Below are 54,187 nucleotides of genomic sequence, written 5' to 3' on the forward strand. Positions count from 1 at the left end.
ACCCACCCAGCCGAGTGGTCAACCCCACCCCGCTCCGGGTACCATGCGACTCGCCCGCGGAGACCCCCGCGGCCAGGGGCGGTAGCTCAGTCGGTTAGAGCCGCGGACTCATAATCCGCTGGTCGTGGGTTCGAGCCCCACCCGCCCCACCCCCCGCCGAACGGCAGCCCACCCATGATTCCCCCCGCCTGCCCCTTCTGCGCGGTGATCACCGGCCAGGACCGCACCGTCCGCGAAATCTACCGCGACGCGGACACGGTCGCGTTCTTTCCCCTGAACCCCGCCACCCACGGCCGAATCATCGCCCAATTCCGATGCTGCTGAGCAGCTTTGATAACGGGGTGCGGGTTGAGCGATCGGCTGCGTGGTGGCGGTAGAAGTCGTAGACAGGGAAGGTGTCGACGAATTCGGAGCCACTGTGGGACATGACTTTTGTCATGGGTGATCCGTGTGGAATCCATGGGGGATCGGTGACCGGTCGTACTACTGGAAGGGGCGGGGAGCGGGGACCGTGGGGGTATGAAGAAAGTAGATGTGATCACCGCACGGGGGCTGCGGCGGACGTATGGGCGTGGCGACGACGCTTTCGAGGCCGTTCGGGGCGTGGACCTGGAGATTTCCGAGGGGGAGGTGTTCGCGCTGCTCGGGACGAACGGTGCGGGCAAGACCTCGACGTTGGACATGCTCGAGGGGCTCGTCGCGCCCACCGAGGGGGAGGTGGAGGTGTTCGGGTTGGATCCGTTGCGGCATCGGGATCAGGTGCGGCCCGCGATGGGCATCATGTTGCAGTCGGGTGGGTTGCCCGCGGAGCTGACGGTGGCCGAGACACTGGAGATGTGGCGCGGGACGTGCACGAATCCGACCACGGCCGGCCATGTGCTCGAGCAGGTCGATCTGACCGATCGGGCCGGTGTGCGGGTCGGTGCCCTCTCGGGGGGTGAGCGGCGTCGGGTCGACCTGGCGTGCGCGCTGCTCGGACAGCCCCGGTTGCTGTTCCTCGACGAACCCACCACCGGCTTGGATCCCGAAAGTCGCCGTGGTACTTGGCAATTGCTCGCCGACCTCAAAGCGGCGGGGGTGACGATGGTGCTCACCACGCACTACCTCGACGAGGCCGAGGCGCTCGCCGACCGGATCGCCATCATGCACAAGGGCGTGATCGCCCGCAGTGGCACCCTGCGCGACATCGTCGCCGACCATCCGGCACGCATCGCCTTCGACCACCCCGGCCTCCCGCTCCCGAGATTCTCCACCGCCCAGCTCGACGTAGGCGCACGAGTCACGCTGAGCACCAAGGAATTACAGGACGACCTGTTCGCCCTACTCGCCTGGGCCCGCGAAGCGCACGTGTCGCTGACCGGACTCGAAGCCCGCGCCGCCTCCCTCGAATCGGTCTTCCTCGACATCGCCGAGAGCACCGACCCGGCCCTGATCGGAGCACGATGACAACCACCCTGCCCGCCAACGGTTTTCGCCGCCGCCCACTCGCCGCGCTCGCGAACGCCGAGTGGTTGCAGTTCCGGCGCAACAAGACCCTCGTCTACATGGCGACCCTGAACCCGATCGCGGTCCCGCTTGTCACCTTCTTCGTGCTGCGCAGGAACGCCGAGCCCACCGCCGCGATGGCGACCCTGACCTTCGAACTGTTGGCGCTGATGGTGCTGGTGTTCGTGCAGTACTACTCGGTGCTGTCGATGGTCACCACCCGCCGCGGCGAGGGCGTGCTGAAACGCTTGCGCACGGGGGAGGCGACCGACTGGCAGATCCAGGTCGCGCCCGCCGTTCCCGGCGCGGTCATGACCCTGCTGTGCACCGTGGTCGTCGCCATCGCGGTGTACGCCGGCGGCGCGCCCGCCCCGGTCAACCCCCTCGCGATCGTGGTCGCCCTGGTTCTCGGCACGGTCCTGTTCACCCTGCTGGCCCTGGCGACCAGTGCCTACACCAAGAACGCCGAGGCCGCGCAGATCACCTCGCTGCCGGTGATGATCGTCGCGATGCTCGGCATGACCAGCATCCGTTCGATCCTGCCGGACCGCATGGCCGACCTCGCCGACCTGACCCCGTTCGCCGCCGTCGCCGACCTCATCTCCCTCGGCGCCGCGGGCACCCTGCCGATGGCGGCGGAGTCCGACGCCACGCTCACCTTCGCCGGGACCGTCACCGAATCCGGCCGTCCGTTTGCGACACTGGCGGTATGGACCGTTCTGGCGCTCGTGCTGACCCGCCGGAGCTTCCGCTGGGACGACCGAGGGTGATGCGCGCGACCGCCTGGTGGCACGAGCTGTCGGGGTCGGCCAAGTTCCGGCTGTACTCGCGGATCACCTACCAGTCGGGGATCGTCGTGCTGGTGGTCGCGCTGGCGCTGGCCGCGAAGTCGGCGCCCGCGGCGATCGCGATCCTGCTCGCCGGTGTCGCCGCACTCGGCGCGGTGGAGGCCCAACCCGCCTTCGCTACCCTCGTCGGGCAGGTGCGGCGGCCGTGGCTGCTTCCGGTGGCGGTCGGTGTGCTCGGCGCGCTGTGGCTGGTCAGCGCGGTGATCGCACGCCTGGCAGGCGCGGAATCGACGGTCGAAAACGCCCGCGCGGTGGGGGTATCGGCGACCCTGCTGGCCCTGTTCTCGGTGGTGCCGTTCGCCCGCCACCGCTGGTGGCTGCTGGTCGGGCTGGCGGCGGCCACCCCGGCGGTGTTCGCGACATCGCCTGCCCTCGGCGTCGGTGGGGCGGCGACCCTGCTCGCGGTCGGGGCCTTCACGATCGTGCTGACCATGCTCACCGTGTGGGGGCTCGGCGTCGTCGACGAGCTCGAGCGGGCCAAGGGCGTCGAGGCGCGATTGCAGGTGGCCGAGGAGCGCCTGCGTTTCTCGCGCGACCTGCACGATGTCGTCGGCCGTGGGTTCTCGGCGATCGCGGTGAAAAGCGAACTGGCGGTGGCACTCTCGCGCGCGGGTGACTCCGCTCGCGCGGTGGTCGAGATGGAGGAGGTCCGCACGCTGGCGGTCGAGTCGATGGGGCAGATGCGCACGCTGGTGCGCGGGTACCGCAATATCGACCTGCGGGGCGAGGTCGCCGGCGCGCGGTCGTTGCTGTCGGCGGCCGGGTGCGACCTCGTCGTGGAAGGCGACGCCGCGCGCGTGCCCGCGAAGTTCCACGAGGTCGCGGCCTGGGTGGTGCGCGAGGGCACGACCAATATCGTCGAACACTCCGCGGCGCGGACCGCGACGCTCACCCTCGGCGCGGCGGGCATGTCGCTGCGCAACGACCGACCCCAGGGCGAGATCGGCGAACGCTCCGGGCTGCGCGGCCTGGGCGAACGCCTCGCCGCCGTGGGCGCGACCCTCGACGTGACCTCCCGCGACGCGGAATTCACCCTCGAAATCCATTGGGAGCAGCAGTGATTCCGGTATTCCTCGCCGACGACGAAACCCTCATCCGCGCCGCCATGGCCACGATGCTCGGCTTGGAACCCGATCTCGAGGTCGTCGCCCATGTGGGCTCGGGCGCCGAACTCGTCGCCGCGTGGCGCCGCCGGGCCGAACAGGCGGAACCGGCGGCGGTGGCGGTCATCGACCTGCAGATGCCGGGCATCGACGGCATCGACACCGCGGTCGAACTGCTCCGAATCACCCCTGGCGCAGGCACGTTGATCGTCACCAGTCACGGCAGACCCGGCTACCTCAAGCGCGCGCTGTCGGCGGGGGTGCGCGGGTTCCTGCCCAAGACCACCTCGGCGGCGACCCTGGCCGAGGTAATCAGGACCGTCCACCACGGCGGCCGCTACGTCGACCCCGAACTCGCCGCCGAGGCCATCAGCGCCGGCGACACCGTGCTCACCGCCCGCGAAGCCGACGTGCTCGAATTCGCCGCCGACGGCGCCTCCGTGGACGACATCGCCAAACGCGCCCACCTCTCACCCGGCACCACCCGCAACTACCTGTCCTCGGCCATGAGCAAACTCGGCGTCGCCAATCGCTACGAGGCCGCACTCAAAGCGCGGGAGAAGGGGTGGATCTAGCCCGAAGTGGCTAGGGTGTGGGGCATTACGGTGCGAGGAGAGGGAACGCGATGGCTGCGGCGCTGGTCAAAGGGCAGAATGCGGGCTTGAATTCGGGGGACGTGGTGCTGTCGGTGCGCGGCGGGGTCGCGGCCGATCTTTCCGCGCTGTTGGTGACCGCCGCGGGCACGGTGCGCTCCGACGCGGACTTCGTGTTCTTCAATCAGCCGCAGGCGCCGGGCGTTCGGCTCGAGCGCGGCGCGCTGGAGGTTTCGGGCGGGGCCGTGCCCGCCGAGATCGCGCAGATCCGCGCGGTGATCACCGTCGCGACCGAGGGCGATACGTTCGGTACCGGCGGGGCGCCGGTGGCGTCGGTGGCCGATCGCGCGGGAAATGTCTTGCACGAGTATGTGATCGACGGGCTCGATCGCGAGTCGGTGGTGATCGCCCTCGAGCTGTATCGCCGTGACGAGCAGTGGAAGGTGCGCGCCGTCGGACAGGGGTACGCGGGCGGGTTCGCCGATCTGGTCACCGATCACGGCGTGCGCGTCGACGACGACGCGCCACAGGTCGCCGCCGTGCCGGAAGTCGTCGCCGTGCCGGAGGTTCGGACCGTGCCCGGCGAGGCGTCGCTGTCGTTCGAGAAGCGACAGAAGCTCGACCTGCGCAAGCGTGAGGTCGCGAAGGTGCTCATCGACAAGAGCGCGTTCGGGGCGCGGGCGCGGGTGGTGCTGGTGATCGACAAGACCGGCAGCATGCAGAAGATGTACAGCGCGGGCACGGTGCACCGGGTCGTGGAGCGGATGATCCCGGTCGCCACCCAGCTCGACGACGACGGCACCCTCGAGGCCTACCTCTACGCCCTGCACTACGCCAAGCTGCCCGACATCACCGTCGCCGACGGCGAACAGTGGGCCAAGACCTACCTGCACCTCAAGGGCACCCACCAGGGCGTCGACTACGACGCGATGGGTGGCCGCAACGACGAACTGCCGATCATGCGCGCGGTCATCGACACCCTGACCACCGAACCGACCCTGGTGCTGTTCTTCACCGACGGCGGCTTCGCCAAGAAGCGCGAGATCGCCGCCCTCATGCGCGAGGCCGCCCACCTGCCCGCGTTCTGGCAGTTCATCGGGCTCGGGAAGTCCAACTTCGGTGTCCTGCGCACCCTCGACGAGCTCGACGGCCGCGTCGTCGACAACGCGGGCTTCTTCGCCCTCGACGACATCGACCGCGTCGACGACGCCGAGCTCTACCGGCTGCTGCTCAGCGAATTCCCCGACTGGTTGCGCGCCGCCAGGACGGCGGGGATCGTCCGGGCCTGAACCCCGAGGTCGATAATGTGGTGGCGTCGCCTCCGCCAAGTCGTTAGCGTGGCTATCATTCGCCGATCGGCGACATGGAAGGATCTACGCATGGACCCCATTACCGAACGCGACATCAGATCGTCGTTCGTGAACTGCTCCAAAGGCGACGCCAAGCGCCTGTCGGTGCCGCGTGACCTGGGCGAACGCCCCTGGGAAGACCTCGACTTCCTCGGCTGGACCGACCCCACCTACGCCGGACGCTGCTATATCTCGGTGCCGCGCGAGGACGGGCTGGTCAGCATCGCGCTGCGGCACGAGACCGGCGGATCGGGCAAGACCCAGATGTGCACGATCTGCCTCACCACCCACTCCAGCGGCGGGGTCTCGCTGATGACCGCGAGCAAGACCGGCGAGTCGGGACGCAAGGGCAACACCGTCGGCAGCTACATGTGCACCGACCTGGCCTGCTCGCTCTACGCGCGCAACAAGAAGCGCCCCTCGATGGGCAGCCGCTACCGCGAGGACCTGACCCCCGAGGCGAAGGCGCAGCGGGTCGTGGACAACCTCAACGCCTTCGTGGACCGCCTCTACACCTGACGGGCGCAGCCGCTCCTGCGCCGCGCGCGGCCGGAGCTACGCCTAGAGCATCGCGTTCATGATCGTGCCGCCGCTGGTCGCCACGACGCCGCCGATCATGGCGCCGGCGACCATCTTCGGCGACTGCATCGCGCCACCGGTCCACTTCTCCCACGCGAACTTGCCGCCCGCGACGGTGATGGCGAGGATGCCGGACAGGATCATGAACCAGGTGAAATAGTTCACCAGCTGCAAGATCTTGTTCGACAGCGGCGGCGCCTCGGGGGTCGGATTGCCGATCTGCGCCAAGGTATCGGTGACGGCGGCCAGAATCATTTTGGTCTCACTCGGTAACTCGGGGGGACGGCGAATGAACTGCTGTCAGTGATGTTATCCGGTCCGTTGCGGTGATGCGGCCGCCCGCCCGGACAGTACCGATCGGTTTTGTTGGTGCGCAGAGGGTTCGCGCCCGTATCCTGGACGAGGTTCGAATACGACAGGGCTGGAACGCAGTTCGCGTGACGCGATAGGGGAGCAGGCTATGAGCATCATTCTGACGTCGATGGCCGACACCATCACTACGTACGCGCAGATCGGCAACCCCACGCCGCAAGCGCCGCCACTGTCGGACAAGATCATGCAAATGGTGCAGTACCTGACCTGGTTCATGATCCTGTCGGGCGTGCTCGCCATCACCGTCGCCGGCGGAAAGTTCGCCTGGGAGAAGTGGAACGGCAGCGCGATGGAGTCGCCGAAGATGATCGCGGGCGCCATGATCGGCGGCGTGGTCGCCACCAGCGGCGGCACCATCATGAACGCGATCCTCAGCTAGCTCCCGGCTAGATCCGGGCGCCCTTGGCGCGATTGCAGGCCCGGCACAGGATCTGCAGGTTCGTCGCGCTCGTCGCACCACCGCGACTGAGCGGGATGATGTGATCGAACTCCAGGTAGTGGCCGTCGCCGCACTCGACGCACACGCCGCCGTCGCGCTGCCACACCTGGGCTTTCACATCCTGCGAAATGCTGCGGCTGTCGCGCTGACCCGGCGTGAGGACCAGGCGTTTCGACACCCGCAGCGCGCCTTCCAACGCGGCGGCCACATAGTCGGGGTCGGTGACGCCGAAGGTCGCCCCGCCGCGCGCGGACGTGGCGGCCAGCACCACCGTGCCGTGCTCGGGGTGCACCGAAACCACCCTGTTCCACGGCAGTTCGATGCCGGTCCCGTCGCCGACGAAACGCAACTTCTTCGAGCTGGCGATGAGTCGGCCCTCGGTGTTGCGCGGGCCACGCGCGAGCATGCGGACGTGCACGGCGGGCAGGTCCAGGTGCACGCGCTCGTCGGGGTCCAGGTGCAGGCCCGGGGTGGTGACGGCGGGCAGTTCGCCGCCGCGCAGGCGCGAGAGGGTGCGGCCGCGGTGCATGCGGCGGCGCAGGTCGTCGACGCTGCCGCCGGACAGGGACAGCTCGCTCACCACATGCTCGAAAGCCTCCAGCTCGTCGGCGAAGACCTCACCGTCGGCGAACGCGAAGGCGACCATGCGCTCGACGTGGGTCAGGCCGGCCTCGCGCAGCACCGCGCGGCCGTGGTCCTCGTCGATGCGGTGAAAGCGCAGCGCCGCCCAGACTTCGGTCCACTCCGGCGACTGGGTGCCGGGGCCGGTGAGGACGCGACGGGCCCGGTTGTGCCAGTGGGTGAGGAATTCCTCGATCTCGGCGGCGCAGTCCTTGCACGGGGAATGACCACCGAAGAACTTGCGGCGCAACGGGTTACCGCAGCGGTGGCAGCGGGTGCCGTGCGTGCGCGGGTGCGGGCGCACGCTCGAGGTCCACTCGTCGCCGTCCCACCAGCGGAGTTGATCCGGGTTGTCCGGATCGGGGTGCCAGTCGGCGTAATCGGGGTCCGAAGGGGGCGGTGGCGGGACATCGATGACGCGGCGGGTGAGGGCCGGTGGTCGGGTCGCGGCGGTGTGGGGTGCGCGATCCGGTGCGGGTCGGGGTCGGCGGAGGTCGCCGTCGGGTGAATCGTTGTCGGGCAGGGCCGCCGGGATACGGGACGGCGTCTCCGCTGTGCTCGCCGAAGCTCGGATCGGTACCGGGCGCGGCGCGGGTTCGTCCACCGTCACCCCGAATTCGGTGGCCAATCCGGTCAACCCGCCCGACCAGCCCTGGCCGATCGCCCGGAACCGCCACTGCCCGTCGCGGCGGTAGAACTCGCCGAACATCATCGCCTGCACGTCCTCGATGCCCTCGACGGCGAACTCGGCGATCGGGCCCTCGGCCGCGTGCACGGTGAGGGTGAGATCGGGGAGCTGGTCGAAGGTGGCGTCGTCGAGGGAGGCGCTGATGACGATGCGGGCCACCTCGGGCTCGGTGCGCGGCAGGGAAACGCTCAGCCGCGCGGTGCCCGGCGCCGGTTCCTGGTCGAGGGTGACGGCCTGGGAGGCGTGGCGCGGGGCGTTGAAGAAGACGAAATCGCGGTCACCGCGGACCAGACCGGACTCGGTGACCAGCAGGGCGTGCGCGTCTACGGCATGCTCGGACCGCCATGAAACGACCACGGCGAGAAGCGATGTCGGGACCGGCGCGTGCGCACCCTTGCGTAGTTCCATGGTGTCTGCATGATGTCATGCCGGTACGACAGGGTTTTTGGAGCGCTGGCGCGCTCGAGGTCGCGGCCCTGGAGGGGCGACCCGGCCGCGACCGGCCACTGCGTGGCAGCTGCTCTCTAGGGGTCGCCGGTGCGGGGCTGGGAGTGCGGTCGTGGGGGATTCGGGGTTTGCGGTGTGTGCTGGTCATCCATGCGTGTGGGTTGAGGTGGCATAAACGTGCAGCGGATCGCTCGGGTGGCTGGATTTCGGGCTCGGGGACGTTCGGTTGCACGAAAATGCCACCGTGGTGGCAAGGAGTGCGGGGGTTGACCAGGGTCGGTGGGAAGGCGCGCGTGCGGTGGTCAGCGGCGGGGGCGGCGCTTGGGCGGGTCGGGTTCGGGGGCGGGATCTTCGGGGGTGCGGCCGGTGATTCGGCCGAGTAGGCCCGCGCCGGGGAGTTTGGCGAGGGTGCCGAAAACGTCTTCGCCCAGGGCGATGACCGCTTCCAGGCGGGGGAGGAGGCGGTCGTAAGTGGCGAAGACGGGGTCGGCCAGGGCCAGGGTGCGGTCGAGCCGGTCGATGGTGGAGTTGAGGCGGTCCACCGCGATCGAGAGGTTTTCGACCAGGTCGGGCAGCTGTGCGGCGAGTTGGGCCGACGCGGGTGGGAGGCGGACGGCGGCGTCGAAGGCGTAGCCCGCGGTCTGCTGGGCGGCGTCGATGGCCTGGCCGGCGGCGGTCTGGGCGGCGCCGACCGCGGCCTGGGCGGCGGAGAGCAGGTCCGCCCCTGGCACCTTGCGCGACTGCGCCGCGGGAGGAACCTCCTGCGCGCGTCCCCGTTTCCTCGGGTTCGTCATGACACCACTGTGCCCCAACCACGCCCTTCCCGCACCAGCGGACGGCCGCACCGGCACCGCGTGTCCTGCGAACCACGCCCTTGCCGCACCAGCGGATGGCTCCACGCAAGGCGTGTCCTCCGAATCCCGGCGACACAGCGACAGGTTCGCGGCACGATCACCGGGCGGCAGGCGTGTCACATCCCGGCGGCAGGGGGAACCCTCAGCTCAGTGCGCGGAAGGTGGCGGCGGCCTTGAGGACCATTTCGGCGTACTCGTCCTCGGGGTCGGAATCCAGCACGATCGCGCCGCCCGCGCCGATGCGCCACTCGTCGTCGTAGCGCACAGCGGTGCGGATCACGATGTTGAGGTCGGCGGTGCCGTTGAGGCCGAGGAAGCCGATGGTGCCCGAGTAGATGCCGCGCGCCTGCGTTTCGAGTTCGTCGAGGATCTCCATCGTGCGCAGTTTCGGGGCGCCGGTCATCGAACCACCGGGGAAGCAGGCGCGCAGGCAGTCGATCACGTCGGCCTCGGGGCGCAGGGTGCCGCGCACGGTGGAGACCAATTGGTGCAGGGTGGAATAGGTTTCGGTGTGCATGAGCTTGGGGACGTGCACCGAACCGACCTCGCACACGCGACCGAGATCGTTGCGCAGCAGGTCCACGATCATCAGGTTCTCGGCGCGGGTCTTGGGGTCGTCGGCCAGGGTGCGGCGCAGGTGCTCGTCCTCGGCGGCGGTCCGCCCGCGCGGCGCGGTGCCCTTGATCGGCTTGCTCTCCACCACCCGATCGCGATCGACCTTGAGGAACCGTTCGGGCGAGGAGCAGGCCACGTCGAGCCCGTCGAAGCGCAGGTAGGCGGCGTACGGGGCCGGGTTGCAGCGGCGCAGGCGGCGGTACACCGCGAGTCCGTCGTCGGGGGCGGCGGCGACCGTGAGCGCGTCGGTCAGGCAGATCTCGTAGGACTCACCCGCGTGCAGCCGGTCCTGGCACACCGCGATATCGGCCAGGTAGCGCTCCCGGCCGCGCACCAGATGCGCCCGCACGGCATCGGGATCGGTGGGCACCCGCAGCTCGGCGGGGTTCACCCAGGTCGGCAGCTCGGCGAGGGCGGCGGCGGACTCGGCCAGCCACCGCGCGCCGGATTCCGCACTCGACGCATCGGTCATGGCCAGCAGGTGCGTGCGCCCGGCCACGTGGTCGACCACGATCAACCGGTCGGCGAAGATCCAGCGCGCGTCCGGGGTCGGGGACCGGTGGACCACCTGCCCACCGCACTCGCCCTTCACCTCGTAGCCGAGATACCCCACGTACCCGCCCGCGAAATCGAAAGGCAGCGACGGTGTCTCGCACTCGCGCGCCCGGAGCTCACGCTCGAGGTAGTCCAGGACGGTCCCCGCGACGGTGCGAGTGCCCTCGGCGTCCGTCACGGTGACGCAGCCCTCGCCCACGCGATACCCGACGACCTCGGCGTGCGGCCCGCGCGCGTCGCCGAGAAACGAGAACCGATCGAGCCCGGGTTCGACGTGTTCGCTGTCGAGCCAGAACGCGGTCGTCGCATCGGCATAGCGGCGCAGGAAGATCGCCTCGGTATCGATCGCACGCTCGATCACCTTGTGCGACAAGTGAAACGAGCGCCTCGGGGTAACCACCTCGACCTGCCCCACAGGTCCGCGCCCTACGATCGGCGTGACCATCCGCGCCTCGGTCACGTTGTGCGACAACCGAAGTGATGGTTCCGGGGTGCCGGTGGGCGACCCCGCCCGCCCGCGCACCACGATCGGGGCATCCACCCGCGCCTTGGTCAGGTCGGCGAAATTGCGCAGCAGTGCCGCACCGAACTCGCTCGACACCGACTCGGGATGGAACTGCACCCCCCACTGCGGCCGCTCGCGATGCCGCACCCCCATGACGACGCCGTCGCTCGTCGAGGCGGTCACCTCGAGCGCGTCGGGTAGCGGCTCGTCGGCCGCGAGCGAGTGGTAGCGCACCACGGTGAAGTCCTGGGGCAGCCCGGCGAACAGGTCGCGGTCGTCGTGGCGCACCTGATCGAGGAAGCCGTGCCTGGCCTGTGGGGCCCGCGTCACCGTGCCGCCCGCGTCGATCACGATGCCCTGGTGGCCGAGGCAGACGCCGAGCAGCGGGAGCTCGGTCTGGGCGATGAGTGCCGTGGACACCCCCATATCGCGGGCGCGGTCGGGCCTGCCGGGACCGGGCGAGATCACCACATTGTCGAAATCAGCGAGCCCCAACTCGGCGGGGTCGGTGACCTCGTCATTGCGCACGACGACCGGCTCGCTGCCGTTGACCTCGCTGATCAGCTGATAGAGGTTGTAGGTGAACGAGTCGTAGTTGTCGATCAAGAGCGTGCGCATCGTGGCAGAAACTTTACGCCCGACGCCGAAGGCGGGGCACAATGTGCGCCATGGCTGTTGCGCAACCCGTCGACGTTGACCCGGAGATCGCCGATTTCGCGGCTATCGGCACCTGGATGGACGGGCAGGGCCTGCCCGAGGGCGGCTTCGACCGGGTCGTCGCGCTCGGCGGCGGCACCCAGAATGTGATGCTCCGATTCACCAGGGGCGGGCGCGACTACGTGCTGCGCCGCGGGCCCCGCCACCTGCGCGCCAAGAGCAACGAGGTGATCGGCCGGGAAGCGCGCCTGCTCACCGCCATCGCCGGCACCGACGTGCGCTCGCCGCGCGTGATCGCCGCCTGCGACGACACCTCGGTGATCGGCGCCGTGTTCTACCTGATGGACCCCATCCGCGGCTTCAACCCGCAGACCGAACTGCCCGACCTGCACGCCGCCGACCCCGAGATCCGTCGCCGCATGGGCCTGTCCGCCGTCGAGGCCATCGCCCGACTCGGCGCACTGGACTACCGCGCGCTCGGCCTCGACGACTACGGCCGTCCCGACGGTTTCCTGGAACGCCAGGTCCCGCGCTGGCTGCGCGAACTCGACTCCTACGGCGCCAACGCGGGCTACCCCGGCCCGCGCATCCCCGAACTCGACCGGGTCGGCGACTGGCTCGAACGCCACCGCCCGCGCACCTGGACGCCGGGGATCATGCACGGCGACTGCCACCTGGCCAACATGATGTTCGACTACGACGGCCCCGAGGTGGCGGCGATGGTCGACTGGGAGATGTCCACGATCGGTGACCCGCTGCTCGATCTGGGCTGGCAGTTGGCGACGCGCCCCGAACCCGGCACGGCGGGCGCGGGCCTGATGGGCACTCTCGGCACCGTCGGCGGCCTGCCCACCCCCGCGGAGATGATCGAGCACTACGGCACCTTCTCCGATCGCGATCTCGGCGCCGTCACCTGGTACACCGTGCTGGCCTGCTTCAAGCTCGGCATCGTCCTCGAGGGCACCTACGCGCGCGCCTTCGCGGGCAAGGCTCCGCAGGCCATCGGCGACTACCTGCACGCGGTGACCCTGGAACTGTTCGGGCGGGCCGACCGGCTCGCCGAATGATGCCCGGATCTCGCCGATAGTTGGCAGTATATTGATGGAGCACAATAAACGGACAAACTAGGCTCGGTTCATGATCGTTCCCGACACCAAGAACTGGACCTGGGTCCTCGAACGTACCTGCGCCGAATGCGGGTTCGACGCCGAGAACACCGCGTACGCGGCCGTCCCCGACCTCACTCGCGACAGCGCCGCCCGCCTCGGCGCGGCCCTCGAACGCGCGGACGCCCGCGTGCGGCCGGACGAACTGACCTGGTCGGTCCTCGAATACGCCGCCCATGTGCGCGACGTGTGCCGCATCTTCGACACCCGCCTCGCGCTCATGCTGGCCGGCGACGGCGTCGAGGCGCCGCGATTCGAGAACTGGGATCAGGACGAGACCGCCGTCGCCGATCGCTACAACGAGCAGGATCCGGCTGTCGTCGCGCGGGAGCTGGCCGTGGCCGCGGAGCGGGTGGCCGCCGCGTTCGACTCGGTCGCCGCGGACCGGCTCGAGCTGCCGGGCGCGCGCAGCGACGGTTCGCTGTTCACGGTCGATTCGCTGGGTCGATACTTCCTGCACGATCTGGTCCACCACGTGCACGACGTGCGCGGCTAGAAATTTCTCGCGATCAATTTCTAGAACGTGTTCCAGAAACCGGCGAATTGTCGCTAGGGTGAGTGCAGTCACAACGAGGCACGGCTCGGCGAGAGGTCTACCGGAACATGAAGACGAAGGGCGCGATCCTGTGGGGCACCGATCAGGAATGGTCGGTCGAGGAGATCGAGGTCGGCGACCCCGTTGCCGGTGAAGTGCAGATCAGGATGGAAACGGCGGGCATGTGCCACTCCGACCATCACATCGTCACCGGTGCCACGCCGATGCCCGCCTTCCCGGTGATGGGCGGGCACGAGGGCGCGGGCGTGATCACCAAGCTCGGCCCCAACTGTCCGAGCGATCTGGCCGTGGGCGACCACGTGATCCTGTCGTTCATCCCCGCGTGCGGGCGCTGCCCCTCGTGCGTGTCGGGCAATATGGCGCTGTGTGACCTGGGTGCGGGATTGCTGATGGGACAGGCGATTTCGGACGGTACCTACCGCGTCCAGGCACGCGGCGAGAACGTGATCCCGATGTGCCTGCTCGGCACCTTCGCTCCCTACATGACGGTGCACCACACCTCGGTGGTGAAGATCGACCCCACCATCCCGTTCGAGGTCGCCTGCCTGGTCGGGTGCGGGGTACCGACCGGTTTCGGTTCCTCGACCCACGTGGCCCAGGTCGCCCCCGGCGAGACCGTGGTGATCGCGGGCATCGGCGGCGTCGGAATGAGCGCGTTGCAGGGCGCCGTCCTGTCCGGCGCCACGAAAGTCATTGCCATCGACCCGAATCCGTGGAAGCGCGAACAGGCGCAGAAGTTCGGCGCCACCCACACCTACGAGAGCATGGCCGCCGCGATCATGCCGATGATCGAGGCCACCGAGGGGCGCATGGCCGAGAAGGTCATCCTCACCATGGGCGAGATGCACGGCGACTACATCGAAGAGGGTCTGATCCTCACCGGCAAGGCGGGCACCCTCGTCGTCACCTCGATGGGGCGCATGGACGCCGGCGAGGTGAAGATGAACAGCTTCCTGCTGTCGATGTTGCAGAAGACGGTGAAGGGCACCATCTTCGGCGGCGGCAACGCCCGCCAGGACGCGCCGCGCCTGCTCTCGCTGTACAAGGCGGGCCAGCTCAATCTCGACGACATGGTCACCCGCAGTTACTCCCTGGAGGAGATCAACCAGGGCTACCAGGACATGTTGGACGGCAAGAACATTCGCGGGATCATTCGCTACACCGAAGCCGACTGGTAGTCAGCCCCGCCGCGCCCGCTCGGCGAGCCGAACCGCGACCTGAGCGATCAGGTCGTACGGAATCGGTTCGCCGAGTGGGAATTTCAACGTTCCCTTACCCGTGTTGTACGGCTCGATGGCGGCGGTGAAAGCCGCGTCGCCCTCGGGCACCGGGTACACGCTCACATGGGCCTTCCAGCCCGCGAAGTAGATGAACACCCGGCCGTCGAGGGTGGCGGCCGGAATCGCGTAGCTGATCTTCTCGCCCGTGTCGGGCACCGCGTGCTGGATCGTCTCGCGGATGCGGTGCAGGACGGCGCGCTCGGCCGCCGGTTGCGCGGCCAGATAGGCGTCGACGGAGGCGGGTTTCTCGGCCAAGGTTCCTCCTCGTGGGTTGGGCCGATTCTAGGCCCTGACCAGCACGTCGTCGGGATGACCCGCGGCCTCGAGGCGACCGTCTCGCAGGAGTAGGCAGTGATCGGCGCTACTCGCGTCGGCCACGTCGTGGGTGGCCTGGACGACGGTGACGCCCGTCGCGGCGATCTCGCGCAGCGCCCCGGTGATCTCGGCGCGCGAGGCCGCGTCCAGGCCTGTGGTCGGCTCGTCGAGCAGGAGTAGCTCGGACTGTTGGGCCAGAGCCTGGGCCAGCAGGGTGCGCTGGCGTTGGCCGCCGGACAGGGTGTCGAGGCGCCGCGTGCTCAGCGCGGTGAGGTCCATGCGCTCGAGGCAGGCCCCGACGATGGCGCGGTCCTCGCGGGTGAGTCGACGCCACGGGCCGCGATGGGCCCACCGTCCCATCGCCACCGCGTCGCGCACGGTGATCGGCAGGGTCGGCGGAATCGCGGTGTGCTGCACCACGAATGACGGTCTGCCCGCGTCGTCACGACGCACGGTGCCCCGGCTGGGCGTCACCGTGCCCGCCAGCACGCCGAGCAGGGTCGACTTGCCCGAGCCGTTCGGGCCCACGATCGCGGTGATCCGGCCGCGCGGAATCGCCGCCGTCAGGTCCGCGAGAACGAGGTGGCCGGGGTAGCCCGCGCTCAGGTGCTCGATTCGGAGTGCTTCTGTGTGCTGCATGTCACCTCAATTGAAACGATAATCATTTTCAGTATATCGTTCCGCGCTATGGATTGGCTGATCGCCCCGTTCGAGGTGGCTTTTGTGCAGCGAGCGCTGTGGGGCGGGCTGCTGGTGTCGTGCGTGTGCGCGCTGGCCGGAACCTGGGTTGTGGTGCGCGGCATGGCTTTTCTCGGTGACGCGATGGCGCACGGCATGCTGCCAGGGGTGGCGGTGGCGGCGCTGCTCGGCGGGAACCTGTTGATCGGCGCGGCGGTCAGTTGCGTCGCGATGGCCTGCGGGGTGTCGCTGCTCGGGCGCAGCAAGCGGTTCGGCGCGGACACGGCGATCGGGCTGCTGTTCGTGGGAATGCTCGCGGCCGGGGTGATCCTGGTGTCGCGGTCGCAGTCGTTCGCGGTGGATCTGACCGGATTCCTGTTCGGTGATGTGCTGGCCGTGCGGACGGTCGACCTGTGGTATCTCGTTGCGGCACTGGGCATCGCGTTGGTCGTCACGGTGCTCGGGCATCGGGCGTTCGTCGCGTCGACCTTCGATCCGCGCAAGGCGCAGACCCTCGGCTTGCATCCGAAGATCGCGCAGGTGGCGTTGATCGGGTTGGTGACGCTGGCGATCGTGTCGTCGTTCCACGTCGTCGGAACGCTGCTGGTGTTCGGATTGCTGATCGCGCCGCCCGCCGCCGCGGTGTTCTGGTCGGACCGGATTCCGGTGGTCATGGTGCTCGCCGCACTGATCGGCGGGCTGTCCACCGTTGCCGGGCTGGTCATTTCGTGGCACGCGGAAACCGCCGCGGGGGCGACCATCGCGGCGGTGGCGGTCGGGGTGTTCTTCCTGTCGGCGATCGTGTCGGTGCTGCGCGAGCGGGTCGGGCGACTCGGGGTGGCGGCGGTCGCGGCGCTGCCGCTGGTGGGGTGTGCGACGGGGGAGCCCGCGGTGGTCGAGGAGGTGCCGCACGGGTTCGTGGCCGGGGCCGAGGAGGTCAGTGAGGCGCAGACGCGGTTGGTGGTCAGTGACGGGATCGGCGGGGTTCGGGTGGTGGATCTGCTGACCGAGGAAGTCACGGCGGTGTCGGAAAGTACTGCCGGTGCTGGTGAGCGGGCGGCGGGGGACGGCCGGTTCGTCTATCTGGTCTCGGAGGGGAAGCTCAGGATCGTCGACAGCGGGGCATGGACTGTCGATCACGGCGACCACAAGCACTACTACCGAGCGCCGATTCGGGAGATCGACGGGATGGTGCTCGACGGTGTGCCGGGTGCTCTCTGGGCGCACGGTGACGCGGTGGTGACGACCGTGGTGTTCGGTTCGGGCGAGACGCTGGTGTTCGATCGGGCCGAGCTCGAAGCCGGAGCCGCCGGGAAACCTCGGCGCGTCGACGGCATCGCGGTGCCGTACGCGGAGCGACTCGTTGTGGCCGGTGCGGATGGTCGCGTCGAGGTGCGTGGACGTGACGGATCGGCGGGGGAGGTGCAGGTCGAGAAGTGCCCGCAGCCCAGTGGGCAGGCGGTGACCCGGCGTGGCGTCGTGTTCGGGTGTGCCGATGGTGCGGTGGTGGTGGCGCAGCGGGAGGGCGGGTTCGTCACCGAGAAGATCGCGTATCCGGCGCCGGCCGGGGATCGGGCGACGGCTTTCACTCACCGGCCGGGGAGTACCACGCTGACCGCGCTCGCGGGGCGGGATGCGGTGTGGTCGTTGGACATTCGTAAGAAGTCCTGGACGCGGACGGCAGTGGCCGATCCCGTCGCGGTGAATACCGCGGGCGAGGGCTCGCCGCTGCTGGTGCTCACCCGTGCCGGCGTGCTGCGCGCCATCGATCCCGTATCCGGCACGGAGACAGCGCAACTCGCATCGGGCACCGTCGAAGGACAGCCGGTGATCGAGGTCGACCCGGATCGCGCCTACGTCAACGACATTCGCGGTCGCGTGATCCACGAGGTCGCCTACAACGACAACCTGCGCGCCGCCCGCACGTTCCCGCTGGACATCGCGCCGGCCCTGATGGTGGAGACAGGTCTGTGAATCACCGATCCCCGACAGCTCGACCCGAGCGATCGAACCCCCTGACACCGGGTGCGCTACGTCGCGTGGCCCAACTGCTCGTCGCGGCGGTGCTGCTCGTCCCGTTGATCGCCGCGTGCGCCAGTGGCGGCGATCGCACGGGAATCGTGGTCACCACCAATATCCTCGGTGACCTGACCCGCGCCGTGGTCGGCGACACCGTGCCGGTGACGGTGCTGATGCAGGCCGGCGCCGACCCGCATTCCTTCGCCATCTCCGCACGTCAGGCCGCCGATATCGAGCGGGCCGCGCTGGTGGTGCACAACGGGCTCGGGCTCGAGGAAGGCGTGGCCAGGCACGTCCAGGCCGCCGTCGCCGCGGGCGTGCCGACGCTGGCCGTCGCCGAACGGGCCGACCCGATCGACTACACCTTCGACGAGTCCGCGGGCACACCCGATCCGCACTTCTGGACCGACCCGCGACGGGTGCGCATGGCCGTCGAGGCGATCAGCGCCGAAGTGCTCGCCACCGTCGACGGCGTCGATACCGCTGCCGTACAGGCGAATACGCGAAGCTACCTCGGCGAGCTCGACCAGCTGGACGCATGGATGACCGAGAAGTTCGCCGCCATCCCGGCCGAACGCCGTCAGCTGGTCACCGACCACCACGTGTTCGGTTATCTCGCACAGCGATTCGGGTTCCGGGTGATCGGCGCGGTGATCCCCAGCGGCACCACCCTGGCCTCGCCGAGCGCCGCCGACCTCGACAGCCTGGCCACCGCGATCAGAACCGCCGGGGTGCGGGCGATCTTCGCCGATTCCGGTCAACCCGACCGCCTCGCGCGCGTTCTCGCCGAACACACCGGGCTGGCCGTGCAGGTGATCGCCCTGCACACCGAATCACTCACCCCGCCCGGTGGCGGCGCCGCCACCTACCTGGAGATGGCGCGCACCAACACCGAGGCCATCGCCCGTGGTTTATCCGGGCCCACAACGTAATTCACGCACGAAGAGATGGAGCAGTACATGAAAACTCGAGCACGGGCCACCACCATGGTGGCGATGTCGGGCGCGCTGGCCTCGGTGCTGGCGCTGAGCGCCTGCGGCACCGACGAGACCGCCGACCACGCGCACGCCCCCGGCGCCGAACCGATCGCGCTGACCTACAGCGGCGGCATCTACGTCCTCGACGGCGCCACCCTCACCCAGGAGGGTGAGGTGAAGCTCGACGGCTACAACCGCCTCAACCCGGCCGGCGACGACAACCACCTCGTGGTGTCGACCAAGGACGGCTTCCGCATCTTCGACGCCGACACCGCCGAATTCACCGGAACCGACTACGCCGCGGCCAAGCCCGGCCATGTCGTCCGGCACGCGGGTAAGACCGTGCTGTTCGCCGACGGCACCGGCGAGGTCTCCGTCATCGACACCGACCAGATCAACAGCGGCAAGCCCGTCGAGGTGTACAAGACCGCCGCCGCCCACCACGGCGTCGCCCTCGAGCTGAGCAACGGGAACCTGCTGGTCACCCTCGGCACCGAGGACAAGCGGGTCGGCGCCATCGTGCTCGACAAGGACCGCAAGGAGATCGCCCGCACCGAGGACTGCCCCGGCGTGCACGGCGAGGCCGCCGCACAGGCCGAGGCGATCGTGATCGGCTGCCAGACCGGCGCCGTGGTGTACCGCGACGGCGCGTTCACCAAGATCACCAGCCCCACCCCCTACGGCCGCATCGGCAATATGTCCGGCAGCGAGGCCTCGCCGATCGTGCTCGGCGACTACAAGCAGGACAAGGACGCCGAACTCGAACGCCCGCAGCAGGTTTCGCTGGTGAACACCACCGACGGCACCCTGCGCCTGGTCGACATCGGCACCAGCTACACCTTCCGCTCGCTGGCCCGCGGCCCCCAGGGTGAGGCGCTGGTGCTCGGCACCGACGGCAAGATCCACGTCATCGACCCCGTCGCGGGCGCCGTGACGCGCACCATCGCGGTGCTCGGCACCTGGTCCGAGCCCCTCGACTGGCAGGCCGCCCGCCCCGCGCTGTTCGTGCGCGACGGCATCGCCTACGTGACCGACCCGGCCACCAAGCAGGTGCACCGCGTCGACCTCGCCGACGGAAAGGTCACGGCCACCGCCATTCTCGCCGAGGCCCCCAACGAGATCACGGGCGTCACCGGACACTGACCCCGAACATCGGCCCATCGGTAGCGCGTCGCGATGACGCCTGCCGGTGGGCCGACCCACCCTCGGCGACGGCCGAGACAGTGACGCGGGCCTCCCGCAGTTCGCGCTGTCGTTACCGGCCCGCGCACCGCACGACGACCTCGCGCAGATTGCGACTGCGGACATCGTCGAGGATTGCCATGCCGAGGCGGTTCATGGTGTAGCCGAAGCCCAATCCGGTTGTCGGATCGGCGAATCCGAACGATCCGCCCAAACCCGTTGTGCCGTAGGCGCGTTTGTCCGAGCCGAAGCGGAAACTACCGCGCGACTTGCGGAATCCGAGGTGGTAGCGGCTCTTGGTGTGCAGCACCAGGTCATCGGCGGGCACGTCGTCGGCGGTGTCGGCGGCCGCGAGCTGGTCGAGCACCTCGTCGCTGATCGGCAGCGCGCCCGTGTGCGCCGCCGCCGCGCCGTAGACCTTCGCCAGCGCCCGCGCGTTACCCACGCCGTTCATGCCCGGCCACTCGACTTCGAGGAACTCCCGCCGGGCCGCCCGCGCGGGCGCACCCGGTCGCGGATTGGTCAGTGCCGCATAGGAATACCCGCGCTTGGCGTAGACCTCGCCGCCGATCCGCAACGGCAGATCGCGGCGTTCGTAGCGCCAGATGTCCCAGCTCTTGGTCGCCGACAACTGGGCGACGCGCTCCATCGGCTCGGAATCGGGCAGCCCGATGAACAGATCGGCACCGACCGGCCCCGCGATCTCCTCGGCGAAGAACCGTCCGAGACTGCGACCGTCCGGGTCGACCCGGCGCAGCAACTCGCTCTGATACAGCCCCAGCGTCAGCGCGTGATACCCGTGCCGGGTGCCGGGAACCCACGCCGGTTTCTGCGCGGCGAGCAGCTCCCCGAGGGCGTCACGGTCGACGAGTTCGCGCAGTTTCACGACCCGGTCCAGCCCGGACAGCCCGGCCTGATGATCGATCAACTGCCGCACGGTGATCCGGTCCTTGCCGTGCGCGCCGAACTCCGGCCAGTACTTCGTCACCGGCGCCTCGTAGTCGAGCAGTCCGCGCGAGACCGCCGCCGCGATCGTGAACGCCGACATCCCCTTCGACGAGGAGAACACCGGCACGATGGTGTCGTGCTCCCACGCGACCTCACGGTTGCGGTCGCGATGACCGGCCCAGATGTCGACCAGCGGCTCGCCACCGGCGTAGACCGAGACGGCGGCGCCGATCTCGCCGTGGTGGGTGAAGTTGCGGCGGAAAGCGTCGGCGACGGGGCCGAAACCGGCCGCCACGTCGCCGTGGATCGATGGTGCGGGACTCATGGTGTCAACGATCGTAGCCGCGTCTCGTACGCTGCGGAGATGCGATCGTTGCAGCAGGTTCAGGACTGGCCCGTCGAGAACGCCGCCGCCGCCGTGGTCACCGCCGAGTCGGTGTCGAGCGTCGGCGACACCGAACGGGTGTACCGGCTCGCCTCGGTCACCAAACCGCTGGTCGCCTACGCCACGCTCGTGGCACTCGAGGAAGGCGCGATCGAACTCGACCAGCCCGCGGGCCCGCCCGGCTCGACCGTGCGCCACCTGCTCGCCCACACCTCCGGCGTCGCCTTCGCCACCCCCGAGGTGATCGCCGAACCGGGCGCGCGCCGCATCTACTCGAGTGCCGGCTTCGAACTGCTCGCCGACTTCCTCACCGAACAGACCGCCATCGCCTTTCCCGAGTACCTCGACGAGGCGGTCTTCGCGCCACTGGGCATGCGCACCGCCGTCCTCGACGGCTCCGCGGGCCACGCCGCCCGTGCCTCGCTCGCCGACCTGACGTTATTCGCCAGTGAGTTGCTGACACCCCAATTGATATCTCGGCAAACATTGGATAACGCCACCTCGGTGCAATTCCCCGACCGCGACGGCATCCTGCCCGGATACGGCTCCCAGCGACCCAACGACTGGGGATTGGGATTCGAAATCCGCGACGGGAAAACCCCGCACTGGACGGGAAGCGCCAATTCCGCGCGCACCTACGGCCACTTCGGACAGTCCGGCACGTTCCTGTGGGTCGACCCGGAAATAGGAGTGGCGACAATCGCGCTGAGCGACGAGAATTTCGGGGACTGGGCCAGAAGAGCGTGGCCGAAATTAAGCGATTCCGTGATCGCAGAGACACATAACACGCAGTAAGGTAACGCGCGCAGCACCACGCACGTCGCCTACACTCGGGCCACTGCCAGTCCGCGACGGGTCGTTGGGGAAGACGCTCCTTGTCGAGGCTGGAGGTGTTGTTAGTGCGCGCATCGAGTCAGTTCGCTGACGCGACGGCGGGTGTGGTGTACATCCACTCATCGCCCGCCGCGTTGTGTCCCCACGTGGAATGGGCGCTGTCCACCGCACTCTCGTCTCCCGCGAAATTGCGATGGAACACCCAACCCGCCGACGGGCAACTCCGAGCCAGCAGCGATTGGATCGGTCCGGTCGGCACCGCCGCACGGATTGCCCAATCATTGCGCACCTGGCCGGTGCTGCGATTCGAGGTCACCGAGGATCCCAGCGAAGGCGTCGACGGCGAACGCTACAGTTTCGTCCCCGCCCTCGGTCTGTGGCACGGATCCACCGGCGCCAACGGCGATGTCATGCTCGGCGAAATGCGATTACGTGCCTTACTGCAAGCCGCCAAAGAACTCGACACCCACGGAACCTTCGACCTGTCCACCGAACTCGACCGCGCCCTCGGTTCCCCGTGGGACGAGGACCTCGAGGCCTACCGGCAGGGCACCGACAGTATCGGCGCCGAAGTCACCTGGTTGCGCCGCGACGTGGGCTAGTCCGTTCCGGTCATCGGTGCTCGCTCTTGTCCCCGAACCCGCGCTCGGGCAGCATCGTGCGGGTGATGAACAGTCGAATTTCCGGCCCACTCCTGGTGGCCACCTCCGCCGCTGTGCTCGCCTTCGGCCCCCTCGCGGTCGCGCCCGCCGCGGCGATCACCCCGTTCGAGGTACCGGCGATCAGCTTCACCGGCACCGCCGCGGGCACGATCACCGCCACCCTGGCCAACCGCAACGACCGCGGCTGGTGCTGGGCCGAGGCCGGCGTCGGCCCGAACAGCGACCACGTCTTCTTCGGTGAGATGGCGCCGGAGTCGCTGGCCGGTCCGGGGCAGACGATCACCACCACCCTCGAAGGACTCGAACCCGGCACCACGATCACCGCGCGCGGCGGCTGTGTCAACGACGCCGAGTTCGCCTTCTCCGAGAAGGTGACGGTCAAGGTGCCCACCGCCAAGCCCGCGACGGGCAGCTTCGGGTCCTAGGTCGGCGTGGCGGCCCCCTCGGTACTCCGAAGCGACAGTGGGAGTTCGGGCCAGTCGATCAGATCGGCGAGCATGCGGCGGTCGTGGGTGGCCACGACAACCGCCGCCGGGGTCGTGCGCAGGGCCGCGGTGAGGTCGTCGACCAGGGCGGTGGAGAGGTGATTAGTCGGCTCGTCGCACAGGATGAGATCGGGGCGGGCGGCGAGTTGGACGGCCAGGTGTAGGCGGCGCTGCTGGCCCTGGGAGAGGCGACCGACGGGGGTGGCGCGGGCTCGCGGCTCGAGCAGACCGGTCGCGGTGAGGGGAACCGGGTCGCGATGGTGTCGGGTGTGCTGGTCGTAGAGGTCGTGGGCGGTCAGGTCGGGGTCCCAGGCGGGGACTTCCTGGCCGATGAAGGCGATGCGGGCGGTCGTGTGCCGTTCGACGACGCCGGTCGACGGTTCGACCGCACCCGCGAGGGCGGCCAGGAGCGTGGACTTGCCCGCGCCGTTGTGGCCGGTGACGAGGAGTCGATCGCCCGCCGCGAGAGCGAGGCTGACCGGGGAGTCGAGGCGGCCCGGCACCGTGACCTCGGCGCAGCTGAGCAGCGTGATCCCGGGCCGGACGCGCAGATCCGGAAAGCGCAGGCGCAGCGGGGGAGCGGGGACGGTGATCGTGTGGGCGTCGAGATCGGACTGGCGCCGATTGAGCGCCTGCACCAAACCCGGTGTGCGGGACTGGCGTTGGTGTTTTCCGTGGCCCTTGTCCGGTCGCCATCCGGTGCTGAGACGGTCGCGTGCGCTCGACACCGCGTCGTGGAGGCGCGCGCGTTCGGCGAGTTGGGCCTCATGATCGTCGACCCAGCGGGCGCGGGCGCGGTCCCTGCCCTGCTGCCAGCCCGTGTAACCGCCGGCGAAGAGCTGCGGGTGACCGTCCCGACTGGGATCGAGGTCGAGGAATTCGTCCGCGACATCGCGCAGCAGGGCGCGGTCGTGGCTGACCACGACCAGTCCACCGGAGTGGGCTCGCAGGCGATCGGTGAGGAAGTCCAGGCCGTCGCGGTCGAGGTGGTTGGTCGGTTCGTCCAGCAGCAGGATGTCCTGAGCCGAACCGAGCAGGCACGCCAGGCGGACCCGGTAGCGCTGGCCCACCGACAGCGTCGCCAGCGCCCGACCACGGTCCGCGCACGCGTGCAGCGCGGACAGGGCGATATCGACGCGTCGTTCGGCGTCCCAGGCGTCGAGTCGCGTGGCCGTGTCGAGGGCCGCGGCGTAGGCGTCGTCCGCGCCCGCGGCGGCGGTGGTGAGCGACAGGGTCGCGGCGTCGAGTTCGCGCAGCGCTCGGCGCGCCGGTTCGACGGTCTCGGCGATGAGATCACCGACGGTCTCGCCCGCGCGAAAAGCGATGGCCTGCTGGGCGATTCCGATCGTGCCGGCCCGGGTCACCGTCCCGCTGTCGGGGACGAGGAGCCCGGCCAGCACATGCAGCAGGGTGGACTTGCCCCGCCCGTTCTCCCCGACGATGGCGATGCGCGAACCGGTCGACACGGTGAGGCAGACATCGGCCAACACCGGTCGTGAACCGAGGGTGACATGGATCGAGGTGGCTTTGAGGTGCGCGTGCGCGCGATGAGAGATGGACACAGGGTCTCCGCAGCTCGAGGAAGGAGCCGGGACAGCACTGAGGACCGCCCGGCAGGATTACCCGGAACGGCGGCGTCAGAACAGAAGAAGGGTCGCCGCCGTCAGCGGAGCGACCAGGGCTTCATCATCGCGATACCTGTGTGCATGGTTTCCGACGATATCGGAGCGCGCGAACCGCTGCCAAGCGAATTTCGGGCTCATCGCGCGAACGGTTGTTCGAGGTGAGGGCGAGATCAATGCGATGCGGGCGGGCGTGCAGTCGCCCTACGCGAACGAACCGGCAGTGCGCCGAGCCACCCGCCTCGCGGGCTCCGCCTGCCTCGTCCAGGGCATCGTGCTGCTGGCCTGCTCCGTAGGCCTGGTGATATCCGGCCTGGTCAATCCCCAATACCTGATCGTGGTCTGCGTAGTCGCACTCCTACCCGGCCTCCCCGCGATCAGCCTCCTCACCGCATCGCGCCGAATCCTGCGCGGCGAAATCAACGGCACGACCAGAGCAACCTCCATGCTGATCACCACCAGCGGCCTCGTCCTCCTGGCAACAATCGGCGCCATCATCGACGGACCATGGCCCGCGAAGATCCTGATGATCACCCTCCTCACCGGCACCATCATCACGGCGATCTTCGTCAACCGCGCGGATCGAGCGTTGAAGGGGTTCCAGGGGTAATTGCGCTAGGACTCCACGGTGCCTTCGTCGCAGTAGAAGCGGATCGTTCGCACCGAAAGGTCCGTGTTGCGGGCGAGGTCGCCGATGCGTCTGGAGCGGTGCTGTTGTGTGGTGTCCGTCACAAGTTATTGCACCTCCACCCCACTGGAGCTTTTAGCGTACCGGGACTGCTGCTCGATCCGTGCGAGGCAGGTGGCCTTCGGTCGACGCGGGCAGGGAAGGGTGATTCGTGGGTACCACGCAGGAACAGATCGTTGGGGGGATCGCGGAGATCGTCGAGGAGGTGACCGGGATCGATGCGACGGAGGTGACGGTCGAGAAGTCGTTCGTCGACGATCTCGAGATCGATTCGCTGTCGCTGGTGGAGATCGCCGTGCAGCTCGAGGACAGGTACGCGGTGAAGATCCCCGACGAGGACCTCGCGAGTTTGCGCACCGTCGGGGACGCGGTTGCCTACGTCCGGAAGATGGAGGCCGAGCAGCCTGAGCTCGCCGCGGAGATGGAAGCGAAACACAGTGAAGAACAGGCGAATTGAGGTCCGATGATCGCCGATCCACAGCTGGATCCCGCCGCGGTCGAACTCGGCGGCTTCTATCGGCAGCCGCCGCACGCCGTCTGGCGGGCGCTGACCGAGCCGGACCTGCTCGCGCGGTGGTTGCTTCGGCCGACCGGCTTCGCCGCCGCGGTCGGCACCCACTTCCGATTCACCATCGCGGACTCGGCGATCGACGAGATCGTCTGCGAGGTGCTGGTCGCGCGGCCCTGCGAGCAACTGACCTACAGCTGGGTGTATCCGCAGGCCGAGCATCCGGCCAGGTGGATCGTCGAGTGGAAACTCGAGCCGCAGGGCGGCGGCACCCGACTTCTGTTGACGCAGAAAGGGTTCGACATCGCGGACCGCCGGCAGCAGATGATGCGCAATGCGATGGAACGGGGCTGGAAGCGACTCGTTCTTCCTCGGCTCGGCGACGTGATCCACCAGTGAACTGAGGACGGATTCGGACCGCCGTCAGCGCGGCAGGCTCACGGCGGTCCGAAGAACAGTTCGGACAGGGTGGTCGACCACCAGGATTCGATGCGGTCGGCGGACCAGCCGCGTTCGGTGCGCAGGATGTCGAAACTGTCGATCGAGGAGATGACAGAGGCGATGTCGAGGGCCTGGTGCAGGTCCATGCCGGGGCGCCAGACGTCGGCGGGCCAGGCGCCGTAGACCTCGGTGCGGATCTTGTTGCCTCGGTCGCGGCCGATGCGGTAGGCCTCGGCCAGGGCGGGGTGCTGGCGGGCGCCTTCGACGATGATGCGCAGGACATCGCCCGCGGTTTCGAACAGGCGACGGTCGAAGCCGAGCAGGGCGCGTAGTTGCGCGCGGGGGTCGCCGGCGCCGGCGAGCAGTTCGGCGGTGGCCCGTTCGACGTCGGCGCCCGCGTCGGCGCTGTCGATCAGGGACGTGGCCAGGCCCGCTTTGCTGCCGTAGACCGCGTAGATCGTGGCCTCGGAAACACCCGCGGCCGTCGCGACCGAGCGCACCGTGGTGCCGGACCAGCCGTGCTGCAGGAATCGATCCCGGGCCGCCGCGGCGATGAGGGACCGGGTGAGTTCGGCCTGTTGGGAGCGTAGCTGTGAGCGATAGCCACGCCCGGATCGCTCGTCGTTCACGCCCCCACTTTACAGCGATCTCGAGGATCTCTATATTCACTGAGTAAGTCTCTAGTGAATCGAGTATGTCATGAATCAACGTGTTGTCCCGCTGGGCTTCATCGTCGCCGCCCTCGTGTTCGGCATCGGGGGCCAGATGCACCCGATCGGCACCGGCGCCGAGGTCGACGAGCACCTGATCTCGATGTTCACCGACAGCCGGTGGAACGCCTCGCACCTGCTCCAGATGGTCGGTTTGCTGCTCGCCGCAGCCACCTACTTACTGGCTCGGCGCACCGGCGTGTTCGGGGCCTCGGTCTCGAAATGGCTGGTCATCGCGGCCGCCGGTACCGCGTTCGCGGGGATCGAACTGATTCCGCACCTGGCCGCGGCCTCCGAAGCCGACGCACTCGCCAACCACGCGCACACCCCCATCCTGGACATCCACATGGCCCTCCAGGTGATCGCCTCCCCGGCTCTCGGCCTCACCACCGCCGCCCTCGCCGTAGCCGTCGCCCGCCACGCCCGCACCATCGCCGCCTGGATCCTCGCCGCGATCGCCGTCGTCACCGGCATCGCCAGCGCCATCGCGGGCCCACTGGTGGTCTTCAGCCAGAACGTCGACTACAGCTTCCTGTTCGCGTTCCAATCCGGCATCGCGGTGTGGTTGCTGGGCACGGGGATTCGCTTGGCGGTCGGCGACGGGACTCGGTCGTCGGCGGAGCGAGTGGATGAGGGGCGCGTCGCGGTGTCGTCGAGCTGATCACCGAGAAACCCGGCGCCGCGACAAGGTATGAATTGCCCTGTTCTCCAATAGAAGACGCGGCGTTCGGGTTGAGCGGGGCCCGAGCAGCAGCGGTTGGCGAATCGGCACCTGGTTCCCCCGTGAAGTGTTGCGCACCGCTCCGGCGCCGATCCTGCTTTGCTCGTGACAGCCGGCGAGGTTAGCGTCGGTGCGACGGTCAGGGAGGGCGGCGATGGATCTGTTCGACTATGACGCCGAGCTTCGGGCGCATACTGGGCACTTGATGGCGGCCGCGCGGATCGGGCACGGTGATCGGGTGCTCGATGTCGGGTGCGGTACCGGGCAGGTCACGCGGTTGGCGGCTCGTGCGGCGGGTGGGGGGAGCGCGCTCGGGGTCGATATCTCGGAGCGGATGCTCGGACCGGCTCGGCGGATCAGTGCCGACGAGGGGCCGTCGAATGTCGGTTTCGCCTTGGCAGACGCGCAGGTAAACCCTTTCCCCCCAGGCTATTTCGATGTGTGTGTCAGTCGGTTCGGGGTGATGTTCTTCGACGATCCGGTCGCCGCGTTCAGTAATATCGCGCGGGCGTTGCGGCCCGGGGCACGTCTGGCGTGGTTGGTGTGGCAGGGTCCCGGACGCAACGAGTGGGCGTCGGTGTTCAGCGATGTCCTCGCGGCGGTGATCGCGACGCCGGGTCGTGGGCCGTTCTCCCTGGGTGATCCGGCAATCACCGAATCATTGTTGGCGGCAGCGGGTTTCGTCGACATCCGCCTGGCCGACATCGACGAGCCCGTCTACTACGGACCCGACGTTCCGGCCGCCTACGACAATCTGCTCCGCCTCACCGGATTCACCGCCTTCCTCGCCGCGCTCGAACCCTCGGACGCCGAACACGCCCGCGCGCGGCTGCGTGCGATCCTGGACGACCATCAGACCGACGGTGGGGTGTACTTCGACTCGCGGGCTTGGCTCGTCACCGCCCGGTATCCGTGAGCGGCAGGGTGCGCGAGGGGAATCCGCTGGCCACCCACGGCCCTCGTGTGTGTACCGACGTGCGTCTGAACCGCGGAGTCACGGACGCCGCTCCTCCGCTTCGGCCGAAATGTATGTGTACGCAGACTCTGTGCTAATGTCTGCGTACACATACATTTCCCAGGGTTGGATATCCATGGCGCAGAAGCGAAGTCGACTACAGCTGGACGCGGATGCCGAGCAGCAGATGCGCGTCCAGGCCGAGGACTGGGGCGTCACTCCCGCAGTGGCGGTGGCCCTCGCCGTGCAGGCGCAGTCGGCGAGTCCGACCGTCGCCCAGCGCGCGGTCGTCACGCTCCGAGCACTCGGTACCGGCACTGCGGTGCCATGGAAAGAGCTGTCCCTGCCGACCTCGACCGCGCCGACCCTCACCCTCAGCATGGGGGCGTGGGTCGACGGTCCCTCGAAGCCCGGCGATCCGATCAGTCGGCGGGGTCACGGTGTGAAACCCGACTGGGTGTTCAACGCGCCGGAGGTCGTGCGCTCGGTCAGGGCCTACTGGAGCGCGGCGCCGACAGTTGGCACCTTCCGGATCGTCGCATTCCGGCTCGGCCTGCCTGTGGCCCACCTGTGGGCGGACTCGTACGCGATTCACGGCGACCGGATCTTCGTGGACAAATGCCTCGTCGCGGACAGCGGTGGCTGGGTCGACGCCGATGCGGGCGTGGTTGTGGCGGCACTGGACACCGAGGACATCGCGGTCGACCAACTGCTCGCGAATCTGATTGTCACGCCATCGAAGAGCCGGAATCCAGTCTCATGGCTGGACGTGCGGGGCCGGAGACCGTAACTCGATCACGAGCGCCACCCATAGCAAGAGAACGCCCCCGCGTGAAAACGCGGGGACGCTCTTCGTAGTCTTTGACCCCGAGAGGCCTTTTCTGCGATGAAGTCTACGCTGGGCGCACCGGCCGTGCAAGCATCGACCGCCGGTCAACGGCGGCACCGGAATGTCATGGTGCGGCTCGGTGGGCCGCGCATAGAACCGTATTACCAGCTCGCGGGCGGGCACTCCCGCAATGCCGTCGCGCTGTACCGGTGGAACATCCAGCTGTCCGCGGCGTTCATGGAGTTGCTCGCGGTAGTGGAGATCGTGGTGCGTAACGCGATGCACGAGCAGTTGTCTACGTGGTGCCACACCAACGGCGGCACGTGCGACTGGCTCACCGATCACTCGGACCTCCCCGACCCCCTGGCTCCGCTGTTCACGGCGATTCGGAGCGGGGCGGTCTCGTACGCCATGGACGCGAAGGACGTCCGCGACGGCAATCCTGCGCATCGGCGGAGCGGGCAGCCCCTTGCGGAAGGAGACGTCTTGTCGCAGATCAGCTTCGGCAAGTGGCACGGCCTCGTACCCAGCCACGAGGCGCAGTGGAAAGATCCGACAACCAACGGGTATCGACGGAGAGTCTGGAACGAAGCGCTGTGTCGCGCGTTCGCGCCCGGAACCGATCCGGATGAGGTTCGTTGGCTGCTGTACCGACTGTCGTACTTCCGCAATCGGGTGGCCCACCACGAGTGCATCATCAGCGCACCGCTGCGGGCAGGCCGGAATCACCCACTTCGCCAACGCCTCCGTGACACCTTCCACATGGCGGAGTTGATCGACAACGATGTGCACCACTTGCTCACGGCGATGAACCAGGTCTCGCCGATTCTCAACAAGTGTCCGGTGCCGTGATCACTCTTGGAGAGTCGGGGGTTCGGCCGCACGCCTACACCGTGGCGCCGAGCCAGTGCGCGAACCCGAGCAGGCTCTCTGACTGGCGGCGCTGCGCGGCGGCGATGCCGTACACCGTTTCCCGCACCGACGGGTGCAAGCGGGTCTGCTGCGGCGCTGCGGCGCGCGCCTTGTTCAGCGACGCCAGTGCCTTGTCCGGCTTGCCCGACATGAGCCAGGCACGGGCGTTGTCCTGCCAGTGGTGGGCGATCCTGGTCGGTGGGGCGCCCGCCGAGTAGGTCAGTTCGACGCCGGTGAGCGCTGCCCGGTTCGGGTCACCTGCTTCCAATTCGACCGCGTGCGAATGGATTTCAACATTCAGTGGCCCGAACGCGGTCATGTACATGTCGGATTCGCCGGTCCGGGCAGCGAGGTCGCGCGCTGCCGTGACGTGGTCGACGGCGCCCGCGTAGTTCAGTTTCCGGGCCTCGTTGATCGCCCCGGCGAGGTGGGAGTACCCGGCGAGGACCATCCCCGGCGCGGTGTCGTCGGCGGTGGTGATGGCGCGGTCGATGAGCTGGGCGGCCACACCGGATTCGCCGTAGTGGGTGAGGATCCGGGCGCGTGCCAGCGCGGAGAACGCGCCGTAGTTCGGGTCGTCGCCGAGCGGGGCGTATCCGTCGGCGAGGTCGAGCGCGGGCAACGCGAGCATGAGGTGACCGGTCCGGCGGGCCGACCATTCGGCGAGGATGTAGGCCGACGCGAGCAGCGAGTACGCGCGCGCCTGGTCGTCGCCGGTGAGGTCGCGCGCGGCGCCGTGCAGGCGGCGGATGATCGCGGGTAATACCTCGATGGTCTGGCGGGTGCGGTCGCTGCGGTACAGGTCCTGCGCCGCGGTGAGGTCGGCTTCGATCTGTGCCAGCTGGCCCGGTTCGTCGGCGCGGGCGTAGCGGCCTTCGGCAAGCAGCACGGAGAGTTCGTTGACCGCGTCCGCGAGCGGCTTGCCGTCGTTGAACGGGGCGCCGGTGAGCTGTTCGGGCGTGATCCGTAGGGCGCGGGCGACGGCGGAGATGAACCCCGCTGAGGCGGGTTCGCGCTCCTGCTCGACGGCCTTGATCATGCTCAGGCTGTACCCGGACCGGTCGGCGAGCTGGCGTTGGTTCAGACCGGCGATCTTGCGTTCGGCCGCGAGGGCTTGCCCTACGTGTGTCCCCATAGTCCGAGGGTAGATCGATACGTCTCGCGTGTCCCGTTCTGTCTCTGTCCCTTTCCTGTCCCTCGACGCCCTTGTCTGCGGCGAATCTGGTTTCAGCCGCGCCGCCGGGTGGCTGTTCGCCCCGGCGGCGGAGGCATTCCAACCTGGGAGAGGGGGCCGCCGATGTGGGGGCAGACGACCGGTGTTCCGAAGCAGCCGACGGTGTGGGACATCATCGCGCGCCTGGCGCAGGAGGCCGAACAGCAGGGCACGCCGTCACCGGCGCTCGATCACACGGCGCCTACCGGGTCGTTGACCGCAAGTCAGGCGCACATGGTGATGCAGGCGCACCGGGCGTGTGAGCGGTGGCAGTGCGCGCGGAAGGCGGCGGCGTGGGACGTGCTCGTTGCGGTGGGCAAGGTTGTGCCGCGACCGGGAAACGGGGCGATGTGAGCGACGAGACCATACGGAGGCTCGATGAGTTGACCGAGCGGGCCGCGCGTCGATCCATGGCGATTCGCGGTGCATCCGAACCGCCCTACGGCTGGGAGCTGTACAGTCCGTTTCGGGTCGTCTGCCACGGGTCGCTGGACAATGTGGAGGCGTGGCTGACCGCTGCAGAACAGCGCGACGGGCGTCCGCCGATTGTGGTGGAGAACGTCGGCGTCAGGGCGGACGGGTGATGACAGAGCTCGGATTCGCAGTCGCGTCGGTCTGCCGCTGCTCGTCCCACCGCCGCCGACCCCATGGTCGTCTGCGAGACCTCTGTGTCACCGTCATAGACGGCATGGACACCTCCGGTCACCGCCGCGCACTGGATGCCACCCGTGCAATGGCGGCCGCGAAGATCCCGACCACCACCGCATTCGACCAGATGGTGCAAGACTATGGCGTGAAGACGATCTACTTCGGCCTGCTCGAAGACCTCTATGCCAGCTGACCCTCGCCGACCAGCACCTCCACGCCATTCTGGTGATCGGGGTGCTGGTGCCGCTCTTCCCGGTGCTCGGCGCGGGTTGCGGCGTGAGGCGATTCAGGCGCAGGCACCCAAGGTGCTTCCGGCGAAGTGGCTCTGCCCACGATCCGGCTGCGCTGGTACGCGCACCTGTACGACGAGGTTATGGAGAGACGGAAACCGGTGGATAGGCCGCCGCTCTGTGGGTGGGCGCAGTAGGGATCGAACCTACGACCGCTGGTGTGTAAAACCAGTGCTCTACCGCTGAGCTATACGCCCTGGCATCGCCGGTGGGGACCGGCGGTGTCGGGTTATGAATCTAGCGCGGCGAGGGCTTTCTCCCAAGCCGCCTGGTCACGGGCTTGTCCGGGCTCGTTCATCTCCGCGAAAGTGATGTAGCCGGACTTGTCGACGACGAAGGTTCCGCGGTTGGGGTAGCCGGATTTCTCGTTGAAGACGTCGTAGGCCTGGGTGACGGCGCCGTGCGGCCAGAAGTCCGACAGCAGCGGGAACAGGTAGCCCTGTTCGGCCGCCCAGATCTTGTGGGTGGGCGGGGGGCCGACGGAGATCGCGATGATCTCGGCGTCGTCGTTCTGGAACTTGGGCAGCTCGTCGCGAACCTTGCACAGCTCGCCCTGGCAGATGCCGGTGAAGGCGAGCGGATAGAACACCAGCAGCACGTTCTTCTTGCCGCGATAGTCCGACAGGGTGACGGGCTGGTTGTTCTGGTCCTTGAGCGTGAAATCCGGCGCGAGAGTGCCAACTTCTAGCGGCATGCGTTTCGATCCTCCGTCGTGTCGGGCCTCAGCCGGGCTGCGAGCCCAACTGAGACCCTAGCGAACGGCGGATTCAGCGCTGTTTGGACGGTGCCTTCGGCTGGACGAGGCGTGAGCCCGTCCAACTGCCGAGGCTGATGGTGGATGTCTGGGTCAGGCCGGCCGTGGGTGCGGCTTCGGCGATCTCGCTCGGATCGACATGGCCTGATTGCCCGGTTTTGGGGGTGAGGACCCAGATGAAGCCTTCGTCGGCCAGCGGGCTGATGGCATCCATCAGCTCGTCGGCCAGATCGCCGTCACCTTCTCGCCACCACAGCAGGACGGCGTCGACGACCTCGTCGGAGTCTTCGTCGACCATTTCGCCGCCGGTGACCTCCTCGATCTCGGCGCGCAATGCGTCGTCGGTGTCCTCGTCCCAGCCCAATTCCTGAACAACCAAGCCGTGAGAAATGCCAAGCTTCTGAGCGTAGTTCTGCGCGTCCGCCGCGGCGACCACGGTGGTGTCCTCCCTAAACTGCCGACAGTAAGATAGGTGCAAGCGAACATGGTTATCGGCCGTAGCGCAAGCTGATCGGATGAATCGGTACCGTACGCCGCGTGTCGGGAGGGCGAAATCGACTCCCTCAGCAGGCCTCGTGAACGGCGGTCCGTGCCTGGTTGATGGCCCGACTGGCCTCGTTGAGCTTGCCGACCGGTGAGCTGTAGGTCATTTTTCTGGTTTGGGCCGCGAGTTCGCGCGCGGCGGCCACATACGCGGTGAATTTGTCGGCCAGCTCGGTCGGCAGGGCGCCCGCGGCGGTGCTCACGCCGGTCTCGACCTTGGTGGCCGCGTTGTCGAGGGTGCTTGCGGCCGTTTCGCGCTTGACGGCGTAGTCGGGGGCGTTGCTGTCGTGGGCGGAGACGAAGTCGTTGTAGGCGGTCACGCCCGTTCCGGTGGTGGTGGCGAACTGGCCGCAGTTGTCGGAGATGGCCTTGTCGCGCGCGGCGGCGGCGCGCGAGGAGGCCGCGGCCGAGGACGAGGCGGCCGCGGTGGTCTTGTAGGCGGCCACATCGGCCGCGTCGGTCGTCGGCGTGCCGGGCACCCGGTCGGCACACCCCACCAGCACCGAACCCACCGACACCGCGACGATGGCGCAGACCGACCCGAACCGGCGCGCGTGTAGCACCCTCATCGTTCGCCGTTCCCTCTCACTCACCAGCACAACTCGTGTTTCCCTCGCCGAACCTAATGGATTTCCCGCTCAGATGATGACCTGGGCAGCCCTTTCGGCAAGGATGGGGGGTGCGCCCGAACCTTTCGTGACGGGTGGCCCGCACATCAAGCGGGCAAGCCCGGGGACAGCGACGCCGACCAGCAGTTCAGCCCCCAGTACGAGGAGCAGATTTGACCGACCTGATCCACTCTGCAGCTTCCGACGAACCCGTAGCGACCCCGCCCGCGGACACCAAACCCACCGGCGAACGGGTGCGGGTGATCCGCGAAGGAGTGGCGTCCTACCTACCCGATATCGACCCCGAGGAAACCAGCGAATGGCTGGAGTCCTTCGACCAGATGCTCGACCGTGAGGGACCCGGCCGCGCCCGGTATCTGATGTTGCGGTTGCTCGAGCGCGCCGGCGAACGGCGCGTGTCGATTCCGGCGCTCACCTCCACCGACTACGTCAACACGATCCCCACCGAGAACGAGCCGTGGTTCCCCGGCGACGAGGAGGTCGAGCGCCGCTTCCGCGCCTGGATCCGGTGGAACGCCGCGATCATGGTGCACCGCGCGCAGCGTCCCGGAATCGGTACCGGCGGCCACATTTCGACCTACGCGTCCTCGGCGGCGCTCTACGAGGTGGGCTTCAACCACTTCTTCCGTGGCAAGGACCATCCCGGCGGCGGCGACCACATCTACATCCAGGGCCACGCCTCGCCCGGCATCTACGCGCGCGGTTTCCTCGAGGGGCGGCTCAGCGCGGACCGGCTCGACGGGTTCCGCCAGGAGTACAGCCACGGCGGACTCGGCAAGGGCCTGCCGTCCTACCCGCACCCGCGCCTGATGCCCGACTTCTGGGAATTCCCCACGGTGTCCATGGGTTTGGGCCCGATGAACGCCATCTACCAGGCCAGGTTCAACCACTACCTCACCGATCGCGGCATCAAGGACACCTCCGACGAGCACGTGTGGGCGTTCCTCGGCGACGGCGAGATGGACGAGCCCGAGTCGCGCGGTCTGATCCAGGTGGCCGCCAACGAGGCGCTCGACAACCTCACCTTCGTGATCAACTGCAACCTGCAGCGCCTCGACGGCCCGGTTCGCGGTAACGGCAAGATCATTCAGGAACTCGAGTCGTTCTTCCGCGGCGCGGGCTGGAACGTGATCAAGGTGGTCTGGGGCCGCGAGTGGGACGCGCTGCTGGGCGCCGACCGCGACGGGGCGCTGGTGAACCTGATGAACTCCACCCCCGACGGCGACTACCAGACCTACAAGGCCAATGACGGCGCCTACGTGCGCGACCACTTCTTCGGACGCGATCCGCGCACGAAGGCGTTGGTGCAGAACATGTCCGACAGCGAGATCTGGAATCTCAAGCGCGGCGGGCACGACTACCGCAAGGTCTACGCGGCGTATTCGGCGGCGATGGCGCACAAGGGCCAGCCCACGGTGATCCTGGCCAAGACGATCAAGGGCTACACCCTCGGCAAGCACTTCGAGGGCCGCAACGCCACCCACCAGATGAAAAAGCTTGCCCTGCAAGACCTCAAGGACTTCCGCGATCTGCAGCGCATCCCGATCAGCGACGCCGAGCTGGAGAAGGACCCGTACCTGCCGCCGTATTACCACCCGGGCATGGACAATCCGGCGATCCAGTACATGCTCGCGCGGCGCAAGTCGCTCGGTGGTTTCGTGCCGGAGCGGCGCAACGCGGCCAAGCCGTTGAAGCTGCCGGGCGACGAGGTGTATCGCTCGGTGCGCAAGGGCTCGGGCAAGCAGCAGGTCGCCACCACCATGGCGCTGGTGCGCCTGGTCAAGGAACTGTTGCGCGACAAGGAGATCGGCAAGCGGATCGTGCCGATCATCCCCGACGAGGCCCGCACCTTCGGCATGGACTCGTGGTTCCCGACGCTGAAGATCTACAACCGCAACGGCCAGCTCTACACCTCGGTCGACGCCGAACTCATGCTCGCCTACAAGGAGAGCACCGTCGGGCAGATCATGCACGAGGGCATCAACGAGGCCGGTTCCACCGCGTGCTTCACCGCCGCGGGCACCGCGTACTCCACCCACGGCGAGCCGATGATCCCGCTCTACATCTTCTATTCGATGTTCGGGTTCCAGCGCACCGGCGACAGCTTCTGGGCGGCGGCCGATCAGCTGGCGCGCGGGTTCGTGCTCGGCGCCACCGCCGGTCGCACCACGCTCACCGGGGAGGGGTTGCAGCACAACGACGGTCAGTCGCTGCTGCTGGCCTCCACCAATCCCGCTGTGGTGACCTATGATCCGGCGTTCTCGTTCGAGATCGCGCATATCGTTCGCGACGGTCTGCGCCGGATGTACGGCGGCGGTGAAGCTCCGAACAGTGTGCTGCCCGGCACCGATGTGCCCGCGGTGGGCACCTTCGGCGGGGAGAACATCTTCTACTACATCACCCTGTACAACGAGCCGTATCAGCAGCCGGCCGAGCCCGACGACCTCGACGTGGCGGGTCTGCTCAAGGGTCTGTACCTGTACCAGCGCGGTGGTGAGGGCGAGATCCGCGCCCAGATCCTGGTCTCCGGCGTGACGGTGCCCGACGGGTTGCGCGCGCAGGAGCTGCTGGCGAAGGAATGGGGCGTTTCCGCGGATGTGTGGTCGGTGACCTCGTTCGGCGAGCTGCGTCGCGAGGCCCTCGACAAGGAGATCGTGGCGCTCAAACACCCCGACACCGATCCGGGTTCGCCCTATGTCACCCAGGCGCTCTCGGCCGCGCGCGGGCCGGTGGTGGCCGCGACGGACTGGATGCGCGCGGTCGCCGATCAGATCCGCCAGTGGGTCCCCGGCGACTACATCACCCTGGGCACCGACGGGTTCGGCTTCTCCGACACCCGCCCGGCCGCGCGTCGGGTGTTCAACGTCGACGCGCAGTCGATCGTGGTCGCGGTGCTGGAGGGTCTGGTCAAGGACGGCACGTTCGACAAGGCCAAGGCGGTGGAGGCGGCCGCGAAATACGGCATCGACAGCGTCGCCGCCGCGCCGAAGCCGAGTGCGGACGCGGGCGAGGAACTCGCGTAGCGGACTATTGGACTGTGGAGCGCAAACCGCCGCGGCCCCGTCGGATCACCGAGGGCACCAGCGAGCACGAGGTCTATCTGCCGACGGGGGCACTGTCCCCGAACCGGCAGACCCGTGATCCGCTGCCCGACACGCTGCTCAAGCGGGTCAAACAGTTCTCGGGGCGACTGTCCACCGAGGCGGTGGGGTCGATGCAGGATCGGCTGCCGTTCTTCGCCGATCTGGACGCCGCGCAGCGCGCGGGCGTGCAGATGCTGGTGCAGACGGCGGTCGTGAACTTCCTGGAGTGGTTGCAGGATCCCGATTCCGATATCCGCTTCAGCCTGGACGCGTTCCAGGTGATTCCGCAGGATCTGGCGCGGCGGCTCACGCTGCGCCAGACCGTGGACATGGTGCGGGTGGCCATGGACTTCTTCGAACAGTGGCTGCCCGCGCTCGCGCGCAACGATCGGCAACTGGTGGCGCTCACCGAGGCGGTGCTGCGATACGGGCGAGAGCTCGGTTTCGCGGCCGCCTCGGTGTACGCCAGCGCGGCCGAGTCGCGCGGCGCCTGGGATACCCGCCTGGAGGCCCTGGTGGTCGACGCGGTGGTCCGGGGCGATACCGGGCCCGACATGCTCTCCCGGGCCGCCACGTTGAACTGGGACGCCACCGCGCCCGCCACCGTGCTGGTCGGGACACCCCCGCAGGACCAGGGCGTGTCCACGGTCGGCGCGGTGCACACCATCGCGACCAAACACGGCAGGGCCGCGCTGGCCGTGGTGCAGGGCGCGCGGCTGGTGATGGTGGTCAGCGGGAATCTGGGGGACTCGGGCATCGGCTCGCCGTTCCTCACCGATCTGCTGGCCGAGGTGTTCTCCGACGGCCCGGTGGTGATCGGCCCGACCATGCGCACCCTCGGCGCCGCGCACGCCTCGGCCATCGAGGCGCTGGCGGGCATGGAGGCCGTCGTGGGCTGGCGGGGCGCGCCAAGGCCGGTTCACGCCGCGGAGTTGTTACCGGAACGGGCGTTGCTGGGCGATAGAGCTGCGATAGAGGCGCTGAACGAGTATCTTGTGCTCCCGTTGGCTGCTGCCGGATCTTCGTTATCCGACACACTCGACGCCTACCTGGATTGTGGCGGAGCGGTAGAAACTTGCGCTCGGCAGCTGTACGTCCATCCAAATACCGTTCGGTACCGACTCAAACGAATCGGTGAGGTCACCGGGCGTGATCCGATGAATCCTCGGGACGCGTATGTGCTCCGGATCGCAGCCACAGTGGGACGATTGACACGAACGCATAACGAATCGTCTCCTCCTGCCCCAGAAGAACCATCCGTCCCATTGGCCAACGACCCCGTGTAACGGGATTGGCGAATCGGTCGATCGGGACACCCCACCTCGGATTTTGTGGGACCCCTACAAAAGCGATCGACAAGCTTCATTCGCGCCGACATCTCGTGCGGCGGGGGTCACAGTGTTGTCTTAAGGGGTGATCGCGTTGCTCACCCCTGGACAGGGGTCCCAGACACCCGGCATGCTCACGCCGTGGCTCGCACTTCCCGGTGCGACTGATCGCCTCGAGCTCTGGTCCAAGGCCGCAGGCCTGGATCTGGTTCGTCTCGGTACCACCGCGACGGCCGAGGAGATCGTCGACACCGCGGTGACACAGCCGCTCGTGGTCGCCGCCGCACTGCTCGCGTTCGCCGAAATCGCCCCCGAGGCGTTCCCGGCGGATACAGTCGTCGCCGGACACTCGGTCGGTGAATTCGCCGCCGCCGCTGTCGCCGGTGTCATCACCGCCGACGAGGCCGTCGCCCTCGCCGCCATCCGCGGCCGGGAAATGGCCAAGGCGTGTGCGTTGGAACCGACCGGCATGTCCGCGGTGCTCGGGGGCGACGAGGCCGCCGTGCTCGCGCGCCTCGCCGAACTCGATCTCGTTCCGGCCAACCGCAACGCGGTCGGTCAGATCGTGGCGGCGGGCGCACTGGACGCCCTGGCCGAGCTCGCCGCGAACCCGCCGGAGAAGGCGCGGGTCCGCGCGCTGCCCGTCGCGGGCGCGTTCCACACCGCCTACATGGCTCCGGCACAGGAAGCTGTCGCCGACGCCATCGCCGCGATCTCGCCCAGCGACCCGATCCGCACGCTGCTGTCGAACTTCGACGGGCAGCCGGTCACCTCGGGCGCCGACGCGATCGCCAAGCTGGCCGCCCAGGTCACCCGCCCCGTGCGGTGGGACCTGTGCACCGAGACCATCCGCGCCGCGGCCGTGGCGGCCGTGGTCGAATTGCCGCCGGCGGGCACGCTCGTCGGCATCGCCAAGCGGGAACTGAAGGGCACGCCCAATCTGGCCCTCAAGACCCCCGAAGACCTCCCCGCGTTGGTCACCCTGACCACTGCGGGCTAGCTTTCCCCCGGCGGCCGCGCACGACGAAGTGGGCGACCGTTGCCGACCCTACAAATAGAAACAAGAAGGGAGCCACCAAAGTGGCCGCTCTGACCCAGGAACAGATCGTCGAAGAACTCGGCAAGATCATCGAAGAGGTTACGGGTATCGAACCCTCCGAGGTGACCGTCGAGAAGTCCTTCGTCGACGACCTGGACATCGACTCGCTGTCCATGGTCGAGATCGCTGTGCAGACCGAGGACAAGTACGGCGTCAAGATCCCCGACGAGGATCTGGCCAGCCTGAAGACCGTGGGCGACGCTGTCTCCTACATCCAGAAGCTCGAGGCGGAGAACTCCGACGCCGCCGCGGAGCTCAAGGCCAAGTTCGACGGCGAGTAGGGCCGAACTTTGACCACTCCTGCTCCCAGCACTTTGAACGGGAACTTCCCCAACGTCGTCGTCACGTCGATGGCGGCGACCACGTCGATCGCTGGTGACGTCGATGCGACGTGGAAGGGACTCCTCAACGGTGAGAGCGGAATCGACGTTCTCGAGGATTCCTTCATCGAGGAATACGACCTGCCGGTGCGAATCGGCGGTCACCTGAAGGTCAGCCCCGACACCCTGTTGAGCCGGGTCGAGATCCGCCGGATGGCGTATGTCGAGCGCCTGGCGACCGTGCTCGGTCGTGAGGTGTGGAAGAACGCGGGCAGCCCGGAGGTCGACAACGACCGTCTCGGCGTCGCGATCGGCACCGGACTCGGCGGCGGCGACGCCCTGATCGACTCGGTCGACAAGCTGAAGAACGGCGGCTATCGCAAGATCTCGCCGCTGGCTGTTCAGATGGTCATGCCGAACGGTCCGTCGGCGGTCGTCGGTCTCGAGCTGAAGGCCAGGGCGGGAGTGGTCACTCCGGTCTCGGCGTGCTCGTCGGGTTCGGAAGCCATCGCCAACGCGTGGCGGATGATCGTGATGGGTGACGCCGACATCGTCGTCACCGGTGGCGTCGAGGGCTTCATCGACTCGGTGCCGATCGCGGCGTTCTCCATGATGCGCGCGATGAGCACCCGCAACGACGATCCGAAGGGCGCCTCGCGTCCCTTCGACAAGGATCGTGACGGGTTCGTCTTCGGCGAGGCCGGCGCGCTCATGGTCATCGAGACCGAGGAGCACGCCAAGGCACGCGGGGCCACCATCCACGCCCGCCTGCTCGGTGCCGGTATCACCTCCGACGGGTTCCACCTGGTGGCGCCCGATCCCGAGGGCACCGGCGCGGCCAGGGCGATGACCCGCGCGATCCAGACCGCCGGGCTGACCAAGGCCGACATCACTCACATCAACGCCCACGCGACCGCGACTCCCATCGGTGACACCGCCGAGGCGAACGCGATCTACAAGGCGATCGGCAAGCACGCCTCGGTGTACGCGCCGAAGTCGGCACTTGGTCACTCGATCGGCGCCGTCGGTGCCCTCGAGTCGATCCTCACGGTGCTGGCGATCCGGGACGGCATCGTCCCGCCGACGCTGAATCTGGACAACCAGGATCCGGCGATCGACCTCGATGTGGTGCACGGGGAAGCCCGTCGCCAGGAAATCGAGTACGCGATCAACAATTCCTTCGGTTTCGGCGGGCACAACGTGGCGCTCGCCTTCGGTCGGGCGTAACAGCCGCATCGACTGCATTCCGATCCCCGGTGGGGGTCGTGCCAACTGAATGGTTCGACTCCCACCGGCGGTTCGCCACAGCAGCCGCCCCCGCGGCAGATCTTTTTTGCGAAGGAGTGAGCGCGATGACCATCATTGCTCCCGCGTTTCAAGACACCACCACCGATCCGCGCGACCCACTGGGTCGGCTCCAACGTTTCTTCGACCCCGGCACCGTCCTGCCGCTGCATCCGCGCGACCGCTCCGGCGTGCTCGCCGCGATCGGCGAGGTCGACGGGGTCCGCACCGTGGCCTACTGCTCCGACGCGACCATCATGGGTGGCGCGATGGGAGTCGAGGGCTGCAAGCACATCGTCGACGCGATCGACACCGCCATCGAATCCGGCGTTCCCGTGGTCGGCCTGTGGCACTCCGGCGGCGCTCGCCTGGCCGAGGGTGTCGAGGCGCTGCACGCGGTCGGGCTGGTCTTCGAGGCCATGGTCCGCGCGTCCGGTCTGGTTCCGCAGATCTCGGTCGTGCTCGGTTTCGCCGCCGGTGGCGCCGCCTACGGGCCCGCGCTGACCGATGTGGTGATCATGGCGCCGGAGGGCCGCGTGTTCGTCACCGGGCCCGATGTCGTGCGCTCGGTCACCGGCGAGAACGTCGACATGGCGACCCTTGGCGGTCCCACCACCCACTTCAAGAAGTCCGGCGTGTGCCATATCGCCGCCGACGACGAGGCCGACGCGCTGCACCGCGCGCGCCGCCTGGTCTCGATGTTCGCCGAGCAGGGCGAGTTCGACCTGGTCGCGGCCGAGCACGGCGACGTCGACCTCAAGGCGATGCTGCCGGAATCGGCCAAGCGCGCCTACGACGTGAAGCCGATCATCCACGAGCTGCTCGACAACGTGGAGTCGCCCGACGGCGACACCGAGTCCTCGTTCGAGGAACTGCAGGGTGGTTACGCCCGCAGCATGGTGACCGGTCTGGGTCGGCTCGGCGGTCGCACCGTCGGCATCCTGGCCAACAACCCGCTGCGCCTCGGCGGTTGCCTCAACTCCGAAAGTGCCGAGAAGGCAGCACGTTTCGTGCGCCTGTGCGACGCGTTCGGGATCCCGCTGATCGTGGTCACCGACGTGCCCGGGTACCTGCCCGGTGTCGGTCAGGAACTCGAGGGCGTGGTCCGTCGCGGCGCGAAGCTGCTGCACGCGTTCGCCGAGGCCCGGGTTCCGCGCGTCACCCTGGTGACCCGCAAGATCTACGGCGGCGCCTACATCGCCATGAACGCCCGCGCGCTCGGCGCCACCGCCGTCTACGCCTGGCCCGGCTCCGAGGTCGCGGTCATGGGCGCCAAGGCCGCCGTCGGCATCCTGCACAAGAAGGCCCTCGCCGCCGCGCCCGAGTCCGAGCGCGAGGCCCTGCACGAACGCCTCACCGCCGAACACGAGCAGATCGCCGGCGGCGTCGAACGCGCGGTCGCCATCGGCGTCGTCGACGAGGTCATCGACCCCGCCAAAACCCGCAGCACCATCGCCGCCGCCCTGGCCGCGGCCCCGGCCCGCCGCAGCCACCACAAGAACATCCCCCTGTGAGCTGAACGCGGTAGACGCTCGGCGGCCGTTGCCTCTTCCCGAATTCAGGAAGTGGCAGCGGCCGTTTCGCTGTCGGTCCAGTCGTATTCGTCGATGTCGAGTTCCGCGCCGGTCGCGACCAGGAATTCGAGGACTGGCAGCGAGAGGTGCCATCCCAGTGGGCGAGGCCAGGTGCGGGCCTCTGACCAGAGCGTTCCGTCGGGTGCTCCGTGCACACCCTCCGAGTCGTTGTAGATGCGCACGACCTGCATACCCGCGCGCACATCCGGCCGCTGTGTCAGTGAAATCAACTGGGGAAGAATAGGTGTCACCCGTGCGATCAGGTGCTCGATCTGGTCATCGATACTTTCGGCACTACGCCTGACGATTTTCCAACTGTGGTTCCGGGGAATGCGGTGCTGCGCGGATTTGCTTCCCAGCACTGAGGTTTCGTCGGGATCCATCGGTAGCAGGGCAGCCATCTCGAGCGCTGACATCGTTTCGCTGTGCAACGCGAAATAGGAATACTGACGGATCTTCATCACCGCGAGATCCCACCACGGATCTGTCGGCTTGTCAGCCGGGTTTCGGGGGACTTTCGGCCCCGGGAATTCGTCCCGGGGCCGATGTTCGTCTGGCGGGGTTCGGTCAGGGGGTGGGGTTGCGGCGGGTGGTGGCGAGGCCGATGAGGGCGAGGCCGAGGGCTAGCAGGGTCAGGGGGACCCATACGTTCATGAGCGACAGGGTGGTCGCGTTTTCGGCGAGTTTGTTCGCGGTGGTGGTGACTTCGGGGTCGGTGGTGCGCAGGGTGGTGATCGAGAGCGGGACGGTCGGGACGTCCTTGCCGTCGACCGCGACGGTCGCGTAGATGCCCTGGGTCTGTTCGACCCGCAGCGGCGCGCCGAACTGGGTGTCGATGGCGCCGCGGACATCGTTGGTGGTGGCGAAGCCGAGGTCGAGCATGTCGGGCAGGGTCGGCAGCGCGGCGGCCAGGGTGGCGCGCGACTGTTCGGGCACGACGCCGGCCTGCAGCATGCCAGCGATCAGCATCTTGGGCAGCTGTGCGGGGAACGCGGTGAACTTGCTCAGCACGGCCTGGTCGGCGACGGGGCCGACGCCCTCGACGTGATAGTTGTACACGTGGCGTCCCTCGAGATCGCCCTCGTCGACGAAGGTGGCGGGCTGGGCGACACCGGCGACCGAGTCGTACAGCATGGTGCCGTCCTTGGGCGGGTTCATCGGCCAGGTGAAGACCAGGCCCGAGTGCGCTTCGAAGTCGGGGCGCTGCGCGGCGGGGACCAGCGCGTCCCGCTGGGCGTCGCTGAGCGCCACGGCGCCGTAGTCCACCCGGCTCACCGCGTAGGTGTGCACGTCGTTCTGGATGCTGCCGTCGGGCATCGTGATGGCGGCGGACCTGGTGACGATCGCGGTGTCACCGTCGACCGCGTTGACCACCACGCCGGTATCGGCGGTGATCGGCAGCGCCGGGGTGAGCAGGTTGGCGAGATCGCCTGCGGCGAGAGCTTGGCCGTTCAAAGCCTGGGTTGTTCCCGCGTATTTCTGGAAGGAGTTCAGGTCCGCGGGCAGCTTCATCGACGAGGGCACGATCACGAATCGCAGCACCACCGCCCCGATGACGAGCACAGCCCCCAACAGCGCGAATACCAGCGCTGACTTCCTGAAACGCGATAATTGAACAGACACGGTCGAGCTCCTTGGATCCGCTTGCACTGCACCGTCCGATCACTCCGTCGGCTTCGGAATTGAAACATGTTCCAGTGCGGGTGTGGCGGAATCGGGCACATCGCCGCGCATAATGGCGAGGTGCGCTATGAGGAACTCGCCGACGTCCCGTGTTCGATCACGCGGCCGCTGGTGATCTTCGGTGATCGCTGGACCCTGCTGATCCTCAAGTACAGCTTCGCCGGGGTGCGGCGATTCAACGCGTTCCAGAGTGCCCTCGGCATCTCGCGCAGCCGCCTGCGCGACCGGCTCGACCGGCTGATCGAGCACGAGATCCTGGTGAAGCGCCCCGCCGCGGACGGCGCCTACGAGGAGTACCGCCTCACCGAGAAGGGCCACGCCATCTACCCGATCCTGATGGCGATCCGCGACTGGGGCGACACCTACCTGGCCCCCGACGGCCCACCCGTGCACTACCGCCACCGCGACTGCACCGGCGAGGCCCACACCCACCTCACCTGCGACACCTGCGCAGCCGAGGTCACCGCCCGCGACATCACCCCCGAACCAGGCCCCGGCATCACGCTGGACAGTTGATCACCACGCTGTGGTGTCCGGATCGGAGGTGATCTGCGGTCACCAGAGCGTGGTGATCTTGATCGGGGTCAGGAGTGCCAGGTGATCTGGTCTTGGAGGGGGGCTCGGGCGGTGCGGAAGGTGTTGATCGGGTGGGTGGGGTCGGGGTGGCCGAAGGAGACGCCGAACACGACCTTGCGGGTGTCGGGGATGGCGAAGTAGTCGCGCAGGAAGGGGGAGTAGGAGGCCAGGGCGGCTTGGGGGGCGGCGCCCAGGCCGAGGGCTTGGGCGCCGAGGAGGAAACTCTCGAGCCAGAGGCCGCAGTCGATGGCGCCGTAGATGCCGAGGTCGGCCTCGGAGGTGACGATGGCGACGTGGGGGGCGTCGAAGAGTTCGAAGTTGCGCACCATCTGGCGCATGGTCTTCTCGTGGTCGCCCTTGGCGATGCCGACGCTGTCGTAGAGCTGGAAACCGCAGGCGCGGCGGCGGTCACGGTAGACACCCTCGTAGGCGGCGGGGAAGTCGAAATCCGGTGTGCTGCCCGAGGTTTGGATGTGGGCCAGGAGTTCCTTGCGGAAGCGGTCGGTGCCCTCGCCGGAGGTGATCACGACCTGCCACGGCTGGGTGTTGCACCACGACGGGGTGCGTTGGGCCAGGGTGAGGAGCTGTTCGATGGTGGCGCGGTCGACCTGTTCGGGGGTGAACTGCCGGCAGGTCCAGCGGTCGTCGGCCAGGCGTTGGAGGGTGGCGAAATCGCCGGTGTCGTGGTCGGTCTGCGCCATCGCGCGGCTCCCTCGGTTGCGGAAACTGGTCTCATTTTGAGACTAATTTAGCAGGCGGGTCGACACCGGGGAACCCTTCGCGCCTACGGTGCGCCGACCCGATTTCGGGGCACAATCGACGCATGGCTTTGCAGGCCCGTGACGCGCAGGAGCGCAAACGGCACGGCAGGCACTACACGCCCCCGGAGCTCGCGCGGTTCCTGGCGCGTCGGGCGCTGCGGTACGCGCCGCGCGCCGGTGAGCTGCGGGTGCTCGACCCGGCATGCGGGGACGGCGAACTGCTGCTGGCCGTGCATCGCGAGCTCGCGGCGAGCGCGCCGGGGATCACGGTGCGGCTCACCGGCTACGACCTGGATCGCCAGGCGCTCGATCTCACCGCCGGTCGGGCGGCGGCGCTCGGTGTCGAGATCGACTGTCGAGCGGGGGATTTCCTCGCCGAAGCCGAGGAACTCGCGGATTCCTCGTTCGACCTGATCATCAGCAACCCGCCGTATGTGCGGACCCAGCAGCTCGGCGGCGCCACCGCGCAGGTGTTGAGCAGGCAGTTCGGGCTGCGGGGGCGCATCGACCTCACGCATCCGTTCGTGGCGATCGCGCCGCGGCTGCTCGCGCGCGACGGGGTGCTCGGGTTGCTGTGCGCCAACCGGTTTCTCACCACCAGGGCCGGGGCGAATCTGCGGCGGATCCTCACCGAGGACCTGACGCCGGTGGAGCTCTACGACCTCGGTGACACCAAACTCTTCGCCGCCGCGGTGCTGCCCGCGATCACCATCGCGCTGCGGGCGACCGGGCCGCCGCAGTGTCGGTATGTGTCGGCGTACGAGGAGGTGGGGGTCGAAGCGGACTGTGCCACTGCGCTGTTCGATGCGTTGGCCGGGGATTCGGGCTGTCGCGTGGGGGTCGGTGCGCGGGTGTTCGCGGTGGAGGTGGGTGTTCTGGTGACGGGGGACCGGGTAGGTGGGCACGAGGTATCTACCCACGACTCGCTGGGAGAGGGGGCGGTACGTGAGGGGAGAGGGCCCGGAGTGGGGTCGTCGGAAGAGGAGGCCGAAGTTTCCAGGAGTGGCTCAGCGGGGAGAGCCGCGATGGGGGTCTCAGCGGGAACAGGGTCGGTGGAGGGGTCGGCGGGAAGGGCGGTGATCGGCGGGGGAGTGGTGCGGGTGGGTGGCTCGGCGGGGAACACGCTGGGGCGGCGGGGGGAGGACGCGTGGCGGATGTCGCGGCCCGGGGTCGATCGCTGGCTGGGTCGGATTTCCGAGCGCACCTGGCGGTCGTTCGGGGAGGCGGGGCGGATTCGGGTGGGGATCAAGACGACGGCGGATCGGGTGTTCATCTCGGATCGGTGGGAGCAGAAGCAGCCGTGCCCGGAGCCGGAACTGTTGCGGGCGTTGATCACTCACCACGATCTGCAACCGTGGCGGGTCGCGATGGCGCGCGGCACGCGGGTGCTGTATCCCTACGACTTGTCCGAGCCGCGCCGGACCACGATCGACCTCGACGAATTCCCTTGCGCGGCAGAATATCTGCGCTCACACGAACAGGCGCTGTCGGGCCGACGCTATGTGCTCGACGGCGGTCGCGAGTGGTTCGAGATCTGGGTGCCGCAGCGTCCGCACCTGTGGCGGGCACCGAAGGTGGTGTTCCCCGATATCAGCGAGCGACCCCGCTTCGCCCTGGATCGCTCGGGCGCGGTGGTGAACGGCGACTGCTACTGGATCTCGCTCACCGACCTCGGCGATGCGGCCACCGATCTGGCGTATCTGCTGATGGGCGTGGCGAATTCGGCGCTCGGGCTGCGGTTCTACGACGCGGTGTGTGGCAACCGGCTGTATTCGGGGCGACGGCGGTGGATCACCCAGTACGTGGCGCGATTACCCCTGCCGGATCCTGGCTGTGCGGCGGCGCGGGAAGTCGTCAGCAGGGTTCGGGCGCTGGTGGAAGACGGTGTGTCGGTGCGGGAGTCGGGCGTCGAGGAGGCGGTGGCGGCGGCGTTCGGGGTGTCAGCGGATGCCGACCATCGGTAGCAGGGTGCGGCGGGCGAAATCGCGGCCCGCGTCGGCGTCGTCGAGGGGGATGAGTCCGTCGGGGGTCAGCGCCAGGGACAGGGCCAGCCGCGCCATGACCTCGGCCACCAGATCGGGGTCGAAATCGGGCATGCGCAGTTCGCGGAGTTTCTCGGCCAGGTAGCCGCGGCCGACGGCGAGGATGGGCCCGGCCTCGGTGGTCAGGCGCGGCAGAATGGCATCGGGTTCGGTGGCGAGCAGGCGGCGCAGCAGTTCGTTGCCCGCGATGGTGGTGACGAAGGCGACGAAGATCTCCACCAGCTGCTCGTCGGGTTCGGTGACCGCGCGCACCCGCTCGTCGATATCGATCACGTAGCGTTGCGCCTCGCGCACGCCGACGGCTTCGACCAGGTCGTTCTTGGATTCGTAGCGGCGATACAGGGTGGCGGGGCTGATGCCGGCACGCCGCGCGATCTCGCCCATGCTGGTGCGTTTGATCCCGAAGTCCAGAAACGCCGACAGCGCGCTGTCGAGGATCTGTTCCCCGTCGGTTCCGGGTTTCTCCTGGATCCGCGCGAGGAACGACGAGACGGTAGGCATGGGCACGAGGCCCATTATCCCTGTGCGGAAAGATCCAACGCGGCCATCTCCTGCTCGATCGCATTGGCCGCGAAATGTATCCCGCGAGAACGGAGTTCGTGAACGCGGGATTGTAGTGCCTCGATCCCGCCGGGCTGCGCCGCGATATCGGCCACGCTGAGCCGCCCCGCCGCGTGGTGTACACCGGAATGCACGTAGGCCACCGTGATACCTCCTGCCTCGCGTACCCGGTGCCGATCGTCACTCTGGTGATCGGGCGCAGTACGCAGGGCAAATGCTATCAGGAATCCCTACTGGTCGTTTGCTCAGTGTGACGGGTCACAACACCTCGGCGTCCCGGTGGGTGCTCAGGTTGTGCAGATACACCGCCGCGTTGAGCTTGATCCCGTCCTGCTGGGCCTCGGTGAGTTCGCGACGCACCTTGCCGGGCACGCCGGCCACCAGCGAGCCGGGCGGAATCTGGGCGCCCTCGGGGATCAGCGCGTTGGCCGCGATCAGGCTGCCCGCGCCGATCACGGCGCCGTTGAGCACCGTCGCGCCCATGCCGACCAGCACATCGTCGCCGATGGTGCAGCCGTGCAGGATCGCGTTGTGGCCCACCGAGACGCCGCTGCCGACGGTGAGCGCGAAGCCGGGGTCGGCGTGTAGCACGCAGCCGTCCTGGATATTGGTGCGCGCGCCGATGCTGATCTGCTCGAGATCGCCGCGCAGCACCGCCGAGTACCAGATGCCGACCTCGGCGCCCAGCCGCACCCGGCCGATGACGGTCGCGTTCGGCGCGACCCAGGCGCTGTCGTCGATCTCGGGCGTGAAGCCGCTCACCTTGATGATCATGAGCTGATTATTACGCCGTACCGCCTACGCGCCGCCGCCGAGGTACCAGTCCGGGGTGCCTTCGGTGGGCAGGTCGCGCAGTTTCTCCGGGTTGCGCACGACGTTGATCGCGACGACGCGGCCCGCGTCGATGACGAACGCGAAGACACCGGTGTTGGTCCCGTCGAACACCACCAGCCCCGGCATGCCGTTGACCAGCACCGCCCGTCCCCAGCCGCCCGCGGCCGAGGGCGCGTGGTACCAGCCGAGCAGCATCTTGGCGATGAGTTCGGCGCCGCGCACCGGCTTGCGGATGGCGGGCACCTTGCCGCCGCCGTCGGCGGTGAGGACCACGTTCTCGTCGAGGACGCCGAGTAGCGAGCTCAGATCACCGGAGCGCCAGGCCAGGGCGAAAGCCGAGACGACCCGCTCCTGTTCGGCCGGTGAGGCCGGGAAACGTGGGGTGCCGTTCTCGACGTGTTTGCGGGCGCGGGAGGCGAGTTGGCGCACGGCGGCCGGGGTGCGACCCACCACCTCGGCGACCTCCGGTCCGGTCATGCCGAACACGTCTTGCAGCACGAACGCGGTGCGCTCGGCGGGGGAGAGGGATTCGAGCACGATCAGCAGGGCGGTGGTGACGCGCTCGTCCTGGGAGATGCGGTCGGCCGGGTCGTCCCAGGAAGTGACCTCCGGTTCCGGCAGCCATTCGCCCACGTACTGCTCGCGGCGGGCCCGCGCGGACCCGAGTTGGTCCAGGGCGATTCGACCGGTGACGGTGGTGAGCCAGGCGCGCAGGTTGTCGATCTCGGCGGCCCGACCCGCCTCGAACTGGCGTTGCAGCCGCAGCCACGCCTCCTGCACCACGTCTTCGGCGTCGGCGATGCTGCCCAGCGTGCTGTAGGCCAGCCGCCGCAGGTAGGGGCGGTGTTCCTCGAACCGGCGGGCCAGTTCGGCCTGGTCGAGGGGCTGCGATGAGGTCATGGTCGGTGCCGTTCGGTCGGTGCTGTGCGGTCCCGGCGAAGTGCCGTCACCGTGATGACGAACCACCTGCCGCGAGTGTGACATTCCCGGTGACCGCTACGCTCGGCCGGTGCGAAAATCGACCTCGACGGCGCTCGGACTGACGCTGGGCTTCGTGCTCGATCGGATTTTCGCCGATCCGCGTCGTTGGCACCCGGTGGCCGGATTCGGCACGGCGGCAGCGGCTTTGGAGAAGACGACCTATGCCGACGATCGGCGGGCCGGGGTGGTGCACCAGGTGATCGCGGTCGGGTCGGTCGTGGGGATCGGTGCGCTGGCGGGCCGGGCGGGGGGCCGGGTGGTGGTGACCGCGTTGGCGACCTGGACCGCGCTGGGTGGTCGCAGTCTCGTCCGCGCCGGACACGCCATGGCCGACCGCCTCGACGCCGGTGATCTCACGGGCGCTCGCGAGCTGCTGCCCTCACTGTGCGGTCGCGACCCCTCGGTCCTCGACGCCGACGGCCTCACCCGCGCCGCCCTCGAATCCATCGCCGAGAACACCTCCGACGCCACGGTCGCCCCCCTGCTGTGGGGGGCCGTCGCGGGCGTCCCCGGCCTGCTCGGCTACCGCGCCGTCAACACCCTCGACGCGATGATCGGCTACCGCAACAGCCGCTACGAACGCTTCGGCTGGGCCGCCGCCCGCACCGACGACCTCGCCAACCTCGCCCCCGCTCGGCTCACCGGGGCGCTCACGATCGCACTGGCCCCCCTCGTGGGTGGGAGTCCGAGCGGCGCGATGCGGGCCTGGCGGCGGGACGCGGCCAAGCACCCGAGCCCCAACGCCGGAGTCGTCGAAGCCTCGATGGCCGGGGCACTAGGGATCGGACTCGGCGGCCGCACTCAGTACCGGCACGGGGTCGAGTTGCGTCCGACCCTCGGCGACGGTCCCGCACCGACCTCGGTGGATCTGCGGCGGGCGGTGCGGATGTCCGCGATCGTGCAGGTCGGCGCGCTGGTTGTGACCGGCGCTGTCGCGGCGATCCGATACCGGCGATAGTTCCGCCCGGACGGGCGTCGGTGTGAGCGTGTCGTCGGCAGGCTCGGGTCGCGCCGATTCGTCGCCGGTAGCGAGGTGGATTCGGTCGCGTATCCCCGCGTCGGGAGCGGGACGCTGCGCGTGGCGCTCCGCCGGACTCGGGGGTGGTCGCGGCGTCGGTGAACGCGGCCGACACCGACACCGCCATGTCCTCGTGCGGGTCAGATGTGGACGCGAAGAGGGCGGGAGGCGAGCTCGCGCCGAGTCCGATCAGTGGTTGCGGCCGTACCTGTCGGCCAGGCGGGATTCGGTGGTGGGTGCGGGCGGGGTCGTGGTCGCGGGGGTGGGGTCGGGGGTTTCGGCCTTCTCGCGGCGGCGGGCGCGGAGTTCGGCTACGACGAAATAGCCCAGGCCGAGGGGGGCCATGAGGCCGAAGGCGAGCCATTGGAGGCCGTAGGAGAGGTAGGGGCCCGCGTCGAGTTGGGGGAGGGGGACGGGGGTGAAGGCGCCGGGTTGGTCGGCGGCCAGTTGGAGGTAGCCGCCGCGGTCGGTGCCGGTGGGAATGGGCGTGAGAGCGGTGCCGAGGACGGTGGATTCCTGGGTGGTGTCGACGCTGTAGACCTGGCGGTAGCCGTCCTGGGTGCTCGGGGCCTTGTCGGGGACGATGCCCTCCGAGGCCCGGACGCGGGCTTCGATGCGCTGGGAGCCCGTGGGCGGGTCGGCGATCGTCGGCGGGCGGGTGCCGTCGACGGCGGCGACCAGGCCGCGGTCGACCAGCAGGGTGCGGCCGTCGTCGAGGCGGAAGGCGGCCAGGACCGCGTAGCCGGGGGCGCCGTCGAGGTGGCGCAGGCGGACCAGGACGGTCGACTCGGGGACGAAGGCGCCGGTCGCGGTGACGCGACGCCACTCGGTGGGGGGATCGGTGCCGTCGAGGGCCTCGGTCACCGGGACCGGGTCGGCGCGCACGGAATCGGCGATCAGCTGGTTGCGGTGCTCGGTGCTGTTGTTCTTGCCGAGCTGCCAGGGGGCGAGCACGGTGAAGCACAGGGAGGCGAAGGCGCCGACGACGAGCGCGAGGATCAGCCAGCTCGGGCGCAGCAGGAAGGTGAGCTTGCGCATCAGCGTGGCACGTCGGCGCGGGCGTCGAGTTCGGCGCGGACCCAGTCGAGCAGGCCCGGAACGGCGGCCTCGATCTGGTCGCGGACGAGCTCGAAATCGGACTGGTCGCCGTAGTAGGGGTCGGGCACGTCGGGGCCGTCGGCGGTGGGGTCGAAGCTGCGCAGGAGTCGGCGCTGCTCGGCGGTGACGCCGCGTCGGGCCAGTTCACGGTCGTGGCCGGTGTCCAGGGCGATGATCAGGTCGGCGTCGCTGTGCTCGGGGCCGAAGGTCGCCGCGACGTGGTCGGTGGGGTATCCGGCGCGGCGCAGGGTGGCCGCGGTGCGCGGGTCGGCGGGGTCGCCGACGTGCCACGAACCGGTGCCCGCGCTGCTCACCCGCACCTTGTTCGCCAGACCGGCTCGGTACAGGTGCACCTCGAACATCTTCGCGGCCATCGGTGACCTGCAGATATTGCCCGTGCAAATGAACGACACATGAAGTGGACCCACGGGAGCCATTGTCGCCCGTGGGTCCGAATCGGCGCCACGTAGGGTGTTGACTTGTGCTCGAGGACTCCGTCGACCCCGCGATGTTGCGCCACCACGGCGACGTGGAGGCGCGGCCGGGCATGCTCGATTTCGCGGTGAACGTCCAGGGCATCGCCCCGCCCGCCTGGTTGCGCGACCGCCTCGCCGCCCGCCTCACCGACCTCGGCCGCTACCCGAGCGCCGACGACGAACACGCCGCCCGCCTGGCCGTCGCGGCTCGCCACGGCCGCGCACCCGACGAGGTCCTGCTGCTGGCCGGCGCGGCCGAGGGCTTCGCGATGCTGCCCCGCCTGGCCCCCCGCCTCGCCGCCGTCATCCACCCCTCCTTCACCGAACCGGAACTCGCCCTGCGCGAGGCAGGCGTCCCGGTCACCCGCGTGATCTTGGAGCGCCCGTACACCCTCGACCCCACCCTGGTCCCCGACGAAGCCGACCTGGTAGTCCTGGGCAACCCCACCAACCCCACCTCGATCCTGCACCCGGCCGCGACCATCCAGGCCCTGCGCCGCCCAGGGCGCATCGTGGTCGTCGACGAGGCGTTCGCCGACGCTGTCGCCGGGCTGCCCGCGATGCCTGATGGGTTCGAAGACGATGCGAAACCCGGGTCGGTACCCACCTCGGCGTCAGAGGTCGGCGGTGCGCCGCCGAGTTGTGCCGATCGTGGTTCGCTGACCGCGGTGGGCGAGCCGACCGAGCCGGCGGAGGCGACCGAGTCGGCGGAGGCAGGCGTCGTCGTTCGCGGCCCGGTGGGAGCGACCGGTGGGGGCGCGGAAACGATGACGCGAGGCGGGGAGGGGCAGCGGGCATTGTCGGGCCGT

General features: G+C 68.6%; 59 protein-coding genes and 2 tRNA genes (1 of these 61 only partly in view). 38 read left to right on the forward strand and 23 right to left on the reverse strand.

Annotated elements, in window-relative coordinates; translation table 11 throughout:
• The first annotated feature begins 75 nt into the window (after positions 1-75).
• The 8 genes from ACFP3H_RS19985 (at position 76) to ACFP3H_RS20020 (ending at position 5,897) form a co-directional block, all read left to right on the forward strand.
• Positions 76-149 (forward strand) — tRNA-Ile (locus tag ACFP3H_RS19985).
• Positions 150-174: 25 nt separating this feature from the next.
• Positions 175-324 (forward strand): hypothetical protein, encoded by a 150-nt coding sequence (locus ACFP3H_RS19990; protein WP_378608240.1) that lies wholly within the window; start codon positions 175-177, stop codon positions 322-324.
• Positions 325-519: 195 nt separating this feature from the next.
• A complete protein-coding gene (locus ACFP3H_RS19995) occupies positions 520-1,446 on the forward strand; it encodes an ABC transporter ATP-binding protein (RefSeq protein WP_378608242.1) in 927 nt (308 codons plus the stop codon).
• Complete coding sequence (locus ACFP3H_RS20000) at positions 1,443-2,255, forward strand: ABC transporter permease (RefSeq protein ID WP_378608244.1); 813 nt, start codon at positions 1,443-1,445, stop codon at positions 2,253-2,255. The genes ACFP3H_RS19995 and ACFP3H_RS20000 overlap by 4 nt, the downstream gene beginning before the upstream one ends.
• Positions 2,255-3,394 (forward strand): sensor histidine kinase, encoded by a 1,140-nt coding sequence (locus ACFP3H_RS20005; protein ID WP_378608246.1) that lies wholly within the window; start codon positions 2,255-2,257, stop codon positions 3,392-3,394. Before ACFP3H_RS20000 ends, ACFP3H_RS20005 begins: the two co-directional genes overlap by 1 nt.
• On the forward strand, positions 3,391-4,011 hold the full coding sequence (locus tag ACFP3H_RS20010; protein WP_378608248.1) for a response regulator: 621 nt from the start codon (positions 3,391-3,393) through the stop codon (positions 4,009-4,011). Before ACFP3H_RS20005 ends, ACFP3H_RS20010 begins: the two co-directional genes overlap by 4 nt.
• A 50-nt stretch (positions 4,012-4,061) precedes the next feature.
• The gene (locus ACFP3H_RS20015; RefSeq protein ID WP_378608250.1) at positions 4,062-5,318 is read left to right on the forward strand and encodes a VWA domain-containing protein; all 1,257 of its coding nucleotides are present in this window, start codon (positions 4,062-4,064) and stop codon (positions 5,316-5,318) included.
• 90 nt (positions 5,319-5,408) lie between these two features.
• Positions 5,409-5,897: an FBP domain-containing protein gene (locus ACFP3H_RS20020; RefSeq protein WP_378608252.1), complete on the forward strand. Its 489-nt coding sequence runs from the start codon at positions 5,409-5,411 to the stop codon at positions 5,895-5,897.
• A gap of 42 nt (positions 5,898-5,939) precedes the next feature.
• Here the strand turns inward: ACFP3H_RS20020 and ACFP3H_RS20025 are convergent, their stop codons facing one another.
• On the reverse strand, positions 5,940-6,212 hold the full coding sequence (locus tag ACFP3H_RS20025) for a hypothetical protein (protein WP_378608254.1): 273 nt from the start codon (positions 6,210-6,212) through the stop codon (positions 5,940-5,942).
• Between the two features lie 205 nt (positions 6,213-6,417).
• Between ACFP3H_RS20025 and ACFP3H_RS20030 the strand changes: the two genes are divergently transcribed.
• Entirely contained in the window at positions 6,418-6,708 is a 291-nt protein-coding gene (locus ACFP3H_RS20030; RefSeq protein ID WP_378608256.1) for a hypothetical protein, read from the forward strand.
• Positions 6,709-6,715: 7 nt separating this feature from the next.
• On the opposite strand, the gene ACFP3H_RS20035 is transcribed toward ACFP3H_RS20030, so the two are convergent.
• The 3 genes from ACFP3H_RS20035 to pabB all read right to left on the reverse strand — a co-directional run bounded on the left by ACFP3H_RS20035 (position 6,716) and on the right by pabB (position 11,671).
• The gene (locus ACFP3H_RS20035; protein ID WP_378608258.1) at positions 6,716-8,485 is read right to left on the reverse strand and encodes a TerD family protein; all 1,770 of its coding nucleotides are present in this window, start codon (positions 8,483-8,485) and stop codon (positions 6,716-6,718) included.
• Between the two features lie 341 nt (positions 8,486-8,826).
• Complete coding sequence (locus ACFP3H_RS20040; protein ID WP_378608260.1) at positions 8,827-9,318, reverse strand: hypothetical protein; 492 nt, start codon at positions 9,316-9,318, stop codon at positions 8,827-8,829.
• 202 nt (positions 9,319-9,520) lie between these two features.
• Entirely contained in the window at positions 9,521-11,671 is a 2,151-nt protein-coding gene (gene pabB, locus ACFP3H_RS20045) for an aminodeoxychorismate synthase (protein WP_378608262.1), read from the reverse strand.
• A gap of 50 nt (positions 11,672-11,721) precedes the next feature.
• Between pabB and ACFP3H_RS20050 the strand changes: the two genes are divergently transcribed.
• From ACFP3H_RS20050 to ACFP3H_RS20060, 3 genes are all read left to right on the forward strand, one after another.
• Entirely contained in the window at positions 11,722-12,777 is a 1,056-nt protein-coding gene (locus ACFP3H_RS20050) for a phosphotransferase family protein (protein ID WP_378608264.1), read from the forward strand.
• 70 nt (positions 12,778-12,847) lie between these two features.
• Complete coding sequence (locus ACFP3H_RS20055) at positions 12,848-13,372, forward strand: DinB family protein (RefSeq protein WP_378608266.1); 525 nt, start codon at positions 12,848-12,850, stop codon at positions 13,370-13,372.
• A 107-nt stretch (positions 13,373-13,479) separates the two neighbouring features.
• Positions 13,480-14,610 carry an NDMA-dependent alcohol dehydrogenase gene (locus ACFP3H_RS20060; RefSeq protein WP_378608267.1) on the forward strand — a complete coding sequence of 377 codons (1,131 nt, stop codon included), beginning with the start codon at positions 13,480-13,482 and terminating at the stop codon, positions 14,608-14,610.
• Here ACFP3H_RS20060 and ACFP3H_RS20065 read toward each other — a convergent pair whose 3' ends face one another.
• The gene (locus tag ACFP3H_RS20065) at positions 14,611-14,967 is read right to left on the reverse strand and encodes an iron chaperone (protein WP_378608269.1); all 357 of its coding nucleotides are present in this window, start codon (positions 14,965-14,967) and stop codon (positions 14,611-14,613) included.
• 27 nt (positions 14,968-14,994) lie between these two features.
• On the reverse strand, positions 14,995-15,666 hold the full coding sequence (gene aztA / locus ACFP3H_RS20070) for a zinc ABC transporter ATP-binding protein AztA (RefSeq protein WP_378608271.1): 672 nt from the start codon (positions 15,664-15,666) through the stop codon (positions 14,995-14,997).
• 48 nt (positions 15,667-15,714) lie between these two features.
• Here aztA and aztB point away from each other — a divergent pair, with 48 nt between their 5' ends.
• The 3 genes from aztB (at position 15,715) to aztD (ending at position 19,844) form a co-directional block, all read left to right on the forward strand.
• Positions 15,715-17,679, forward strand: coding sequence for a zinc ABC transporter permease AztB (aztB, locus tag ACFP3H_RS20075; RefSeq protein ID WP_378608273.1), 1,965 nt, complete (start codon positions 15,715-15,717; stop codon positions 17,677-17,679).
• A 65-nt stretch (positions 17,680-17,744) separates the two neighbouring features.
• Positions 17,745-18,656, forward strand: coding sequence for a zinc ABC transporter substrate-binding protein AztC (gene aztC, locus ACFP3H_RS20080; RefSeq protein ID WP_378608274.1), 912 nt, complete (start codon positions 17,745-17,747; stop codon positions 18,654-18,656).
• Between the two features lie 27 nt (positions 18,657-18,683).
• A complete protein-coding gene (gene aztD, locus ACFP3H_RS20085; RefSeq protein ID WP_378608276.1) occupies positions 18,684-19,844 on the forward strand; it encodes a zinc metallochaperone AztD in 1,161 nt (386 codons plus the stop codon).
• Between the two features lie 112 nt (positions 19,845-19,956).
• On the opposite strand, the gene ACFP3H_RS20090 is transcribed toward aztD, so the two are convergent.
• Positions 19,957-21,156, reverse strand: a complete 1,200-nt coding sequence (locus tag ACFP3H_RS20090; protein WP_378608278.1) for a serine hydrolase domain-containing protein — start codon at positions 21,154-21,156, stop codon at positions 19,957-19,959.
• Between the two features lie 39 nt (positions 21,157-21,195).
• On the opposite strand from ACFP3H_RS20090, the gene ACFP3H_RS20095 reads away from it, so the two are divergent.
• The 3 genes from ACFP3H_RS20095 to ACFP3H_RS20105 all read left to right on the forward strand — a co-directional run bounded on the left by ACFP3H_RS20095 (position 21,196) and on the right by ACFP3H_RS20105 (position 23,137).
• Positions 21,196-22,011, forward strand: a complete 816-nt coding sequence (locus tag ACFP3H_RS20095; RefSeq protein ID WP_378608280.1) for a serine hydrolase domain-containing protein — start codon at positions 21,196-21,198, stop codon at positions 22,009-22,011.
• Positions 22,012-22,115: 104 nt separating this feature from the next.
• Entirely contained in the window at positions 22,116-22,652 is a 537-nt protein-coding gene (locus ACFP3H_RS20100; protein ID WP_378608282.1) for a DUF3145 domain-containing protein, read from the forward strand.
• 65 nt (positions 22,653-22,717) lie between these two features.
• The gene (locus ACFP3H_RS20105) at positions 22,718-23,137 is read left to right on the forward strand and encodes a hypothetical protein (RefSeq protein ID WP_378608284.1); all 420 of its coding nucleotides are present in this window, start codon (positions 22,718-22,720) and stop codon (positions 23,135-23,137) included.
• On the opposite strand, the gene ACFP3H_RS20110 is transcribed toward ACFP3H_RS20105, so the two are convergent.
• On the reverse strand, positions 23,134-24,759 hold the full coding sequence (locus ACFP3H_RS20110; protein WP_378608286.1) for an ABC-F family ATP-binding cassette domain-containing protein: 1,626 nt from the start codon (positions 24,757-24,759) through the stop codon (positions 23,134-23,136). The two genes, ACFP3H_RS20105 and ACFP3H_RS20110, sit on opposite strands and share 4 nt — an antisense overlap.
• Between ACFP3H_RS20110 and ACFP3H_RS20115 the strand changes: the two genes are divergently transcribed.
• The 3 genes from ACFP3H_RS20115 to ACFP3H_RS20130 all read left to right on the forward strand — a co-directional run bounded on the left by ACFP3H_RS20115 (position 24,752) and on the right by ACFP3H_RS20130 (position 26,414).
• Entirely contained in the window at positions 24,752-25,429 is a 678-nt protein-coding gene (locus tag ACFP3H_RS20115; protein ID WP_378608288.1) for a hypothetical protein, read from the forward strand. The two genes, ACFP3H_RS20110 and ACFP3H_RS20115, sit on opposite strands and share 8 nt — an antisense overlap.
• Positions 25,430-25,658: 229 nt before the next feature.
• Positions 25,659-25,964, forward strand: coding sequence for a meromycolate extension acyl carrier protein AcpM (acpM, locus tag ACFP3H_RS20125; RefSeq protein WP_378608292.1), 306 nt, complete (start codon positions 25,659-25,661; stop codon positions 25,962-25,964).
• A gap of 6 nt (positions 25,965-25,970) precedes the next feature.
• Positions 25,971-26,414 carry an SRPBCC family protein gene (locus tag ACFP3H_RS20130; RefSeq protein WP_378608294.1) on the forward strand — a complete coding sequence of 148 codons (444 nt, stop codon included), beginning with the start codon at positions 25,971-25,973 and terminating at the stop codon, positions 26,412-26,414.
• Positions 26,415-26,452: 38 nt separating this feature from the next.
• On the opposite strand, the gene ACFP3H_RS20135 is transcribed toward ACFP3H_RS20130, so the two are convergent.
• Positions 26,453-27,085, reverse strand: coding sequence for a TetR/AcrR family transcriptional regulator (locus tag ACFP3H_RS20135; protein ID WP_378608296.1), 633 nt, complete (start codon positions 27,083-27,085; stop codon positions 26,453-26,455).
• A 70-nt stretch (positions 27,086-27,155) separates the two neighbouring features.
• Here ACFP3H_RS20135 and ACFP3H_RS20140 point away from each other — a divergent pair, with 70 nt between their 5' ends.
• From ACFP3H_RS20140 to ACFP3H_RS20155, 4 genes are all read left to right on the forward strand, one after another.
• Entirely contained in the window at positions 27,156-27,827 is a 672-nt protein-coding gene (locus ACFP3H_RS20140; RefSeq protein ID WP_378608298.1) for a hypothetical protein, read from the forward strand.
• Between the two features lie 214 nt (positions 27,828-28,041).
• On the forward strand, positions 28,042-28,803 hold the full coding sequence (locus ACFP3H_RS20145) for a class I SAM-dependent methyltransferase (protein WP_378608300.1): 762 nt from the start codon (positions 28,042-28,044) through the stop codon (positions 28,801-28,803).
• Between the two features lie 175 nt (positions 28,804-28,978).
• Positions 28,979-29,632 carry a hypothetical protein gene (locus tag ACFP3H_RS20150; RefSeq protein WP_378608302.1) on the forward strand — a complete coding sequence of 218 codons (654 nt, stop codon included), beginning with the start codon at positions 28,979-28,981 and terminating at the stop codon, positions 29,630-29,632.
• 96 nt (positions 29,633-29,728) lie between these two features.
• The gene (locus ACFP3H_RS20155) at positions 29,729-30,523 is read left to right on the forward strand and encodes a hypothetical protein (RefSeq protein ID WP_378608304.1); all 795 of its coding nucleotides are present in this window, start codon (positions 29,729-29,731) and stop codon (positions 30,521-30,523) included.
• Positions 30,524-30,557: 34 nt separating this feature from the next.
• Here ACFP3H_RS20155 and ACFP3H_RS20160 read toward each other — a convergent pair whose 3' ends face one another.
• On the reverse strand, positions 30,558-31,718 hold the full coding sequence (locus ACFP3H_RS20160; RefSeq protein ID WP_378608306.1) for a helix-turn-helix domain-containing protein: 1,161 nt from the start codon (positions 31,716-31,718) through the stop codon (positions 30,558-30,560).
• Between the two features lie 162 nt (positions 31,719-31,880).
• On the opposite strand from ACFP3H_RS20160, the gene ACFP3H_RS20165 reads away from it, so the two are divergent.
• The 3 genes from ACFP3H_RS20165 to ACFP3H_RS20175 all read left to right on the forward strand — a co-directional run bounded on the left by ACFP3H_RS20165 (position 31,881) and on the right by ACFP3H_RS20175 (position 32,637).
• A complete protein-coding gene (locus ACFP3H_RS20165) occupies positions 31,881-32,150 on the forward strand; it encodes a hypothetical protein (protein WP_378608308.1) in 270 nt (89 codons plus the stop codon).
• A complete protein-coding gene (locus tag ACFP3H_RS20170; protein WP_378608310.1) occupies positions 32,147-32,380 on the forward strand; it encodes a hypothetical protein in 234 nt (77 codons plus the stop codon). The genes ACFP3H_RS20165 and ACFP3H_RS20170 overlap by 4 nt, the downstream gene beginning before the upstream one ends.
• A gap of 104 nt (positions 32,381-32,484) precedes the next feature.
• Positions 32,485-32,637 (forward strand): hypothetical protein, encoded by a 153-nt coding sequence (locus ACFP3H_RS20175; RefSeq protein WP_378608311.1) that lies wholly within the window; start codon positions 32,485-32,487, stop codon positions 32,635-32,637.
• Between the two features lie 222 nt (positions 32,638-32,859).
• Here the strand turns inward: ACFP3H_RS20175 and ACFP3H_RS20180 are convergent.
• From ACFP3H_RS20180 to ACFP3H_RS20195, 4 genes are all read right to left on the reverse strand, one after another.
• Positions 32,860-32,931, reverse strand: a tRNA-Val gene (locus ACFP3H_RS20180).
• 32 nt (positions 32,932-32,963) lie between these two features.
• Complete coding sequence (locus tag ACFP3H_RS20185) at positions 32,964-33,428, reverse strand: peroxiredoxin (protein ID WP_378608313.1); 465 nt, start codon at positions 33,426-33,428, stop codon at positions 32,964-32,966.
• A 73-nt stretch (positions 33,429-33,501) separates the two neighbouring features.
• Complete coding sequence (locus ACFP3H_RS20190; RefSeq protein ID WP_378608315.1) at positions 33,502-33,924, reverse strand: DUF3052 domain-containing protein; 423 nt, start codon at positions 33,922-33,924, stop codon at positions 33,502-33,504.
• 127 nt (positions 33,925-34,051) lie between these two features.
• Complete coding sequence (locus ACFP3H_RS20195) at positions 34,052-34,600, reverse strand: hypothetical protein (protein ID WP_378608316.1); 549 nt, start codon at positions 34,598-34,600, stop codon at positions 34,052-34,054.
• Positions 34,601-34,812: 212 nt separating this feature from the next.
• Here ACFP3H_RS20195 and aceE point away from each other — a divergent pair, with 212 nt between their 5' ends.
• From aceE to ACFP3H_RS20225, 6 genes are all read left to right on the forward strand, one after another.
• Positions 34,813-37,683, forward strand: a complete 2,871-nt coding sequence (gene aceE / locus ACFP3H_RS20200; RefSeq protein ID WP_378608318.1) for a pyruvate dehydrogenase (acetyl-transferring), homodimeric type — start codon at positions 34,813-34,815, stop codon at positions 37,681-37,683.
• A gap of 44 nt (positions 37,684-37,727) precedes the next feature.
• Positions 37,728-39,029 (forward strand): PucR family transcriptional regulator, encoded by a 1,302-nt coding sequence (locus ACFP3H_RS20205; RefSeq protein ID WP_378608428.1) that lies wholly within the window; start codon positions 37,728-37,730, stop codon positions 39,027-39,029.
• A 127-nt stretch (positions 39,030-39,156) separates the two neighbouring features.
• Positions 39,157-40,071: an ACP S-malonyltransferase gene (locus tag ACFP3H_RS20210; RefSeq protein WP_378608320.1), complete on the forward strand. Its 915-nt coding sequence runs from the start codon at positions 39,157-39,159 to the stop codon at positions 40,069-40,071.
• 80 nt (positions 40,072-40,151) lie between these two features.
• Entirely contained in the window at positions 40,152-40,451 is a 300-nt protein-coding gene (acpM, locus tag ACFP3H_RS20215; protein WP_378608321.1) for a meromycolate extension acyl carrier protein AcpM, read from the forward strand.
• Positions 40,452-40,460: 9 nt separating this feature from the next.
• The gene (locus ACFP3H_RS20220; RefSeq protein ID WP_378608323.1) at positions 40,461-41,717 is read left to right on the forward strand and encodes a KasA/KasB family beta-ketoacyl-ACP synthase; all 1,257 of its coding nucleotides are present in this window, start codon (positions 40,461-40,463) and stop codon (positions 41,715-41,717) included.
• 125 nt (positions 41,718-41,842) lie between these two features.
• Complete coding sequence (locus tag ACFP3H_RS20225) at positions 41,843-43,288, forward strand: acyl-CoA carboxylase subunit beta (RefSeq protein WP_378608324.1); 1,446 nt, start codon at positions 41,843-41,845, stop codon at positions 43,286-43,288.
• A 44-nt stretch (positions 43,289-43,332) separates the two neighbouring features.
• Here ACFP3H_RS20225 and ACFP3H_RS20230 read toward each other — a convergent pair whose 3' ends face one another.
• Positions 43,333-43,809, reverse strand: a complete 477-nt coding sequence (locus ACFP3H_RS20230) for a DUF4279 domain-containing protein (protein WP_378608430.1) — start codon at positions 43,807-43,809, stop codon at positions 43,333-43,335.
• 106 nt (positions 43,810-43,915) lie between these two features.
• A complete protein-coding gene (locus tag ACFP3H_RS20235; RefSeq protein ID WP_378608326.1) occupies positions 43,916-44,971 on the reverse strand; it encodes a porin PorA family protein in 1,056 nt (351 codons plus the stop codon).
• A 120-nt stretch (positions 44,972-45,091) separates the two neighbouring features.
• Here ACFP3H_RS20235 and ACFP3H_RS20240 point away from each other — a divergent pair, with 120 nt between their 5' ends.
• Positions 45,092-45,547 carry a winged helix-turn-helix transcriptional regulator gene (locus ACFP3H_RS20240; protein WP_378608327.1) on the forward strand — a complete coding sequence of 152 codons (456 nt, stop codon included), beginning with the start codon at positions 45,092-45,094 and terminating at the stop codon, positions 45,545-45,547.
• A gap of 68 nt (positions 45,548-45,615) precedes the next feature.
• Here ACFP3H_RS20240 and ACFP3H_RS20245 read toward each other — a convergent pair whose 3' ends face one another.
• Positions 45,616-46,308, reverse strand: coding sequence for a nitroreductase (locus ACFP3H_RS20245; protein ID WP_378608329.1), 693 nt, complete (start codon positions 46,306-46,308; stop codon positions 45,616-45,618).
• A 122-nt stretch (positions 46,309-46,430) separates the two neighbouring features.
• Here ACFP3H_RS20245 and ACFP3H_RS20250 point away from each other — a divergent pair, with 122 nt between their 5' ends.
• On the forward strand, positions 46,431-48,332 hold the full coding sequence (locus tag ACFP3H_RS20250; protein WP_378608331.1) for an Eco57I restriction-modification methylase domain-containing protein: 1,902 nt from the start codon (positions 46,431-46,433) through the stop codon (positions 48,330-48,332).
• Here the strand turns inward: ACFP3H_RS20250 and ACFP3H_RS20255 are convergent.
• From ACFP3H_RS20255 to sigJ, 4 genes are all read right to left on the reverse strand, one after another.
• Entirely contained in the window at positions 48,309-48,911 is a 603-nt protein-coding gene (locus ACFP3H_RS20255; protein WP_378608431.1) for a TetR/AcrR family transcriptional regulator, read from the reverse strand. The two genes, ACFP3H_RS20250 and ACFP3H_RS20255, sit on opposite strands and share 24 nt — an antisense overlap.
• A 14-nt stretch (positions 48,912-48,925) precedes the next feature.
• A complete protein-coding gene (locus ACFP3H_RS20260; RefSeq protein ID WP_378608332.1) occupies positions 48,926-49,114 on the reverse strand; it encodes a hypothetical protein in 189 nt (62 codons plus the stop codon).
• 115 nt (positions 49,115-49,229) lie between these two features.
• Positions 49,230-49,745: a gamma carbonic anhydrase family protein gene (locus ACFP3H_RS20265; protein ID WP_378608334.1), complete on the reverse strand. Its 516-nt coding sequence runs from the start codon at positions 49,743-49,745 to the stop codon at positions 49,230-49,232.
• A 24-nt stretch (positions 49,746-49,769) separates the two neighbouring features.
• Positions 49,770-50,705 (reverse strand): RNA polymerase sigma factor SigJ, encoded by a 936-nt coding sequence (gene sigJ / locus ACFP3H_RS20270; RefSeq protein WP_378608335.1) that lies wholly within the window; start codon positions 50,703-50,705, stop codon positions 49,770-49,772.
• A gap of 109 nt (positions 50,706-50,814) precedes the next feature.
• On the opposite strand from sigJ, the gene ACFP3H_RS20275 reads away from it, so the two are divergent.
• Positions 50,815-51,744, forward strand: a complete 930-nt coding sequence (locus ACFP3H_RS20275; protein ID WP_378608337.1) for a cobalamin biosynthesis protein — start codon at positions 50,815-50,817, stop codon at positions 51,742-51,744.
• A gap of 249 nt (positions 51,745-51,993) precedes the next feature.
• On the opposite strand, the gene ACFP3H_RS20280 is transcribed toward ACFP3H_RS20275, so the two are convergent.
• Both ACFP3H_RS20280 and ACFP3H_RS20285 read right to left on the reverse strand, forming a co-directional pair.
• Complete coding sequence (locus ACFP3H_RS20280; RefSeq protein WP_378608338.1) at positions 51,994-52,842, reverse strand: SURF1 family cytochrome oxidase biogenesis protein; 849 nt, start codon at positions 52,840-52,842, stop codon at positions 51,994-51,996.
• The gene (locus tag ACFP3H_RS20285) at positions 52,842-53,339 is read right to left on the reverse strand and encodes a low molecular weight protein-tyrosine-phosphatase (RefSeq protein ID WP_378608340.1); all 498 of its coding nucleotides are present in this window, start codon (positions 53,337-53,339) and stop codon (positions 52,842-52,844) included. The genes ACFP3H_RS20280 and ACFP3H_RS20285 overlap by 1 nt, the downstream gene beginning before the upstream one ends.
• A gap of 44 nt (positions 53,340-53,383) precedes the next feature.
• Between ACFP3H_RS20285 and ACFP3H_RS20290 the strand changes: the two genes are divergently transcribed.
• Positions 53,384-54,187: the 5' portion of a pyridoxal phosphate-dependent aminotransferase gene (locus ACFP3H_RS20290; RefSeq protein WP_378608341.1), read on the forward strand. Its footprint extends 504 nt past the window's final position; only the first 804 of its 1,308 coding nucleotides appear in the window; the start codon lies at positions 53,384-53,386; the stop codon falls past the right edge of the window.

Origin of the sequence: Nocardia lasii (assembly GCF_042658545.1) — a bacterium.
GTDB classification, from domain to species: domain Bacteria; phylum Actinomycetota; class Actinomycetes; order Mycobacteriales; family Mycobacteriaceae; genus Nocardia; species Nocardia lasii.

Excerpts from the sequence above, each read along its gene's own strand:
- ACFP3H_RS19990 (WP_378608240.1), top strand. The coding sequence starts at position 175 with ATGATTCCCCCCGCCTGCCCCTTCTGCGCGGTGATCACCGGCCAGGAC.
- ACFP3H_RS19995 (WP_378608242.1), top strand. The coding sequence starts at position 520 with ATGAAGAAAGTAGATGTGATCACCGCACGGGGGCTGCGGCGGACGTAT.
- ACFP3H_RS20000 (WP_378608244.1), top strand. The coding sequence starts at position 1,443 with ATGACAACCACCCTGCCCGCCAACGGTTTTCGCCGCCGCCCACTCGCC.
- ACFP3H_RS20005 (WP_378608246.1), top strand. The coding sequence starts at position 2,255 with ATGCGCGCGACCGCCTGGTGGCACGAGCTGTCGGGGTCGGCCAAGTTC.
- ACFP3H_RS20015 (WP_378608250.1), top strand. The coding sequence starts at position 4,062 with ATGGCTGCGGCGCTGGTCAAAGGGCAGAATGCGGGCTTGAATTCGGGG.
- ACFP3H_RS20020 (WP_378608252.1), top strand. The coding sequence starts at position 5,409 with ATGGACCCCATTACCGAACGCGACATCAGATCGTCGTTCGTGAACTGC.
- ACFP3H_RS20025 (WP_378608254.1), bottom strand. The coding sequence starts at position 6,212 with ATGATTCTGGCCGCCGTCACCGATACCTTGGCGCAGATCGGCAATCCG.
- ACFP3H_RS20030 (WP_378608256.1), top strand. The coding sequence starts at position 6,418 with ATGAGCATCATTCTGACGTCGATGGCCGACACCATCACTACGTACGCG.
- ACFP3H_RS20035 (WP_378608258.1), bottom strand. The coding sequence starts at position 8,485 with ATGGAACTACGCAAGGGTGCGCACGCGCCGGTCCCGACATCGCTTCTC.
- ACFP3H_RS20040 (WP_378608260.1), bottom strand. The coding sequence starts at position 9,318 with ATGACGAACCCGAGGAAACGGGGACGCGCGCAGGAGGTTCCTCCCGCG.
- pabB (WP_378608262.1), bottom strand. The coding sequence starts at position 11,671 with ATGCGCACGCTCTTGATCGACAACTACGACTCGTTCACCTACAACCTC.
- ACFP3H_RS20050 (WP_378608264.1), top strand. The coding sequence starts at position 11,722 with ATGGCTGTTGCGCAACCCGTCGACGTTGACCCGGAGATCGCCGATTTC.
- ACFP3H_RS20055 (WP_378608266.1), top strand. The coding sequence starts at position 12,848 with ATGATCGTTCCCGACACCAAGAACTGGACCTGGGTCCTCGAACGTACC.
- ACFP3H_RS20060 (WP_378608267.1), top strand. The coding sequence starts at position 13,480 with ATGAAGACGAAGGGCGCGATCCTGTGGGGCACCGATCAGGAATGGTCG.
- aztA (WP_378608271.1), bottom strand. The coding sequence starts at position 15,666 with ATGCAGCACACAGAAGCACTCCGAATCGAGCACCTGAGCGCGGGCTAC.
- aztB (WP_378608273.1), top strand. The coding sequence starts at position 15,715 with ATGGATTGGCTGATCGCCCCGTTCGAGGTGGCTTTTGTGCAGCGAGCG.
- aztD (WP_378608276.1), top strand. The coding sequence starts at position 18,684 with ATGAAAACTCGAGCACGGGCCACCACCATGGTGGCGATGTCGGGCGCG.
- ACFP3H_RS20090 (WP_378608278.1), bottom strand. The coding sequence starts at position 21,156 with ATGAGTCCCGCACCATCGATCCACGGCGACGTGGCGGCCGGTTTCGGC.
- ACFP3H_RS20095 (WP_378608280.1), top strand. The coding sequence starts at position 21,196 with ATGCGATCGTTGCAGCAGGTTCAGGACTGGCCCGTCGAGAACGCCGCC.
- ACFP3H_RS20105 (WP_378608284.1), top strand. The coding sequence starts at position 22,718 with ATGAACAGTCGAATTTCCGGCCCACTCCTGGTGGCCACCTCCGCCGCT.
- ACFP3H_RS20115 (WP_378608288.1), top strand. The coding sequence starts at position 24,752 with ATGGACACAGGGTCTCCGCAGCTCGAGGAAGGAGCCGGGACAGCACTG.
- ACFP3H_RS20130 (WP_378608294.1), top strand. The coding sequence starts at position 25,971 with ATGATCGCCGATCCACAGCTGGATCCCGCCGCGGTCGAACTCGGCGGC.
- ACFP3H_RS20140 (WP_378608298.1), top strand. The coding sequence starts at position 27,156 with ATGAATCAACGTGTTGTCCCGCTGGGCTTCATCGTCGCCGCCCTCGTG.
- ACFP3H_RS20145 (WP_378608300.1), top strand. The coding sequence starts at position 28,042 with ATGGATCTGTTCGACTATGACGCCGAGCTTCGGGCGCATACTGGGCAC.
- ACFP3H_RS20150 (WP_378608302.1), top strand. The coding sequence starts at position 28,979 with ATGGCGCAGAAGCGAAGTCGACTACAGCTGGACGCGGATGCCGAGCAG.
- ACFP3H_RS20155 (WP_378608304.1), top strand. The coding sequence starts at position 29,729 with ATGAAGTCTACGCTGGGCGCACCGGCCGTGCAAGCATCGACCGCCGGT.
- ACFP3H_RS20160 (WP_378608306.1), bottom strand. The coding sequence starts at position 31,718 with ATGGGGACACACGTAGGGCAAGCCCTCGCGGCCGAACGCAAGATCGCC.
- ACFP3H_RS20165 (WP_378608308.1), top strand. The coding sequence starts at position 31,881 with ATGTGGGGGCAGACGACCGGTGTTCCGAAGCAGCCGACGGTGTGGGAC.
- ACFP3H_RS20175 (WP_378608311.1), top strand. The coding sequence starts at position 32,485 with ATGGACACCTCCGGTCACCGCCGCGCACTGGATGCCACCCGTGCAATG.
- ACFP3H_RS20185 (WP_378608313.1), bottom strand. The coding sequence starts at position 33,428 with ATGCCGCTAGAAGTTGGCACTCTCGCGCCGGATTTCACGCTCAAGGAC.
- ACFP3H_RS20195 (WP_378608316.1), bottom strand. The coding sequence starts at position 34,600 with ATGAGGGTGCTACACGCGCGCCGGTTCGGGTCGGTCTGCGCCATCGTC.
- ACFP3H_RS20225 (WP_378608324.1), top strand. The coding sequence starts at position 41,843 with ATGACCATCATTGCTCCCGCGTTTCAAGACACCACCACCGATCCGCGC.
- ACFP3H_RS20230 (WP_378608430.1), bottom strand. The coding sequence starts at position 43,809 with ATGAAGATCCGTCAGTATTCCTATTTCGCGTTGCACAGCGAAACGATG.
- ACFP3H_RS20245 (WP_378608329.1), bottom strand. The coding sequence starts at position 46,308 with ATGGCGCAGACCGACCACGACACCGGCGATTTCGCCACCCTCCAACGC.
- ACFP3H_RS20250 (WP_378608331.1), top strand. The coding sequence starts at position 46,431 with ATGGCTTTGCAGGCCCGTGACGCGCAGGAGCGCAAACGGCACGGCAGG.
- ACFP3H_RS20255 (WP_378608431.1), bottom strand. The coding sequence starts at position 48,911 with ATGCCTACCGTCTCGTCGTTCCTCGCGCGGATCCAGGAGAAACCCGGA.
- ACFP3H_RS20265 (WP_378608334.1), bottom strand. The coding sequence starts at position 49,745 with ATGATCATCAAGGTGAGCGGCTTCACGCCCGAGATCGACGACAGCGCC.
- sigJ (WP_378608335.1), bottom strand. The coding sequence starts at position 50,705 with ATGACCTCATCGCAGCCCCTCGACCAGGCCGAACTGGCCCGCCGGTTC.
- ACFP3H_RS20280 (WP_378608338.1), bottom strand. The coding sequence starts at position 52,842 with ATGCGCAAGCTCACCTTCCTGCTGCGCCCGAGCTGGCTGATCCTCGCG.
- ACFP3H_RS20285 (WP_378608340.1), bottom strand. The coding sequence starts at position 53,339 with ATGGCTCCCGTGGGTCCACTTCATGTGTCGTTCATTTGCACGGGCAAT.